The organism is Streptomyces sp. NPDC059828 (genome assembly GCF_042731955.1).
Classification (GTDB): Bacteria; Actinomycetota; Actinomycetes; order Streptomycetales; family Streptomycetaceae; genus Streptomyces.
In genome coordinates, this window is record NZ_JBHWIW010000017.1 from 54,366 (window position 1) to 111,106 (window position 56,741).

Sequence of the window (56,741 nt, forward strand, 5' to 3'; positions counted from 1 at the left end):
TGTTGTCGGTGTAGCCGTTGCGGTGGCTGGCGTGGGTGTCGCGGAAGCGCTGGGGTACGAGGATCTCGACGGGCCGTCCGAGCAATTGGTCGCGCCGGTAGCCGAAGAGTGCCTCGGTCTGGGCGTTCACGAGCCGGATGGTCCCGCCGTCGTCCACGATCACCATCGCGTCGGGCGCGGACTCCAGTAACGAACGGAACCGCTCCTCCGCCGCCTTGCGTTCGCTGACGTCGCGTACGGCGGCGGAGACGAGGAGTCCGTCGGTGGTTTCGAGGGGGCTGAGGCTGATTTCGACGGGGAACTCGGTGCCGTCCCTGCGCAGGCCGTGGAGTTCGAGTCCGGCGCCCATGGGGCGTACCTGTCTGTTGTCGGTGTAGCCGTTGCGGTGGCTGGCGTGGGTGTCGCGGAAGCGCTGGGGTACGAGGATCTCGACGGGCCGTCCGAGCAATTGGTCGCGCTGGTAGCCGAAGAGTGCCTCGGTCTGGGCGTTCACGAGTCGGATGGTCCCGGCGTCGTCCACGATCACCATCGCGTCGGGCGCGGACTCCAGCAGTCCCCGGAACCGTTCCTCCGCCGACCCGGGCGGGGTCGCGCTCAGAGGGGCCCGGGCGCCGCACCGGCAAACCGAAGTCCCCAGGGCCGAGGCCCCTAGGTCGGACTCCAAAGAGACTGGAGCGGTGAAGCCTTCCATACTTGCCTCCAGGACGGATACTGCCGACTGCGATGCCCACAACTGCCGTATCCGGACCATCCCAGCGCAGATTGTTCCGGCGTACCTCCGTGAGTCCGATTCTGATCGGCACTGATCCGGTTCAGGACGCAGCGTGCTTTGGCCTGAACTTCTGGTGCACACGGGTGGCTTGATCCCGTCTTGGGCTTCCGCCTGACCGACGCGGGGCCTCCGCCCGGCCCATGCCAGGGAGCCGTCAGCCCCGCCAGGTCGCCGTCACAGTCCCGTCAGCGCATCGCCTCGCCCACGTACCGGACGAAGAAGGCACGCAGCCGCTCCCGTACCCACGGCACCGACACGGCCGGGTCGACTTCGCCGACCATGCCCGCTCGGCCCTCCGCGGTCATCAGCCCCGCCGCCTCCAACTGGGGTACGAGGGCTGCGTAGTCGGTGAACACCCAGTGGTCGGCGCGGCCGAGACGCCGACGGGCGACGCATCCCGGGGATCGGCTCAGCAGGGCCGACCAGGACCGCTCGAACCGCTCGTCATGGAAGCCGTCGGTCCCGAGGAGCAGCAGCGGCCGGTCGATGCCGTGCCGCGCGACCGGGAACAACTCGCCGTCTGTACCCGGCTGCCGGGGCGGGAGGTCGAGGTAGCCCTCCAGGTTGACCGCGGCCCGGATGCGCCTGTCCTCGTGGATCGCCTGAGCCGCGGTCGTACCCCCGGCCGAGTGCCCGTACACGCCGACCCTGCGCAGGTCCAGCGACCGGCCGAGCTCCTGCGGCAGCCGACGCCCGGCCGCGTCGGAACGGCCCGAGGCCAGCGGCGCCAACTGGTCGAGTACGAACCGGATGTCCGTGACCCGCGTCCCGACCACCGTGCGGAACACCCCGGGATCCGTCGCCGCGTCCGGGCGCAGCTCCGTCTCGCGGATCAGCCCCTTGCGGCCCTCCCGGGGCACCGGGAACTCGACCTCGCCCGCGTCGCCGGGATGATCGACGGTCACCACCACGAACCCGTGACTCGCCAGCTCCTCGGCCACATGCGTCCCCATCGTGCGGGGATCCCCGGCCCCCGGGCTGTACAGCAGCACGGGCCGGCGTCCGGGCAGCGCGGGCGCGTCGACGAGCGAATGGGTAGGTGTGGCCGCCCAGTTCACCCCGGACTTCGGGAGCAGGGGGTGGATGAAGGCGGCGTCGAGCTGCGGGAAGAGCGCGGCGGCGGCCTGTGTCATCTGCGGGGCGACACGGCAGCCGCGTACAGCCGGGTAGAAGAGCGTGACCATGACCTCGCGGACCGGGAGCGTGCGCGTCCATGGGTCACGACGTGTGTCGTCGACCAGGTAGAGCGTGGTGATGCCGGTGCGGTACGGCCCGGTCGGCGGTGGGAGCCGCAGCGTGATGCCGCTTGCCGTTGCCGTTGCCGTTCGAGCGTATGCGCGGGTGCCACCGGGCAGGAGCAGCGCGGCGGCTGAGAGGGCGACGGATGCGGTTACGGTGCGCCGGTCGACTCCGTTGAATGAAGCGAACATGATCACCATGCTGCTGGTGGGGGAGGCGCGCGGACGATCTGTTCGTCCCTGCCCGAAACGCTGGCGCCACACCAACGGGGAGAGTACGGGGACATCAGTGCTACGCATCCACTTCACGGCCGCGGACTTCGCTCGCGTACGGTTCGCCCCGCGCCCGGCCCCGCTCCAGGAGCTGAACTCGGCCCTGATGAAACTGTGCCTCCCCGCTTCGGGTGGCGCTGACGAACTGCTCTTCGGCCGCTGGCGGCGACGGCTGTTCGCGGCCCTGCCCGCCGCGGCCGGTGCGCTCGGCGAGCTGGTGCCCGCCGGAGTCGCCCCCGTGTTCCTCGACATCCTGAGCGACGACCTCACGGACGGTCTGGACGCCGCCCGGGCCACTCCCGCAGAGCTGGTCCGCACCGAGACCGAGCGGGTGTACGCACGGCACCCCGCCCCGCCCCCGCCCTGGATCCGTGACCTGCGCCGGGGCGACCCCCGCGCCTGGCGCCTCCTGCACCGCGCCCAGCGCGCCGCATTCGAGACGGCCCTGGCACCCACCTGGTCCCGGGTGCAGGACCTGCATCAGGAGGAGTTCACCCGCCACGCCGTCGTCACGGCCGCACACGGCGTCGGTCACGCGCTCACGGCCCTCGTCCCCGGCAGCCGCCTGGACGGCGACATCTGGGAGCTCCCGTCCCCCACCGCCCGGGACCTCCCCCTCGACGGCCGGGGCCTGCTGCTCCTGCCCACCTTCCACTGGACCGGCCACCCGCTCATCGCCACCCCACCCGACGGCGCCACCGTGGCCCTGACCTACGCGGCCGGCCCCGGTCTGCCGCTCACCCCGGACACCACCGGTACCGGCGTCGAGCCGCTGGCCGGAGTCATCGGGCGCACCCGCGCCGAGATGCTGCTCGTGCTCGCCGACGAGCACACCACCAGCGCGCTCGCCCGCCGCCTGCGCGTCGGCAACGCCACCGCATCGGCCCACGCCGGGGCTCTGCGCGCCGCGGGTCTGATCGCCACCACCCGCGCGGGCCGCGCGGTCCTGCACCGCAGGACGGCGATGGGGACCCTGCTGGTGCGGGGCCGGGGCGCTTCGGGCGTGGCATCCGATGCCGGCCGACCCCTTCCTTCAGCCCGCTCGAAGGGGTTGGATTACCGCAGGTAACAGCAATGGGGCGTGACGAGCGGGAGACACGATGAACGGTGCCGGCAGCGGCTACTACGGCTCACCCTGGCCGGCCGAGGACGGCGGTCCCACGCGGGGCCAGGCTCCCACCGCCGCAGGGCCGCGGATCGCGCCGGGGGAGCAGCTGAGGGTACGGGCCTGCCGCGCGGCGCGCGGCGCGCAGATGCTCATCCAGCGCGCCCCCGGCCAGTTGTACCTGCTGCGGGGGCTGTTCGGAGCGCGGATCTCCAGCAGCCCGTCCAGGACGGTCGTCGAACGCCTCGACCCGCGCACCCTGGAACCGCTGGCCTCCTCCGGGCACCTGCCGGCAGGCCCGTTCTGGATGGGCGGCATCGGTGCGGTCGCCGACGGCGCGGTCGTCGTGGTCGCCGGCCGTCACGCGCACCGCCTGGATCCCGAGACGCTCGACGTCCTCGCCCGGCGCGAACTGCCCGCGCCGCGGCCGCACAACTCCTTCGTGGCCATGCCCGACGGCACGCTGGTGCTCAAGGACTTCGACGTCACCGAGGGCGCCCCCGCGACCCTGCGGGCACTGGACCCCCTGACTCTGAAGGACCGGGACACCCTGCCGCTCGGCGAACCCGTGATAGCCAGGCTGGCGGCCCGCGGCGACGAGGTGTACGCCGTGGGTTCGCACCGCGTCCACCGGGTGCGCTGGGACTCCGCCGCGGGCAGGCTCGTCAGGGACGACGACTGGTCGGTGGCCTACCGCGACGCCCCCGGGCAGGGGCACGGATGGGATCCCGTGCTCGCCGGCGAGCGCATCTGGTTCCTCGACCAGGGACGGCACCGGTACCGCGGCACCATGCGCGGAGCCGCGCGCGACCGGGGCCCGGTGCGCCTGCATGCGGTCAGCCTCTCCGATCCGGCCGACCACCGCCGTGCCGAGATCTGCGGTCTGCCGTGGGGCGCCGCCACCAACCCCCCGCTGGTGGACCCCGAGCGCGGTGTGGCCGTCGGCTACGACTCCGCCAACGGCGTCCTGACGGCGTTTCACGCACGCCCCGGGGAGCCGTTGACGCACCTGTGGTCGCAGCGGATGAACACGGCCGGCCATCTGCTGCGCTGGGCCGACACCGGCGAACTCATGGCGTACGACCAGCGGCAGCGTCCCCCCAGGGGGACCCGCGCCGGGGCGCGCGTGCTGGCGGCGACGGGAGACGCCATCGCCTTCGCCCTGCGCGCGCCCGCGCTCTCCGGGGCACTGGGGCGTCTGACGGGGGAGGACGCCGTGCTCCTCGACCTGACCACCGGGGCGGAGCTCGGCCGGGCCCGGGTGCCGAGCCTGATGCAGTCCGTGTGCTTCCCCTCGCCCGGCTGGGACCGCGACTTCTACTACTGTTCCATGTCCACGGTGGCCCGGGTCGGTGTGAGCTCCTCAGGGTGAGTGGTCCGCATGTCCCGTGGTCGGCCCGCCGCCGCACGGACCTGGGACATGTGGGCCCGCACCTCGGCAGGGGACAGCGCCGCGGCGTACCCCCGGGATGGCGGTGCCGGCGCGCCGCGGCAGGGGCCGCAGTCGCCGTCGCGCAGGGCCTCGGCGAGGGCGGGGGCGCCGCATCTGCCGCATTCGAGGAGGCGCAGGGGCGGGGGAGCGGGCGCCGGTTCGGGTGGGAGTTTGCTGATGAGCCGGGAGCGCACGAGGCCCGCGGGGTGGTGGATGGGGGAGGGCAGGCCGTCGGTCAGGGCGCGCAGGACGTCCCGTTCGGTGGCGCCGCGCTCGAACCACTCCTTGACCAGAGGACCCAGCCGGGCGCACTCGATGGCCGAGAGGGTCAGTGCCGGGGCTTCGCGGGCCAGTGCCACCAGCAGGATCATCGCGCGGGAGCGGGTCGGCCGAGCCCGGTCCTGTGCGAGCGTGTCACCGGCCTCGTCCCCCGCCACGTCCCCGGCCATGTTCCCGGGTACGTCGCGGGACGCGCCCTCCGGGACGTCGCCCCTCCGGAACGCCGCCCACCATCCGTCGTCGCGGGGCACGCGCGACCACCACGTTCGGGTGATCCAGCGCCCTCCGCACAAATGCTCACGTCCGCGCCGAAGATGACCGGCAGCCTGGAGGCGGTTGAGGGCGGTGCGCATGGCGCACTGGCCGTACGGAAGCTCTGCGGCCAGGGTCTTCGCGGAGATGTCCGACCCGTCGTCCAGCCGCTCGATGTACCAGGCGATGCCTTCTTCCCGCAGCGGAAGATGGGCGAAGTCATGGGCCGAGGGCGCGGGTTGGCCGGAAACCGGCCGCTTGCCGTATCCCGGCTTGGCCATGGGGTGCCCGGACTCGTGCGCGGGCAGGGACGTGGAACTAAACTGGCTGTCAGCCATCGGATCGGTCCTGTCGATCTCGTTGGTCAAGCCCCCGCAGGTGTTGGCGCACCTGCCGGGGGCTGATTCGTTTGGCGGACAAGCTAGACCCTGATGACCGTGTGTGGCAAATGCATCGCGCAAAGTCAACTCGCGGGGTGGGTGGGTGGGTTGAAGCCCCCATCCCATTCCGTCAGAGCAGGGCTCGAAGCCCGGATCCCGAAGCCCGAAGCTCAAGTCTCAGGCCGGTCAGGGAGCGATGAGCCGGCCTCCGGTGGACACCGCCCGACACCGGCATGAAGCTGGGAATGATGCGGACCGATGTGCACGCCCACCTGTGGAGCGAGGGCTATCTCCGCCTCCTGGAGTCCTACGGGCGCGAGGACACCGCCACTCAGCGGGGCCTGGGAGCGGGGGACAGTCCGGCGGAGTTCGACGCCCGGTTCACGATGATCGAAGCCGCCGGCATCGATCACCAGATCCTGTCCGTCTCCCCGCAGGCCCCGTACTTCCCGGACGAGAAGCAGGCGGTGACGGCCGCGCGCCACGCCAACGACCTCTACGCGGAGGTCGTCCACGAGTGGCCCACGCACTTCTCCGGCTTCGCCGCGCTGCCCCTGCCGCATCTGGACGCCTCCTTCGAGGAGCTGACCCGTGCGCTGGACGACCTCGGGCTGGTCGGCGTCGGGGCCACGACATCGGTCCTCGGGCGCAGCCTCGGCGACCCCTTCTTCCGTCCGCTCTTCGAGGAGTTGGACCACCGGGGCTCGGTCCTCGGCCTCCACCCGGCGGGCCAGGACGCGGGTACCCCGCTGATCGCCGACAACCACATGCGGTGGATGGTCGGCGCGCCCATGGAGGACACCATCTGCGCGATGCACCTGATGCTGGAGGGAGTCCCGCGCCGCTTCCCGAGGCTGCGGATCGTCCATGCGCACCTCGGGGGTGCGCTGCCGATGCTGCTGCCGCGCGCGGACGAGCACATCCCGTGGGAGGCTCCGGACATCATCGAGATGCCGACGGTCGCGGCGCGCCGGATGTTCTACGACACCGTCGCGCACGGCCATGAGGCCGCGCTGCGGGCGGCGGCGGACTCCTACGGCGCCGACCGGTTGATGCTCGGCACGGACTTCCCGTACCAGAGCGGGGAGGCGCTGCGCCGTGCCGTGCTCTCCATCGAGGACGTGCTGACGCCGGAGGAGGCGGAAGCCGTGCTTCAGGCGGGATCGGAGCTGCTGCCCGCATGAGGTGGGCGGATACGGCGACGGGATGCCGAAGGGGGCCGGTGGTGACGCTTCCCGCGCCACCGCCGGCCCCTGGATCGCCAAGGCTGTCCAGTCGTTGCCGGCCGGTTCAGTCGGCTGCCGTCACACCCGGGTCGGGATCGTCGGCGACGGGCGTCGTGGTGGACGTGGTGCACTGCGGGTCACCGGGGCAGTTGCTGTTCGGCGCCGTGACGCTGACGTGGTTGACGAGCTGGTCGTCGGGCTCGACGGTCACCGAGTAGGTGATCGTCGCGGTCTGGCCGGGCTCGAGGTCGCCGTTCCAGATCACCTTCGGGGCCTCGTAGATCACGCCGCCCGTGGACGCCGCCGCGTCGTCGTTGTACGTGGCGTTGTCGATCACGTCGGACAGGTCGTCCTCTGCCCGGACCCCGGTGGCCGGGTTGGCGCTGGTGTTGGTGACCGTGAGGGTGTAGGTGACCGTACGGCCGGTCGCGGTGTCCTGGACGACGGCCGTCTTGCCGACCTGGAGCGTGGACGGCTCGGGCGGCGCCGCGTCGGGCGTGTTGGTGAACGTGCAGAGCACGGCCACGCCGCGGGTGTCGGAGGACGCCGGGACGGTGTACTGGAACGAGGTGCCGGAGCCCTCGGTCAGCAGCGCGTTGCCGTGCGCGGTGTCCACGCACTGGTAGGTGGTGGTGTAGTCCGACGGGTCGGTGCCGCTCGCCGGCTCCTGGGTGAAGGTGTAGGTCGCGCCCACGACACCGGGCAGCGGGCCCGCCATCTCGGGCGGGGTGTTCTGGGGGCCGGTGTCCGAGCCGGTCGTGGTGCCGGTGTTGCCGGAGGTGATGCCGTTCCCGGTGATCGTCACCGTGAACTGGTCGTTCGGCTGAGCACGTTCGGGGATGTCCGCCTGGGAGGTGATGTTGGGCCCGTACGAGCAGTTGCCCGCGTCGACCGGGGTCGGTTCCTTGCCGGTCGGGGCGGTCATCTGCGTGCTGGAGACCAGAGCCCCGCTGTTCGGGTTGATCTTGAACAGCTCGCCGGCCGGGGTCACCCGGGCCCGGGTGGTGTACAGGTATCCGTCCGCGCCGAGGGTGACGCCGTATGCGGCGCCGTCGGGCAGGTCGGCGAGCATGTCCGCCGTCAGGGCGATGTCGTCGGGGGTGGTGGGCAGATCCTCGTTGATGCGTACGAGGGCCGAGTTGACCCCGCCGGGGGCGAGCTTCTCGGGGGTGGAGATGACCATGTACAGATTGCCCGCGGAGTCGAAGACCATGTCGCCGGAGCTGCCGTTGAACCGCGGGTCGGTCAGCGTGCCGACAACGCCGACGCTGACGTTGTTCACGGTGTCGAACGCGTAGATGATCTGGGTGGTCGGGCGGTTATCGTCGTTCGGGTTCTCCGTGGAGTGGGAGTAGTAGAACCAGCCGTTGGTCGGGTTCATCGCCCCGCGCACGGTTTCCCGCGCGCTGCCGTCGCCGATCTTGGCCGCACCGGCGAAGGTGGTCGTGGTGTTGGTGTTCAGGTCGAGCCGGAACACGGTCTGCGTCCCGGTCCCGGAGTCCTCCTCCTCGGACACCGCCCAGGCGACCTGGCCGCCCGGCATCATTCCGAGCCCGTTCACCGCGACCCCGGCGGGCGCGGTGAAGTTCCCGATCTCGGTCCGCACTCCCGTGCCCAGATCCACCTGCTGCACCGACGTGCCCTCGGAACGGCCCTTGGGCCCGGCGAGGATGTAGGCGTTCTGCGCCAGGCAGTCGGCGGGTACGACGCGGGTGGTGGCGCTGTGCCCGGCGGCGGCGACGGCTGCCGATGCGGCCGGTACGCCACCGGCCACCTGGAGCAGTACCGCACACGCCGTCGCGGCGACCAGTCGTGAGGCGTCTCGCCTGCGGGCTGCGGTGCGGGTTTGTAGTGTCATCAGGCTGGGGCTCCGTTCGTACCAGATCGAACATCCGCTGATCACCGAAAAACCAAGCCGTAACCGGGTTATCCGGACGGAAAGATCATGAGCGGACAAGTCAATCCAAAGCGTCAGAACACGCGGACGATACGAATGGGGCATATGCCTCGGCTGGTGTGCTGGTGTCGCGTCCTCGCAGGTCAGGGTGACGGTGGCGACTCCTGTGTATCGCTCAACTGGCCGCCGCCGCATGGGCCATGGCGGCGCGCCCCGTCGCTCCGGTATGACCGGTGTGCAATGTGGTGGTCGTTCTGTATGACCAAAACCGGCCAACTGTCGGCGTGTTCTCCAGGCCCGACCCGACGTGACCGCGCGAGCGCGGGCTCCCGTGGACCGGTGGAGCGTCGAATCCCGCGACTGAATTCCGCGACCAGATAATGATCTTTCCAACGGGGGGCGTCCGCGCGTACGTTCGCAATTGCGACCGAGGGGGCATGCGTCATCGCCCCACTCGCCGGCGAGGAGGCGCCACCACCAGCGCGCCCGCGCACATCGTGCAGGGCTCAAGGGTCACGACGAGCGCGCAGCCGGTCAGCCGCCACTCGCCGAGCCTGGCCGCGCCCTTACCTATGCCGTGCGCCAGATCAGCCAGGGTTTCACAGGGGAAAGGGAACGCGCGCATGCGGCGCACGATTGCCATCAGGACCGCCGCCGTCCTCATGGGCGTGGGCGCCGTGCTGGGCAACTCGTCGGCCATGGCCAAGGCCATGAACTCGTGCCGGGGGCTCGCCGTCTGGCTCCGGGGCGCCGTGGTGGCGGTACGGCAGAGCGCTTCCTGGCGGCCCAAGGCGGACCGACCCGAGCAGCGGCCCGTCCGGGACGGATGCGCCGCGGGAGGGATCTCGCCGACCAGCACCCCGGCGCGGGATGCGTGTGGCGCCTCCGTCAGTCGCCGTCGTGCTCGATCAGCGCCGCCAGCCCGTCCAGGATGCTCCGCAGTCCGAACTCCCATGCCTGGTCGCCCCCGCCCGACTCGCCCACGGAGGCGAAGGCGGCGCACAGGGCCGGGAAGCGTTCCGCGTGGGCTCCGAGCAACTCCGCAAGGAGTGAACCGAGCTGAGCCTCGGGACTGCCGACCGGGCCTGCCGCGCGTACGTGCTGGGCCGTCGCGCGGACGTGTCCGGCGAGCAGGACCACGGCGTCCAGCCGTTCGGCACCGGTGAGCGCCGTGCCGTCCAGCGCGGAGACCGCGTACTCCATCCAGCCCAGCTCTGCCGGTCCCATGACCCGGGGGCGGACCGCGACCTCCGCCGCCCAGGGGTGGCGGCAGAACACCTCGAGCAAGCGGCGGGCCCAGTGGTCGAGCTCCTCCCGCCAGCCGCCGGGCGGTGCATCGGGTGCGGGGTACGGGCCGACCGCCTCCTCCAGCATCAGCGCGACCAGCTCGGCCCTGCCCGGGACATACCGGTACAGCGCCATCTTCGTGACACCGAGCTCGGCGGCGAGGCGCTGCATCGACACCGCCGGCAGATTCTCGGCATCGGCGATCCCGATCCCGGCGCGCGCGATGCTCCGGAGGTCCAGCTTCGGCTTGGGGCCGCGGGTGGGCTGGGGGTGCGGTCCCCACAACAGCCGTGCCGTATGGGTGTGTTCGTCGGTCATGCCGCCTGCCGTGTTGTACCTGCGGGAAAACTGTGTCTATGGTACACAGTATTCAACCGTGTCCATGGGACACAGTTTCTGTCCGCGAGGGGGAACCGCACATGCATGACCAGGAGCACAAGACCGTCCTGATCTCCGGGGCGAGCATCGCCGGACCCGCCCTGGCCCTCTGGCTGGGCCGCCTCGGCTTCACCCCGACCGTCGTCGAACTCGCCCCGGCTCTGCGTGAGGGCGGCCAGGCCGTCGACTTCCGGGGCGACACACACATGACGGTGTTGGACCGGATGGGCGTGCTGCCCGACCTGCGCCGCGTACGGACCGGTGGCAGCCCGATGACCTTCATCGACGAACACGGCCGGCAGCGTCTGCACCTGCCCGCCGAGTTCGCCGGGGGCGACATCGAGGTCCTGCGCGGCGATCTCTCGCGCGTGCTGTACGAGCACAGCGCCCCGTACACCGAGTACCTCTTCGGGGACTCCCTCACCTCCCTGACCGAGACCCCGACCGGCGTAGGGGTCACCTTCCGGCACTCCGCGCCACGCGAGTTCGACCTCGTCATCGGCGCCGACGGCATCCACTCCCACGTCCGCCGCCTCGCCTTCGGCCCCGAGGCGCAGTACGTCAGCCACCTCGGCTACTACGCGGCCACCTGGCGGCTCCCCAACTACCTGGGCCTGGAAAGCGGCAAGGGGGTGACCGGCCTCAACACCCCCGGCAGGCTCGCGGCCGTCGGCGCCGACTACCGGGACCCCGAGCAGGCGGGCGCCTTCCTGCTGTTCGCCTCACCGAGGCTGGACTACGACCGCCAGGACCTCGAACAGCAGAAGTCCCTGGTCACCCGGGCCTTCTCGGACCTGGGCTGGGAGGTGCCGCGCCTGCTGGACTCGCTGCGAGCGTCCCCCGAGCTGTACTTCGACTCCATCAGCCGCTCGGACGTGCCCGCTTGGTCCACCGGCCGGATCGCCCTCATCGGCGACGCGGCCTGCGGCGCCACCATCGGCGGCATGGGCACGGGAACGGCGATCGTCGCCGCGTACGTCCTGGCCGGAGAGCTGGCCCGGGCGAACGGCGACCACCGGGCCGCCTTCACCCGCTATGAAGCCCTGCTGCGCGACTACGCCCAGGGCTGCCAGAAGGGCGGCGACCGCACGGGCCCGTTCCTCGCCCCGAGGACCCGGAGGGGGCTGCGGCTGCGCAACGGCCTGCTGTCGAGGCCGCTGCTGCTGAACTGGATGCTCAAGGAAGGCCAGAAGGTCAGCAGCATCCCCGGCCTGCCCGATTACGCGACAAGCCCCCGGCCGGTGTGAGCCGGGGGCTTGAGAGGGGGTGACGGTGCTCAGGCGCGCTTGACGTCGGCGACGAACGCGGACCAGGCGGCGGCCGGGAACACGAGCTTCGGGCCCTCGGGGTTCTTGGAGTCGCGGACGGGGACGATGCCCGGGTGGTCGTCGGCGACTTCGAGGCAGTCCCCGCCGCTGCCGCCGCTGTAGGAGGACTTGCGCCAGGTGGCGACCTCGACACAGTCGCCGCCGCTGCCGTCGCTGTAGCTGGACTTGTACCAGATGGCCGAGCTCAGGTCGTGCTCAAAGCTGGTGCTCTTCATGCGCGTAATCCTCCGCCACCGACTCGATCAAGGCCAGGGAATCCGGGGGTGCCAATGCGCTCGCCGCGACCAGATCGTAGGCCAGCTCGCAACGGGCCACGATGGTCGGATCGTCCTCCAGTTGGCCCGTGCCGAAGCCTTGGCGGTAGGCGACCGGGGGTGCGTCGCTGAAGGCCATCAGCTTGAGCGAGCCTTCGAGGGACGCATGGGCCCCCGCTGTGAAGGGCAGCACCTGCACGATCACCCGATTACGTCGAGCCAGCGCGGCGATGTGCCTGAGCGCCTCCGCCATCACCGCCGCGCTGCCGACCTCGCGCCGCAGCGCGGCCTCGTCCAGTACAGCCCACAACAACGGCATTGTTGGATGAGCGAGGATCACCGCCCGCTCCAGCCGGGCCGCGACCAGCTGGTCGACGTACTCCTCGGGCGCGGTCGGCTGGTACGCCCGGCACACGGCCCTTGCGTATGGAGCCGTCTGGAGCAGTCCCGGGATCAGCGCCGGGTCGTACGCCTTGATGGTCGTCGCGACCGCTTCCATCTCCGCCGCCTCGGCGAAGTGGTCCGGATACTTCGACTTGCCGGGAGCCTTGCAGTTCCGCTCGAAGAACCCGCCCGTGCCGAGCGTCTCGTCGAGCCTGCACGCGAGCCCGGCCTGTATCCGTCGTGAGCCCGCCTCAAGCTGGCCGATGAACGTGGCGCTCACATGAAGCATGTCCCCCAGCTCGCGCTGGCTCAGGCCGGCGCGCTCGCGGGCGTGCCTCAACTCCGAGCCGATCAGGGCCCGGGGAGAGGCGAACGGGTCGAGGCACTTCGGTCCAGGCATGTCAACTCCCTGTCACGCAACTGGGGTTGTTGGGCTGCCAATACTGGCCAGGCTAGCCCTCGGCCCGCCACGCTGTGTACAGAACGCGAACACTCAGAGTGGAGGTATCCGATGGCCGTCCCACCGGAGGACAGAATCCGTGCCGCGGAAGTGGTCATCGCCCAGCTCAGGGCGGAGCTCGACGCGAAGGGAGTGAGCCTGCCGTCCATCCGCGTGGACCTGCTGTCGCTCACCAGCGAGACGGCCGACTACCCGCTGGTCGACCTGGGCCGGTGCAACCTGGACACGGCGCTGCGCCTCGCCGCCGTCCTGCACGAGGTCCGCTGATGAGCGCTCTCCCTTCGTCGCCCCGCCCCCGCCGCGGCGACTTCGCCGTCGACTCCCGTGACGGCCGCATCGGCCGCGTCATGGACGCCGATGGCCCCTACGTCCAGCTCCGCCCGCCGGGCGGCGGCCGGGAGTGGGACTGCCCGCCGGAGTCGCTGCGGTCCGCGACACCAGGGGAGATGCTGCGGGCGCGGGTCAGGGAGGTCAACCGGGAGGGGCGCCTGCCATGAGTCGAAGGCGCGGTTCCGTGAATGCCGGGTGTGCTCGGGTAGAGTGACTGCCCGTCGTGTCACGACCGGAAAGAGGAGGTGGGACCCATTACCGCTGTTGCAGGCTGGGTGCTCGCCTCCGTGCCGCCGTCGTCCTAGACGGCTGAGGGAGCCCCGCTCGGCTTTCCGAAAGGCTCCCGCTTCCGTGTCACTCGCTTCTTCTCCTGATTCCTTCGCCGTCTCCGCCCGGCTCCGCGCCGCAGGCTGTGTCTTCGCCGAGGACGAGGCGGCACTGCTCCTCTCCACCGCCCGGACCCCCGCCGAACTCTCCGCCATGGTCGAGCGGCGCGCCGACGGGCACCCGCTGGAACACGTCCTCGGCTGGGCCGAGTTCCGTGGGCTCCGGATCGCTGTGGATCCCGGGGTGTTCGTGCCCCGGCGCCGTACCGAGTTCCTCGTACGGCAGGCGCTCGACGCCCGGCCGGACGCGGGCCTCGTCGTCGATCTGTGCTGCGGCACGGGGGCGGTGGGGGCCGCGCTGGCAGCCGGGCTGAACGGCGGGGCGGATGGCGGGGTGGAGTTGTACGCCGCCGATGTGGACCCGGCGGCGGTGCGGTGTGCGCGGCGCAACGTGGGGGCGTACGGGGGGCGGGTGTACGAGGGGGACCTCTTCGCTCCGCTGCCCGGTGAGTTGCGGGGGCGGGTCGACATCCTGGCCGCCAACGTGCCGTACGTACCCACCGAAGAGGTCGGGCTGCTGCCCGCCGAGGCGCGGGTTCATGAGCCGCTGGTCGCGCTGGACGGCGGCGCGGACGGGCTCGACGTGCTGCGGCGGGTGACGGCGGAGGCCGGACGGTGGCTGGCGCCGGGCGGGTGTCTGCTGTTCGAGACGAGCGAACGACAGGCGGCGGCAGCGGTCGGGGCCGTGAGGCGCGGCGGGCTGGAGCCGCGGGTCGCCATGTCCGAGGAGTGGTACGCGACCGCCGTCATCGGCCGGCGGTGAGTGGCCCAGTCGGAAGGTGGCGAAATGGACCTGGGGAAAGGGGCATCGGGAGCCTAGCGTTGCGGCCGTGACGATGATCCGCATCCTTCCGCCCGCAGGTCCGGCTGCCCGTCGGCTCGCGCTCGCGCAACTCGTCAGCTCCCTTGGCGACGGGGCCTTCTACACCACGTCCGCGCTCTACTTCTCCCATGTCGTCGGGCTCTCCCCGGCGCGGATCGGCCTGGGGCTGACCCTGGCCTGGGCGTTCGGCGCGGCGGTCGGGGTGCCGCTCGGGCGGCTCGCCGACCGGCGGGGGCCGCGGGGGACGGCGGTGCTGCTGGCGCTCGCGGCCGGTGCGGCGATCGGGGCGTTCCTCGTGGCGCGGTCCTTCGGTCCGTTCCTCGTCGCCGCGTGCTGTTACGCCGCGGCCGTGTCGGGGCTCGCGGCGGCCCGGCAGGCGCTGCTCGCCGGGCTCGTGACGAAGCAGGAGCGTACGGCCGTGCTCGCCCACCTCCAGTCCACGCTGAACGCGGGGCTCGCCCTGGGAGCCGGGGCGGGCGGGCTGGCGCTGTACGCGGGCAGCCGGGGGGCGTATCTCGCGGTGTTCGCGATGGACGCGGTGAGCTTCGCGGTGTGCGCGGTGGTGCTGGCGCGGCTGCCCGTCGTGCGGGGCGCCGGGACGATGGCCGGGCCGGCCGCCGGGCGGGGCGTGCTGCGTGACCGGCCGTACGTCCTGATCACCCTGGTCAACGCCGTGATGCTGCTGCGGATGCCGCTGCTCGGCCTCGGCATCCCGCTCTGGATCAGCGAGCGGACCGAGGCACCGGAGTGGGTGGCGTCGGCGCTGTTCGTGGTGAACACCCTGGGCGTGGCGGCGTTCCAGGTCAGGGCCGCGCGGGGGGTGCACTCGCTGGGCACGGCCACGCGCGCGGTGCGGCGGTCCGGGCTCATCATGTTCGCCTCGTGCGCCGTCATGGCGCTGTCGGGTGCCGCGCTGCCGGTGTGGGTGGTCGTCGCCGTGCTCGGCGCCGGCGCGGTGCTGCATCTCGCCGGGGAGATGCTGCACTCGGCCGGGTCCTGGCAGATCAGCTTCGACCTCGCCCCGGCCGGGCGCACCGGGGAGTACCAGGGGTTCTTCGGCACCGGCCTGACCGTGGCCCGTACCGCGGGGCCCCTGGTGCTGTCGGTGCTACTGGTCGGCTGGGGTGTGTCCGGCTGGCTCCTGCTGGGCGGGCTGTTCGTCGCCGCGTCGCTGGGTCTCGGACTCGTGGTGCGCTGGGCGGAGCCTGCCGCTGCGCTGGTGGAAGAACCACGCCTGGCCGATTGTCAGCAAGGCGTTGGCGCAGGCCAGGGCGGTCCACAAGGCCCACAGGCCGCCTGAGGCGGCGAGGGGGATCGCCGCCAGGGCGAGCGCCCCGTAGCACACGGCGAAGACGGCGAGGCTCGGCACCGTGTCCTTGATGGCGATCAGACCGAACCCGAGCACTGCTTGCAGTGCGTCCAGGACGACCACGACGAGGATCAGCGGGAGCAGCGCGGTCACCAGGCCGCGGGGCTCGGGGTCATGGGTGAAGACCGACACCACCGGGGAGCGGAACAGCAGGACCATGACACCCATGGCGAGCACGGTCGCGAGCGCCACCTTCAGCCCGGCCGCCACTCCGCGTCGCACGCCTGAGGCATCGCCCGCCTTCACGTACGGGCCCATCAGAGGGATCGTCGCCTGCCCGATCGCGATGGCGGCCGTGAACACCACGCCCACCAGGGAGACGGCGATGCTGTGCGCCGCCGCGCTGCTGCTGCCGACCCGGGCCGCGGCCAGCGCGAGCACGCCGAGCACGCCGAACTTGATGAGCACGGTGGCCGCGAGCGGCAGCCCGACCCGGGCGAGGGCCAGCAGCGCCCGGAGTTGGGGGCGCCCGATCCCCAGTCGTCGTCCGGCCAGCACCGTGGAGCGGCGCAGGGCCCGGTGTGCGACCGTGGCGCTGATCGTGCTGGAGGCCAGCATCGCGATACCCGCCCCCGGTGCCCCGAGCCCGTGCCACGACCCGGCGCCGCCGACCAGGACGAGTGAGAGCACCACGGCCGTTGCCGTACCCGCGAGGCCGGCCCGCATCACCAGCCTGGACCGGCCCAGACCGATGAGCGCGGACGTGGCCGAATTCCCGAGCGCGGCCATCAGCACGCTGCACGCGAGCAGTGCCGGCAGTGCGCCCAGCTGTGCCAGAGTGCCGGCGGGCACACCGGATGCCCGGCCGGTCAACGGCACCGCCGCCACCGCCACGGCGCCGAGCAGCCCGGTGCAGATGCCGAGCCACATGCCGTCGCGCACCACGGGTACGAGCGCGTCGGGGTCGCTCTCCTTCGCCGCGATGAACGGCATCAGGCCGCGCATGGCACCGGCGACGGTCGCGGTGGCCGGTAGGGAGAACGCCAGGGTGAGGCCGAGGGCCGCCAGTGACGCCGTGCCGTGTCTGCCGAGCACGGCGGTGTCCACCAGCGCACCCGCCGATGACGCGATCATGGTCACGTAGAGAGGGAGCGCCGCCAGCGCGATGGTCCTGACCGGGCTCCGGCTCTGCACCGGGTTCTTCTGTACCGGGCTGTGGCGCCGGCTCGGTAAGTCCTGCGCGGCCTGTCGCTGCATACCGGGGTGTTCCGTTCTTCCGTATTCCGACAGCGGGCGTCCGAGCGGGAGCGCACGCGTGCGACGTGAGGGAAACACCCGACACGCCCCGCATGCCCCGCCCCCGGCACCGCGGCGGCGGGACCCCGTCAGGCCACCGCGGTGAGCTGCCGCTGCTCGCGCGGTACGAAGCGGACGCGGGGGCGGCCCTGCCGCAGGTCCACGCGCATCCGCAGCCCCCCGACCCGGACCAGGATCAGGCCGATCGCCGCGGCGGCGAGCAGCGAGACCGCGCCGCCCGCGGCGAAGCCGGTGCGGGCGCCGTAGGTGTCCGTGATCCAGCCGACGATGGGTGCGCCCAGCGGCGTACCGCCGAAGAACACCATCATGTAGAGGCTCATCACGCGGCCCCGCATCGCCGGGTCGGTGGCCAGCTGCACCGAGGAGTTCGCGGTGACGTTGACCGTCAGACCGACCATGCCGAGCGGTACGAGCAGCAGCGCGAAGAGCCAGAACGACGGTGACAGCGCCGCCACGATCTCCAGGGCGCCGAACAGCGCCGCCGCCCCGACCAGCATCCGCAGCCGGGACGAGCCGCGGCGGGCGGACAGCAGCGCGCCCGCGAGGGAGCCCGCCGCCATCAGGGTGTTGAGCAGGCCGTAGCTGCCCGGGCCGACGTGGAAGACCTGGTCGGCGAAGGCCGTGAGCCAGATCGGGAAGTTGAAGGCGAAGGTGCCCACGAAGCCGATCAGCACGATCGGCCAGATCAGCTCGGGCCGTCCCGCGACGTACTTCAGCCCTTCGCGTAGCTGGCCCTTGCCGCGCGGGGCGCGCTCCACCTTGTGCAGTTCGCTGGTGCGCATCCGCAGCAGCGCGATGACGGGGGCAAGGAAGAACAGGCCGTTCAGCAGGAACGCCCAGCCGCTGCCCACCACGCTGATCAGGGCACCGGCGACGGCCGGACCGATCAGACGGGCCGACTGGAAGTTCGCGGAGTTCAGACTGACGGCGTTGCGGATCTGGTCCGGGCCGACCATCTCGGAGGCGAAGGACTGCCGGGTCGGGTTGTCCACGACCGTGACCATGCCGAGCAGGAACGCGATCAGATACACATGCCAGACCTGCACATGGCCCGACAGCGTGAGGACGGCGAGCGCGAGCCCGCACAGACCCAGCGCGGCCTGGCTGAAGAGCAGGATGTTGCGCTTGGGGTAGCGGTCGGCGATGACGCCGCCGTAGAGGCCGAACAGCAGCATCGGCAGGAATTGGAGGGCCGTCGTGATACCGACGGCGGCGGCGGAGCCGGTGAGGCTCAGGACCAGCCAGTCCTGCGTGATGCGGGCCATCCAGGTGCCCGTGTTGGAGACGATGGCTCCGGTGAAGAACAGCCGGTAATTGCGGACCTTGAGGGAAGAGAACGTCCCTGAGGGGGAGGCGCTTTCCGGGGTCGGCCCCGGCTCGGCCTCGGGTGAAGGGTTCGGGTTGCGGTGGGGGTTCGGTCCGGGTGCGGAGTCTGCTCCGGGTCCCGTACTCAAAAGGGCTCGCCTCCTTGCGCCGATCGGGTGAAGGTCCGGGGCCGTGGTCGGCTGTTGTCAGCTCCCGGACGGGGGTGTCAGATGCGCCAGCTTCTCCAGTACGGGGGCCGCTGCGCGCAGCTTGGCCCACTCGTCCTCGTCCAGACCCTCGGCGAGGGATGCCAGCCAGGCGTTCCGCTTGCGGCGGCTCTCCTCGAGCATGGCTTCGGCCTGCTCGGTCTGGCTGACCACCTTCTGCCGGCGGTCATCGGGGTGCGGCTCCAGCCGGACCAGGCCCTTGGATTCCAGCAGTGCCACGATGCGCGTCATCGACGGCGGCTGCACATGCTCCCTGCGGGCCAGCTCACCAGGGGTGGCGGAACCGCAGCGGGCCAGGGTGCCGAGCACCGACATCTCGGTGGGGCTCAGCGACTCGTCGACGCGCTGGTGCTTCAGGCGCCGGCCCAGCCGCATCACGGCTGAGCGCAAGGAGTCCACCGCGGCCGCGTCCAGGGCGGTGAAGTCCACTCCGGCGGCGTCGGCCGCGGTGGTGGACGCCGCGGGACGGGAAAGGTCAGGCATGTTCATTAGCGTAACTCATTACGTAGCCTAAAGACCAACCGATTCCCGGCTGGCCCGTCAGGTGTGCGAGGGATCACCCGAACGGGTGATAGGGGTCCGGAAAACGACGCACCGAGCGGTTCCGGCCAGAGACCCTGGCTGACATGGCATCGACAGTGCTCAGCCTGCGTATGGACGAGGAGCTGCTTGCCCGGCTCCGGAAGCATGCCGCCAAACGCGGCATGAGCGTCCAGGACTACGTGGTCCGGACGCTCATGCGCGACGACTTCGACGAGCGCTTCAAGGCGGCGGTCGACGAGACGGAGAGGTTCTACGGCCCGGGGTGCCGACCCGGGCGGAGCCGGGGCGGACCGGGGGGCCAGGACACCGGGAGGCCCGGGCCGGTTCATCCGATCAGGTGAGCCGTGCCCGTGCGGGTTCCGGTCACGTCGGTCCCGGTCATGCGGATTCCGGCCGCATGGTTCCGGTTACGTGAGCCCCAGCGCCGGCATCGCGTAGTAGAAGACGAACACCGCTGAGACGACGTACATCGCCACCGGCACCTCGCGGCCCCGCCCCGCCGCCAGCCGCAGCACGGCGAAGGCGATGAAGCCGATGCCGATGCCGTTGGTGATCGAGTAGGTGAACGGCATCATCACCATGGCCAGGAACGCCGGGACCGCGATCGTGTGGTCGCTCCAGTCGATGTCCTTGACCGAACCCGCGAGGATCAGGAAGCCGACCGCCAGCAGCGCGGGCGTCGCCGCCTGGGACGGGACCATCGTGGCGAGCGGCGTGAAGAACAGCGCCACCGCGAACAGCGCTCCCGTGACGACGGACGCGAGGCCCGTCCGGGCGCCCTCGCCGACGCCCGCCGTGGACTCCACGAAGCAGGTGTTGGCGGAGGACGAGGTGGCCCCGCCCGCCGCGACGGCGATGCCGTCGACGATCAGCACCTTGTTGATCCCCGGGAACTCGCCCTTCTCGTCCACCAGCTTCGCCTCGTCGCCGACGCCGAGGATCGTGCCCATCGCGTCGAAGAAGCAGGACAGCAGCACGGTGAACACGAAGAGTGCGCCGGTGAGCAGGCCGACCTTGTCGAAACCGCCGAACAGGCTGACCTGGCCGATCAGCCCGAAGTCGGGGGTCGCCACCGGGTTGCCCGGCCACTCGGGGACGGTGAGGCCCCAGGCGGTACCCGGCAGCCCCGCGGCCAGCTGGATCACGACGGCGACGACCGTCATCACGACGATCGAGATCAGGATGGCGCCGGGTACCTTGCGGATCATCAGCGCGAGGGTGAGCAGCGTGCCCAGGACGAACACCAGTACCGGCCAGCCGCCGAGGTGCCCGGTGAGGCCGAGCTGGAGCGGGACGGTGGTGTGGGCGGCGTCCGGGATACGGGAGACGAAGCCCGAGTCGACCAGGCCGATCAGCATGATGAAGAGACCGATGCCGATGGCGATGCCCTTGCGCAGACCCGTCGGCACGGCGTTCATCACGCGCTCCCGCAGGCCGGTCGCGACCAGCAGCATCACGATGAGACCGGCGAGCACGACCATGCCCATGGCGTCGGGCCAGCTCATCCGGGGGGCGAGCTGGAGCGCGACGACGGTGTTCACGCCGAGCCCGGCGGCCAGCGCGATCGGGACGTTGCCGATCACGCCCATCAGCAGGGTGGTCAGGGCTGCGGTGAGCACGGTGGCGGTGACCAGCTGGCCGCCGTCGAGCTGATGCCCGTACATGTCCTTCGCGCTGCCGAGGATGATCGGGTTCAGCACGATGATGTAGGCCATCGCGAAGAAGGTGGCGAAGCCGCCGCGTACCTCGCGGGAGATCGTGGAACCGCGCTCGGAGATCTTGAAGAAGCGGTCGAGCGGGCCGAGGGGGGCGCCGGGGCGACCGGAGTCGGGCTGCTGTGGCGGCTGCTGCGGCTGGGCGTCCGCGTGGGCGGTGGCCGTGGGGGGCATGCGGGACCTCGTGGAGGGTTCTTGCCGAGTTCCTTGCATGCCCTCGGGAGTTCCTTGGACGTTCATACGAAGGATTCGGGCTGGACACAAGCCGCTTCAGTATGAACGTATAAGAGGAAGATCGGTATCTCCGCGCGTAGACGCCCGTGGGTAACGGCCAGTCGTCTGCTCGGAGCCGCCGCCTACACTGACCGCATGGCGAAGTGGACCCCCAAGCACGAGGCACCCGAGCCCCTGGAGGGGCCCGTCGTCGCCACCATCACCGGCGGCACGATCATCTGGTTCGTCCTGTTCCTCGTGCAGCTCCCCTTCTACGGCTGGTTCGCGGAGCGCGAGCTCACCTGGTGGGTGTGGACCTGCCTGGCCGGGGGCGGTCTCGGGCTGATCGGCATCTGGTACGTGCGCAAGCGGGACGCGGCGATCAAGCGCGCCGCCCAGGCCGGGTCCGCCGCCGAGGACGGACACCCCGCGGTCTGACCCGAGGCCCGGCCGAGCCGCACCTGCGTGACCGGCCGACTGCCCGACCGGCATGACCGGCCCGATTCGGGGCGCCTGACCCGGCTTGATCCCGACGTCCTCGGCGGGTGAACCCGCCCGGCCCGCCGTACCGTCGAGAACATGACGCAACGGGCTGGGAGCGACGGCCCCGGGCCCACCCCAGGCCGGGCTCTCATCGACGCGGGCGCGGAGCTCGACCCCGTGCACCCCGTCAAGCTTCCCGTCAGACACCGCCCCGGCGGGCTCACCGCCGCCGAAGTGGCCGAACGGATCGCGCGCGGCGAGGTCAACGACGTACCGCTGCGCAGCAGCCGCTCCACCGCGGACATCATCCGCGGCAATGTCTTCACCCGCTTCAACGCGCTCATCGGCGTGCTGTGGGTGGTCATGTTCATCGTCGCGCCGTTCCAGGACACCCTGTTCGGATTCGTGATCGTCGCCAACACCGGCATCGGCATCATCCAGGAGCTGCGCGCCAAGAAGACCCTCGACGGACTGGCCGTCATCGGCGAGGCCAAACCCACCGTGCGGCGCGACGGGGTCGCTGCCGAGGTGTCCACATCCGGGATCGTGCTCGGGGACCTCATCGAGCTGGGACCGGGGGACAAGGTCGTGGTCGACGGCGAGGTGGCCGAGGCGGACAGCCTGGAGGTCGACGAGTCCCTGCTGACGGGTGAGTCGGACCCGGTGCTGAAGCGGCGCGGTGACCAGATGATGTCCGGCAGCTTCGTGGTCGCGGGCGGCGGTGCCTTCACCGCCACCAAGGTGGGCCGGCAGGCGTATGCCGCACAGCTCGCCGAGGAGGCCTCGCGCTTCACGCTGGTCAGCTCCGAGCTGCGGTCCGGTATCTCCACCATCCTCAAGTACGTGACATGGATGATGATCCCGACCGCGATCGGTCTGATCATCAGCCAGCTGGTGGTGAAGGGCGACAACATCAAGGACTCCATCGCCCGGACGGTCGGCGGGATCGTCCCGATGATCCCCGAGGGCCTGGTGCTGCTCACCTCCGTGGCCTTCGCGATCGGGGTGATCAGGCTCGGCCGCAAGCAGTGCCTCGTGCAGGAACTGCCCGCGATCGAGGGACTCGCACGGGTCAACGTGGTCTGCCTGGACAAGACCGGCACGCTCACCGAGGGCGGGATGGACGTCACCGGGCTGCGCGTCCTGGACGGCTTCGACGAGGCGTACATACGCAGGGTGCTCGGCGCGCTCGGGGAGTCCGACCCCCGGCCCAACGCCTCGCTCCAGGCAATCATCGAGGCGTACCCGGACAGCGACGACTGGCGCTGCACGCGTTCGCTGCCCTTCTCCTCCGCCCGCAAGTACAGCGGGGCGGCCTTCAGCGAGGGCGACGGCCAGAGCTCCGCCTGGCTGCTGGGTGCGCCCGATGTGCTGCTGCCCCCGGACGACCCCGTGCTCGCGGACGCCGACGGGCTCAACGAGAAGGGGCTGCGGGTGCTGCTGCTCGCGCGTGCCGCGCGAAGGGCTCAGGCGGCCGGCCCGGCGGACGAGCTGGACGCCCCCGATGTGGCCGCGGGCGCCCACCCCGCCGCCCTGGTCGTGCTCGAACAACGGCTGCGGCCCGACGCCGCCGACACCCTGGCCTACTTCGAGGAGCAGGACGTCGCGGCGAAGGTCATCTCCGGCGACAACGCCGTGTCGGTGGGCGCGGTCGCCGGGAAACTCGGGCTGCCGGGCGCCGAACACACCGTCGACGCCCGCCGCCTCCCCGCCGACCGGGACGCCATGGCCGCGGAGCTCGACGCGAACGCCGTCTTCGGACGGGTCACCCCACGGCAGAAACGGGACATGGTCGGCGCGCTCCAGTCCCGTGGCCACAACGTGGCCATGACGGGCGACGGCGTGAACGACGTGCTCGCCCTCAAGGACGCCGACATCGGGGTCTCGATGGGCTCGGGCTCGGAGGCCACCAAGGCGGTCGCCCAGATCGTGCTGCTCAACAACAGCTTCGCCACGCTGCCGTCGGTGGTCGCCGAGGGCCGCCGGGTCATCGGCAACATCACGCGCGTGGCCACCCTCTTCCTCACGAAGACGGTCTACTCGGTGCTGCTGGCGGTCCTGGTGGTCTGCTGGCAGGTGGAGTACCCCTTCCTGCCCCGCCATCTGACACTGCTGTCCACCCTCACCATCGGCGTGCCGGCCTTCTTCCTCGCCCTCGCCCCCAACAAGGAGCGTGCCAAGCCCCACTTCGTACGGCTCGTCATGCGGTACGCGATCCCCGCCGGGGTCATCGCCGCGGTGGCCACGTTCCTCACCTATCTGCTCGCCCGCACCCATTACGGCGGCCCGGACGCCCTGGAGGCGGAGACCAGCGCGGCGACCCTGACCCTGTTCCTGGTCGCCCTGTGGGTGCTGGCGATCATCGCCCGCCCCTACACCTGGTGGCGGCTCGGCCTCGTCCTGGCGATGGGCCTGGGCTTCCTGCTGGTGCTGGCGGTGCCCTGGCTCCAGGACTTCTTCGCGCTGAGGCTGGTGGGCACGGTGATGCCCTGGACGGCGGTGGGGATCGCGGTGGTGGCGGCGGTGGTGCTGGAGCTCGCGTGGCGGTGGGTGGACCGCCGCTTCCCCGCGTAGCACCACCCGGCTGAGGACTTCCTGTGAAGGTTTAAGGTTCACCCGACGGTGATCGCTGTGATCAGTGTGATGACCGTCGTCGTCCGTGGCGCGGGGTGCGCCCGGCAGGGGAGGGGAGTTCCGCACGGCATGGGGCAGATCGGGATGTGGCGAAGGACGAGAAGAACCACAGGGGTGACGCTGGCGGCGGCGCTCGCGGGGGCGGCCGTACTGCTGGTGCCCGGGCAGAGCACGGCAGCGGCGCCGGAGGCCGCGGCCGCGTCCGCTCCGGCTCCTGTGGCGGGTGAGCGGATCGAGGCGGTACGCGACGCGAGCGGCAAGGCGTCCGGCTTCCGCGTCGTACCGGCACGGGCGGGCGGGCAACCGGGGCGTTACGCGTACAGCACCACGGACGGAATGCTGCGGGTGCAGCCGGCCCAGGCCGACCGCAGGCAGCCGGTGAAGGCCACGACGCTGCGCGTCGCGCCTGCCCGGAAGTCCGCCGTGCCGGTGACGCGGGAGGCACAGGCACGCGCCGCCGGCGGCACGTACTCCGTGCGGCTCCAGCTTGCGAACGCGGACCACTTCGGGCCGCTCATCCACGTCTGGAACCGCAAGACCTGGGTGTACTACGACGTCGACGAGGAGCAGTTCGACTCCTACGGCAAGGTCAGCCTGCCTCCGGGCGACTATGTGACGGTCGGTCTGTTCAGCAACTGGCAGCAGCCCGACCACCTCATCACCAAGACCTTCTCGGTGAAGGACCGCGGCCTGACGGTGACGCTCGACGCGAACACCGCCAAGGAGACCGGCGTCACCACGGACGAGCCGACCGCGCGCCGGAGCAGCTCCTCGGTGTGGATCAAGACGCCGAACGGCGACATCGCGGGCTTCGCGGGCGGCTGGGGCAACAAGGTGTACGTCACGCCGTTCTCGATTCCCGGCATGTCCCTGCGCGTCCACGACGTACTGACGAAGAGCGGCAGCGGCGCCAACAATCCGAGCCCGTACCGGTACGACCTCTACCGCCACTACGACGGCACCGTGCCCGCGTCGCCGCTCACGCGGGTGCTCACGGCGGACCTGGCGAAGACCACCACCACCCTGCGCGCGATCGGCGGGACCACCACCGGCTGGATGCTGTCCGCTCCGGAGACCGACACCTCCGGTGTGTACGTCGGGTCCACGGTCCGGGTCCCGTCCAGCGTCACCGAATACGCGACACCGGGCCAGTCCTTCCACCGGCTCGTGAACTACGACGGCGGCCCCAGCTTCAGCACGGAGCCCCGCACCCTGCCGAAGGGCAGCAGCCCGGGCGAGAAGTTCGGCGCCGCGCCCCTCATGGTCCGCACCCACGAGCCGTCCGGCACCCAGCTCCGCGGCACGAAACTGTCGGTCTACGAGCCGTACGCCTTCAGCGACTCGTCCGGCCACGGCGGCATGGACAGCGACGCGACCCAGGACCTCCTGCTCACCTCCAACGGCTCGACGGTCGCCGAGGCGAAGGACCTCGGCTTCCCCAAGCCCTGGACCGCCACGATCCCGACGGCGCGCAACCCCTACCGCCTCGTCCACACGGTCCGCAGCCACGCCGCCCCGTCCGCACTGTCCACCCGGCAGACGACCGAGTGGGCGTTCATCGCGGACGGCTACAACGGCACCCCCTTCGAGACCGATCCCCCGCTGGTGGACGTGGACGTACGGGTCGAGGGGCTGGACATCCGCAACACCGCGGGCACCGCTTCCGCTCCTGTGACCGTCGAGGCGGTCGCCACCTCCCGTACGGACGGAGCCACGGCGACCCTGACGGCCCTGGAGTACTCGACCGACGACGGGGCGACCTGGACCGCCCTGCCCGTGCCGGACTCGGGTGACACGGCCACGGCGGAGCTGGCGGTCCCGCAGGGCACGCGGTACGTCTCGCTGCGGGTGAGCGGCAAGGACACCGAGAGCTCGACCGTCCGGCGCACGGTCATCCGGGCCTTCGCAGGACCCGCGCCCGCGACCGCCGAGACCCGCGGCGCCACGAAGATCACCGACGTGGTCGTCAACGGCGGCCGCGTGATCGCCCCGCCCGTGTACGACGACCTGAACGCGGCGCCGTACACCGTGCGCTTCACCGCGTCCGACCCCGCGGGCATCGCGGAGGCCGGCGCCGTCCTCCACCGGGGCCCGTACGACCGCCCCGACGGCATCCTGCGCGCCGGACCGGCGACATGCACGGCGAAGGACGCCACCACCTCCGTGTGCGAAGCGCCGTTCACCATCAACGCCCTCACCCAGCTCGGCCGCAACAGCCTCGCGGGCGAGTGGAAGGTCGCGGCCTGGGCCCGCTCCCGCGACGGCAAGAGCTACACGGACCTGAACGGACTCGGCTCCGCGCTGATCCTGCGCCAGAGCCGGGTGACGATGAGCGCACCCGAGCAGGCGACCAAGGGCAAGCTCTTCACGGTCAGCGGCATCGCCGGCATCTCCGACTGGTCCACCGGCCGCTGGCTGGCCCTGAGCGGCCAGCCGGTCCAGCTGGAGTACCGCAAGCCGGGCGTCTCCACCTGGAGCCTCGCCGCCAAGCGGACCGCCGACCCCTCCGGCATCGTCAAGGCCTCGCCGAAGGCCGCGTTCGACGCGAACTGGCGGTGGCTGATGCCACGCACGGGCGAGATCGGGGCGGCTGCGTCACCGGTCTGGTTCATCGACGTGCGATAGCTCCACGGACGTGGGCAGGGGCGCCGGTCATCCCGACCGGCGCCCCTCTGCCGTTCCCGTGCCGGACCGGTGCACGGCGGGGACCATGCGGCGGTCGGCGCCGGACCCGGACGGTGTCGGCGAGTGCGGCCCGTACCCCGAGCGACTGCGGCAGCAGTTCGAGGGCGTGATCTGGCGGTTCAAGACGGGCGGGCAGTGGCGGGAGATGCCGACGGAGTTCGGCGCCTGGTCGACCCTCCACAACCTCTACAAGGAGCGGAACACCGTCGAACGCCTGGTCAACAAGATCAAAGCATGACGAGGCATCGCCACCCGATACGACAGGACTCCCGACAGCCACCTAGCCGGTCTGGATCAAGGACCTCACCAGGACCACCCGATGATCACGACTCGATATGCCCCTAGGTGACGCGCTGAGGTGCCGGACGCCAAGGGCGGGCAGAGTTGAGTCAACGGTCAACCAGCCGTGGACGCGGGGCCTCACCCGTGGATTCCGCGTCGGTGCCGACCGGGCCGCGGGGAAGCATCCGGTCCAGCCACTTCGGCAGCCACCAGTTGGTCCGGCCGAGGAGTGTCATGGTCGCCGGTACCAGCACCATGCGTACGACCGTGGCGTCGATGAAGATCGCGGTGGCCAGGCCGAGGCCGAACATTTTGGTGGAGGGGTCGTCGGCGACGGCGAAGGACAGGAAGACCGCCACCATGATGAGGGCGGCCGAGGTGATGATCCGGGCGGTGCGCGAGACGCCTTCGACGATCGCCGTGTGGTTGTCGCCGGTGCGCAGGTACTCCTCGCGCACGCGGGAGAGGAGGAAGACCTCGTAGTCCATCGACAGGCCGAACAGGATGGCGAAGAGGAACATCGGGATGAACGACACGATCGGAACCGTCGCTTCCAGCCCGATGAGTGCGCCTCCCCAGCCCCACTGGAAGACCGCGACCATGATGCCGTAGGCCGCGCCGATGCTCAGCAGATTCAGCAGTACCGCCTTGAGCGGTACGAGTACCGAGCGGAAGACCAGCATCAGCAGCAGGAACGACGTCGCCAGCACGGTGGCGACCAACAGTGGCAGGCGTTCGCTGGTGCGCCGGCCCACATCGGACAGGCTCGCGGCGGCGCCGCCGACGTGGGCCCTGGCCGGGCCGTGCCCGATCGCCGTGGGCAGTACATCGGTGCGCAGCCGGGCGATGGTGTCGGTCGTGGCCTTGTCCTGAGGGCTGGTGGTCGGGAACACCACGAGGGTCGCGATGCCGGTGGCCCGATCGATCTGCGTCGGCGCGACGGATGCGATGCCCGGATCCGCCGCGACCGCCCCGACGAGTCGGTCCAGCACTCCCGGATCACCGGCGGGGTTCGCGGCGATGACGAGGGGACCGTTGGTGCCCGGGCCGAACCCCTCGGCGACGAGGTCGTAGGCGCGGCGCTCGGTACGGCTCTGGGGCAGTGAGCCGTCGTCGGGCAGGCCGACGCGCAGGCCGAGCACGGGCAGCGCCGCGGTCAGCAGCAGCCCCGCCGCGCCGACCGCGTACGGCGCAGGGTGCCGGCTGACGTGCCCGATCCAGCGACGCCACCCGGCGGTGTGGGCGGCGCCTGCATCCGGGTCCCGCCGCCGTGCGAGTCGGCCCGGCTTCCTGGTCTGCAGAGCCCGGCCGATCCGGCCGGCCCGGGCCAGGCGTGGGCCGGCGGCGCCGAGGAAGGCCGGCAGCAGCGTCACCGACGCGAGCACCATGATCAGGACGACGATCGAGACGGCGAGCCCGCCCACCGTCATGAACGGCACGTTCGCGACCGCCAGGCCGAGGATCGACACGACGACGGTGCCGCCGGCGAAGACCACCGGCCGCCCCGCCGTTGCCACAGCTCGTCCGGCCGCCGCCTGCGGATCGAGCCCGCACGCGAGGTACTCCCGGTGCCTGGCGAGCACGAACAGCGCGTAGTCGATGCCCACTCCGAGCCCGACCATGCTGCCCAGGACCGGTGCGAAGGTGGGGACCTCTGTCACCCCCGCCAGTACCGTCATCGTGGCGACCCCGACGGTCAGCCCGAAGACCGCCATGCCGATCGGCAGCGCGGCGGCGACGAGCGAACCGAACGCCAGGAACAGGATCGTGGCCGCGGCGAGGAGGCCGATCAGCTCGCTTACGCCGCCGTCGGGGTCGGAGAAGGCGTAGAAGAGGTTCCCGCCCATCTCGATGCGCAGGGGCAGCTCGGCGCGCAGCCGGTCGCCGAGATCGACGAGGGCGTCGAGGTCTTCGGCCGACAGCCGGCTCTGGTCGGGGTACTGCACCCGTACGACCGCGATCCGCCCGTCGGCCGAGACAAGGCCGCCGCGCACGGTGGTGTCCCCGCCTGCGTCGAGTGCCCCCGCCGGGTCGCTCGTGCCGAGCACGTGCGGCAGCCGCTTCACCTCGGTCTGCAGCCGCGTGAGAGCGGTGCGCGCGCTGCCGTGGTCGAAGAACGTCGCACCGTCGTCGAGGGGGGTGACGACCACTTGGGCGGTCATCCCCTCCTGGGCGGTGCCTGCCCGCTCGATCAGTTCCGCGGCCCGTTGGGAGTCCAGCCCCGGAGCGGTCATCGAGTCCGCGGTCCGCCCGCCGATGGTGATCGCGGCGAGGACGGCGAGCGTGGCGGCGATCAGCCATGCCGCGATCACCCGCCAGGGATGGCGGGCGGCGCTTGCGCCCAGGCGCAACAGGGCTTTCGAGAGCATCGGGTCCTCCAACCACCTCGTCGGCCGTCCTTGTACGGCCGCCGATGCCGAGGTTCGTCGCCACGGCGCTCCGCGGCATCGGCTCGCGGGCCGCGGATCCGTCGGCCCCAGGGCGGAGTGACGCCCCGTCCTTTCGGCCGATGCGCGGCACGGCGCGGTCCCTAGGCTGAGAACCATGCTGCGAGACGACCTGCGAACCCTGTGGACCGAACCCCGGCCGCCCGACGCGCCCGCCCGGGTGTGGCGGGACTGGGCGCTGCTCGCCGCGGGCCTTGCCGGTGTGGTGCTGGAGGCCACCCTGCGCGAGGACGTCGTGTGGCGGCCGGTGGCGGTGGTGTTCGCCGTATGGCTGTGCCTGCTGCCCCTGTGGCGCCGGACCCGCCCGCTGGCGATGGTGACGCTGGCGTTCGGCTCGGTGATCCTGCTTCAGGTGGCCTCGCTCGTCGCCGCTCCGCGCGAGCCCGTCGGCCTGTACACCGGCGCGGTCGTGCTCGTACTGGTGTACGCGCTGCCCCGGTGGGGATCGGGACGCGAGGTCGTGCTCGGCGCCGCGGTGATCCTCGCGGCCGGCGCGCTGTGTTCCGTCACGGACGAGACCCCGTTCCTCGAGAACGTCGTGGGCCTCGTCTTCCTGCTGCTGCCCGGCGTGGTCGGGGCTGCCGTGCGGTTCCGGGTGACCGCTCGCGAGCGGCTGTTGGAGCAGGTGCGCTCCCGCGAGCGCGAGCAGCTCGCCCGGGAACTGCACGACACGGTGGCCCACCACGTGTCGGCCATGGTGATCATCGCCCAGGCGGGCCGGGTGCTCGCGGGCACCGAGCCGTCCGCCGCCGTCGAGGCGCTGGAGGGGGTCGAGGAGGAAGGGGCGCGCACGCTGGAGGAAATGCGCGCCATGGTCGCCGCGCTGCGCGACCGCGGGGTCGGCGCCGAGCTGGCGCCCCCTGCCGGAGTCGCGGATCTGGAGCGCCTGGTGCGCACCCCAGGTGGTCGCCTCAGGGTCGACTTGGGGCTCGACGGTGAACTGGACGCGCTGCCCCCGGCCGTGGACGCGGCCGTCTACCGGATCGTGCAGGAGTCGGTGACCAACGCGCTGCGCCATGCGGTCGAAGCGACCGAGCTCGTCATTCGGGTCGCCGCGGAACGGCACTCGGTACGGGTGAGCGTGCGCGACAACGGCCGGCGCACCGGCCGGGGTCGCGACGGATACGGACTTACCGGACTGCGCGAGCGCGCGACTCTGCTCGGCGGCACACTACGAGCCGGCCCGGATATCGACCGGGGCTGGCATGTCGAAGCCGAACTGCCGAGAGCGAGGAGCGAGAGCGGTGTCCATTCGCGTCCTCGTCGCTGACGACCAGACGATCATCCGCACCGGGTTGCGGATCATGCTGAACGCGCAGCTCGGCATCGAGGTGGTCGGCGAGGCGGCCGACGGGCGGGAAGCGGTACGTCTGGCCCGCGAACTACGCCCCGACGTCTGCCTGTTCGACATCCGTATGCCCGTACTCGACGGGCTCGAGGCCACCCGTCTGGTCGCTGGCCCGGGCGTCGCCGACCCGCTGGCCGTGGTCGTCATCACCACGTTCGACCTCGACGAGTACGTCTACGGCGCGCTGCGTGCCGGGGCCCGCGGATTCCTCCTCAAGGACACGGGACCGGACCTTCTGGCGCAGGCCGTACGGTCGGCGTCCGGCGGTGAGGCGCTCATTGCGCCCAGCGTCACCGTCCGTCTTCTCCAGGCATTCGCGGACCTGCCCGCCGGCCGGCCCGTGGCCCAGCCGGTCTCCCCCGTCACCGCCCGCGAGGAGCAGGTGCTCCTCGCCGTCGCTCGCGGGCTGACCAACACCGAGATCGCCGATGCACTGCACATCAGCCTCAGCACGGTGAAGACGCATCTGGCCAGCCTGATGGCCAAACTCGGCGCCCGCAACCGGGTCGAGATCGCGATGTGGGCCTACGAAACGCGCCGTATCCTCCCCGGAACCTGAGCCGGGTGCCGGGCCCTGTCCCATGAGTCCCCGCCCGGACAGCAGTGCACCGGTCGGCTCACGTCGGCTCCACGTGCCTCACCCGCCCCAGAGCGTGACGTACCAGGAGGCCGGAACCGGGACGGTGGTACACCCGATACGACAAGACTCCCGACAGCTACCTCGCCAGTCTCCACCGGCACGCCTCGATGATCTGGATCAAAGACCTCACCAGGACCACCCGATGATCACCTCTCGAACACGGCCTAGTCGAACCAGCGGTCCCTCGCCAGCTCCTCCGTCCTGGACGGGTCCTCCAGCAGGGCCGCCACCTCGAAGCGGCGCGGCCACTGGCCCGCCGCCCAGGCGAGGCCTGCGGCGACGCCCTCCAGGGTGGCGGCGTGGATGACGCCGTCGGGGGTGCGGCGCCAGTCGAGTTCGGTGCCGCCGGCCAGGAGTTCCTCGTGCTCGATGTACGAGCGCGGGGTCGCCGGGCCGAGCAGGGCGTGGACCGACGGGGGCACGTCGTGTTCCTCGCCGACCGTGGTCACCTCGGCGTCGACCGCCTTGCTGAGCCGTCCGACCTGGAACAGCTCCGCGAGGTCCGCCGCACGGTCCGGGGAGACCGGCAGCAGGGCGCGGCCGGCCGTCAGGGGCAGCAGGTCGGGGGCGTCGGCGACCAGGGCCTCCGACGCGTCCACCACCCGCACCTCGCCGTCGACCACCGCACGCAGCTCGTCCGGGAGTGTCACCTGCTCCGGGTCGAGGTCGGCCAGCGCGGTGTAGAGGGCGTGCAGCTGGGCGGGGCCGACCGGGCGGTCGGGGTCGGCGAGGCGGCCGAGCAGTTCGGCGGCGCCGCCCGGTTCGTCGAGGAGGGCGGCGACGGAGGTGCGTACGCCCAGTGCGTGCAGGACCTGCTCGTCCTCGAAGCCCGTCGCGTCCGCCGAGTCGTAGAGACCGACCAGCAGCGGGTCACCGCCGGAGACCCGCAGGCCGGCCGGGCGGCGGCCGTCGAGCACCGGGTGGTCGCGCAGCCACCAGGCCGTGTACGGGCGGATGGTCTCCGTCGTGCCGTCCGGCAGCAGCACCCTGACCGGCTGGGTGAGCGCGTCCCGCAGCGGCGGCTGCGCGAGGAGGGCGAGAGCCTGGGGCCAGCGGTCGTCGTCCACCAGGTCCAGATCGCGGATGGCGACGATCTCCGTGGCCACGGGCGGCACGGGCGTGTCGGGCAGCCGGTCCAGCACGTCCTCGCACCACACGTCCACCGCGTCCAGCAGCCCCGCGTCGTCCGTTTCGGGGAAGTCCCCCTCCCGGGGGTCCAGTTCGTCGGGGTCGAGCACGACATCGGTGGAGCGTACGAGCGCGAAGTTCGCCAGCACCCCGCACGCCGCGAGGGGCTGCTCACCCCAGCGCTCGGCCAGTTCGGCCTCCACCAGGGCGAGTTCGTCCTCGCGCATCACGGACGCGAAGGGGCTGCCCGGCAGCACCAGTTCGGCGGCCGGTGACAGCTCGCCGTCCTCGTCCGGCAGGGCGAGCGCGCCGAGCCACGGCTCGTCGCCCGGCTCCAGCCCCGCGTCCCGTACCAGCGTGAGCACGATCTCGGCCAGTTCGTCGGCGTCCGGCGCAGCGTCGTCGTCCCACAGCGGTGCGTCCTCGTCGTCGAGCGAGGCCGCGACCGCCGCCCGCACCTGAGGTGTCGTCAGCACCGCGCGGGGGGTCGCGGGCAACGCGCCCAGCTTCTCCAGCAGGGGGTGGGAGGCGTCCGGATGTGCCACCTTCAGCCCGAACCTGGCCAGGCCCGCGGGGGTGTCGGGGGTCGGCAGCAGCACCTGGCGGGGGCCGATCGTGGTGCGGGAGCGCTGGGGGGCGGCAGGCGGGCGTGCTTCGTCCGCCGTTTCGTCTGTTCCGTCGGGGGAGTAGCCGCGCGTACCCGGAGCCGCGAGCGGTACCGGCAACCCCGAGAGCCGCTCCGGGTCGACCCCGGCGAGGCTGTCGTACAGGCGCCACCACCATGACGGGTCCCGCTCGATCCCGGCGAGCCGGTCGACCGCCTCGGTCAGCGGGACGCGCGCGACACCGAGCGTGCGCAGCTCCACGCGCCGTTCGAGACCCGCCGGCAGCAGTGTCGGCAGCACGTCCGCAAGGACCCGGACGGTGTCGGCGCCCGCGCCCTCCACGATCTCGGCCTCCAGGGGCCGCAGCGCCACCATGTCGTCAGCGACCGACGGGGCTGACGCGTCTGACGGGTCTGACAGGTCTGATGGGGCTGACGGGGCCGAAGTGGCGGGGGCGGCCGGGGCGAGGAACGCGACGCGCGGCAGCAGGTCGAGGATCGCGGCCCGCAGGGTGCCGTCCAGCTCGCCCTTGCCGAGCGGCCCCGGCACGAGGTCGATGGTGCCGGTGCTCACCGGCTGCCAGTCGCCGAGGAGTTCGGCGTAGGCCTGTGCCGCGCGCTGCACCAGGAAGTCGGTGAGCGGTCCCGGGGAGTGATGGCGGCGGGCGGTGTCGAGCGGGAGCGTCGCGATGAGGAGGGCGGGCACCCCGAGGGGTTCGTCCGTGGGTGTGGGGGCGTGGATGACGGGAGCGGTGGCCGGGTACACCGGCGCCCCGTCTCCGTCCACGGGCACCGCCCACGTGACGCTCCAGTGCGGGCGCAGCCGCTCCTCCACCGGGCGGCCGGCGAGCAACGCGGGGTCGAGGGCTCCGTGGTGGGTGACGACGCGCCAGCGGTTGACGCCGAGCGCGCTGTCCTCGATGTGGACGTACGGGCCCTGCTCGCTGCGACGCAGCGTCCGCACCCCGTCCGGGGTCTCCACGACCACCTCGGTGAGGCCGGACAGCGCGAGCAGCAGCGCGTCGTCCACCCCCTCGAGCAGCCGGGCGACCAGGTCCTCGGCGGTGCCGTCGCGCAGCGGCAGGATCACCACCGTGTCGTAGCCGTCGGGCGCGGTGCCCTCGGCGGGCAGCGGAAGCCGCAGCAGCGGTACGTGCCCGTCGCGCCGGCGCAGCTCGTCGCCGAGCCCGGGGCTGCCCTGGGCGGCCTGCGCCGCCAGCCCGCGCGCCTCGGCGAGCGACCAGCGGACACCGCCGTGCCGCCCGACCACCGCGGGCTCGTCGCTCACCGCCAGCACGGCGGCGAAGCCGACACCGAAGCGGCCGACCGCGCGCTGGTCGTGCTCCCGCTTGGCGGACGCGCGAAGGGTGCTCAGCGACTCGACACCGGTGGCGTCGAGCGGCGCGCCGGTGTTGGCCGCGACGAGGGTGCCCCCGTGCAGGGTCAGCCTGAGCCGCCCGGGCACCCCGGCTCGGGCGGCCGCGTCGGCGGCGTTCTGGGCGAGCTCGACGATGAGGCGGTCGCGGTAGCCGCCGAGCGCGAGGTCCTCCTCGGCGTTGGCATCCTCCCGGAAGCGTGCGGGGCTGGCCCCCCACGCATCCAGCACGCCGCGCCGCAGCCGCGCCGTCCCGAACGGGTCGGCACCCTCGGTCGTCCTGACGCTCACGCCCGTCTCCGCTCTCTGTGTCCGCGCTGACACCAGCTATGTGTCCCTGATACCGGTGTACCTCTGACCGCCTACCGGTGCGGCCTGAAGGTACCGCGTCAGGTGCTGTGGCCCGCTTCCCGCCCGTCTCGCACACCCCGAAAAAAACTTTCCGAACCACCTGCAACCTTGCCCGGGGCCGCACGTCTATCCCTACGAAGGCGGCAGTAGGGGCCGACGGCACCGGGGGGACCGGGACGAGAGCCTCCGCCGAGATCACTTTCAGCTTTCCGGTATTTCTCCGAGCCTGTGTATCCCTGGGGGACCTGCATCATGCGTACGCACCTTTCGTCCCGTTCTGCCGCTGTCGCTCGTTCCGCTGTCGCCGCCGCCGCGGTGCTGCTCACGGTGGTCACCCCGGTCGCCGTGCCGGGCGTCGCCTTCGCTCAGGCCCCCGGCGCGCCGGCCGCCGCCGCCACGGGGATCACGACCCAGCTCGACATGCAGGGGAGCTTCCGGATCGGTCAGCGCGTCTCCTTCAACGCGCACATCACCAATGGCACCGCGACCGCGCTGAAGGGCCAGAAGGGTCTGATCACCGTCGCCTACGGCAAGCACGTCGACGCCGAGCTCGAGCCCGTACCGGCCGATCCCTCCAAGGTCATCGTGGAGCACCTCTCGGGCGACGTCTGGGAGCGCCTGACGCTCAGCAAGGGCGAGAACGACGCGCTCCAGGCCACGTACGCCTTCAACGGCACGGTGGCACCCGGTGCCGAGGCCCGGGAGCGCTTCCGGGTCACCATCGACCGCTCGATCCCGGCCGACCTGAACATGGGCGAGGTCGCCGTCGGCGCCCACACGGACGGCACCGGCATGGACTCCATCGGCTTCGGGATGGCACGCACACAGGCCGAGAACCCTGACATCCGCATCGGCGGCATCAACGGCAAGCCCGAGCTGACCACCGGCGGCAAGCCCGTGGAGTTCACCGCCACCGTCACCAACAACACCGGCAAGGACCTCGACCCCGCCGACGCCTTCTTCGTCGGCACCGAGTCCGGCGACCTCGATCCCGCGCACGTGACCGTCGAGCGCCGCGACCGCTCCGGTGCCTGGGCCCCGGTGCGCCTCGGCGAGCAGGACCAGGCGGTCTCGGGCGTCCTCGACAGCGGCGCCCTCAAGCAGGGCGAATCCCGTACCTACACTCTGCGGCTGGGCCTGACCAAGCACTTCCCGAAGAGCGCGAACCGCGGTGACTTCGAACTGATCAGCAGCAACGGCGGCGCCGGCTTCGACTTCACCGTCAAGCACCAGCACGGCTCCGGCACCCCCGACCCGGCCGTGGACCGTTCGTTCGAGATCGCCACCTCGGGGCTCGGCGCCACCACCCCGCTCACCAAGGGTGGTGCGGCGAAGGAGTTCATCGCGACAGTGCGCAACAAGGGCAACATCCCGCAGCAGGCGAACTTCGTCGTGGAGATCACCGACCAGGACGTCAAGCGGAAGCTCCAGGCAGGTGAGATCCGCCTGGAGCAGCACGTGAAGGCCGCCGCCGACGGCTGGAAGGACGTCAAGCTGGTCCCGTCCAGCGAGGGCGGGTACCTGATGGCGCAGGTCACGCCCCACGAGCTGGACCTGGCCCCCGGCGGGTCCGAGAGCTACCGGATGCGGATCGCGGCGACCTCCGCGAACAAGGCGAAGGGCTTCACGTTCGAGATGGAGGTGCGGGCGTCGCTCTCCAGCCACCGGGTCAACCGGCCGTTCACGGTGACCGCGGCGGCGTCGTCCCCCTCTCCGGCCCCCACCGCGGGGACCGTGAGCGCGAACGAGGCCACCCCGCAGGGCGGGCGCATGGCAGAGACCGGTGGCAGCGACTCCACGCCGCTGCTGATCGGTGTCGCGGGTGCGCTGGTCGCCACGGGCGCGGCCTGGCTCCTGATCGCCCGCCGCCGCGCCCAGTAGGGCCGTGCGGGGCCGAACCCGGCCAGGCCGGGACGAGCACCCCGAGTACCATGCGCCGGCTGAAGGTCACGGGGGTGGGGATCGCCGGATACTCCAGCGCGAACGACAGGTGGCTCCGGAGGTACGGCGTTGAACGCATCCCTTGCTCTGCCCGGCCCTTGGCCGGAGGCTCAGCCCTGGTCCAGACCCTGGTCCAGGCCGCTGCGGCTGCTGTTCTCCCTCGGGGGAGAGGCGTCCGGCGGGCACCGGTCCGTCCACGGGGGGCAGACCGGCGCACGCCCGACCGTCACGGATCTCTATCACTCGCACCGGTTGTCGATGGTGCGGCTGGCGATCCTGCTCGTGGACGACCTCGCGGCCGCCGAAGACGTCGTCCAGGACGCTTTCGTCGCCCTCTACAAGCGGCACGGTGAGACTCTCGACGACATCGACAACGCACTCGGCTATCTGCGTACCTCGGTGGTCAACACGGCCCGCTCGGCGCTGCGTCGGCGCAAGACGGCCCGGGAGTACGTGCCACCGCACGAGGCTGACGCGGCGTCGGCCGAGGACCACGCCGTGCTGAGCGACGAGCACCGGCAGGTGCTCGTCGCTCTGAAGGACCTCACCTCCCGCCAGCGCGAGGTGCTCGTACTGCGCTACTGGTCGGACATGAGCGAGGCCGCCATAGCGGAGACGCTCGGACTGTCCCGTGGCGCCGTCAAGTCGACCGCCAGCCGGGCGCTGGACGCACTGGAACGCAGGCTCAAGGCCAACGACACACCGACGGCGGCGAGGGGAACCCGATGAATTCCGCAGACAGCGTCGAGGAGCGGCTCACCCGGGCCCTCTCGGCCCGTGCCGAGCAGGTCACCATCCACTCACTGCGGCCCGCCGCACCGCCCCAGCCCAACTGGACGGCGCGCGGGCGAGGTCCGCTGCTCTTCGCCCTGGCCGCGGCCGTCACGGCGGTCGCACTCATGGGCACGGCGCTGGTCACCCTGACCCAGCGGCCCGGCAACGCGCCCGCGGCGGACCTCCCTCCCGGGGTCGTCTCCTCTGCGCCCACCGTCCCGCCCGCCCCGGGGAACAGCCCCAGCGGTGTGCCTCCGCAGTCGCCCTCGGCGCCGGAAGCCCCGGAGCAGCCGTCCGGCCGTGCGGTCACGATCGTCTACGGCCCGCCGGACCGCAGCTTCACCCTGCGCACGGGCGGTGGGACCGCGGCCCTCGACGCAACGGTCGCGAACAACGTCGGTGAGGCGGTGGAGCAGGCGACGGACGTCCTGACGATCACCCCCGAATCCGGAGGCACCCTCCCGGCCGGAGCCGTCAACGTCTCGCTGCGCGACCCCGCGACCGGCGCGTGGCGCCCGGTGGGCGGCCTCAGCGGCTCCGCCTACGAGGCGTACCTCTCCGGCGCGGCGGGCGCACGTCTGGACGCTTCGGCGTCCCGTACGCATCAGATCCGTATCTCGCTCGGCGAGGCGTTCCCGGAGGGGGTCGGGCGGCTGCGGGTGTCGCTCAGCAGTGACGGGGGCGAGGAGACGCTCACGCGCACGGGCTGAGCTCCGCGGGGGCCTCGCGGTGGGGCCGGCCGGGTTACGCGGTGCCCGTCCTCGTCCTCAGACTCCGGACGGGCTGGTCTCCCGCGCTTCCCGGCACCGCGGGGGGCAGACCACGAGAGCCCACCCCGCGCCTGCGCCCCGGCGGCAAGGTGCCCCGGTGAGGGCACTGGCACTACGAAAGGCCCTAGCTGTGGCCCAGGTCGTCCGGGGACGCCGTGTCCGCGTGGTCCGGGACCGAGCCGCTGTCGGGGGCCGGGCGGAGGGGGAACTCGTCGGCGCGCATCGAGTCCAGTACCGGTGCCGCCGGACGCGGCGGCTTCGGCATCACGGCCGCTTCGGAGTGCGCACCGCAGCCGTACGCCAAGGACACCACCCGCCCGTCGGCGGGCGAGAACTCGTTCGCGCACACCCCGAACGCCTGCCCGAGCGACCCGCCGAGGGGCATCAGGAACGCACAGGACACACACGTGGACGGGGCCGCCTGCGCCATCGGGGTCTTCGCGCCGTAGGCGTCCTCCCAGCGGTCCGCCGCCGTGTGGAGCCCGTACCGCGACAGCACCCGGGCGCGTCGCATACCGAGCTCCTCCGCGACCGCGCCGATGGTGCCGCGCGACGGGCCGCGGGAGACGATCTCGGCGTCCTCGGCGTCGACCCGGTCGGCCATCTCGTGCGACACCGCGGAGTTCGGCGGCGGCGCGTCCTCGCCCGAGTACCCGGGCTCGAGGCGCATGTCGTCCGCCTCGGTCGGCAGCAGATCCCCGGGACCCAGGTCGCCGGGCCGGAGCCGCTCGCTCCAGGGCACCCACTCCGGTGCGAGCAGCGCGTCGGAGCCCGGCAGCAGCACGGATTCGTCGATCGTGACGATCTTCGCGCGGGAGGCTCTGGCGACCGTCACCGCCCAGCGCCAGCCGCGGTAGCCCGGTTCCTTGCACTCGAAGAAATGGGTGACCACCCGGTCGCCCTCCGAAGCGACCCCGGCGTGCTCGCCCACCACCCCCGGCGCCGCCGCTTCCTCGGCCGCCGCCCGGGCGAGGTCTACCGCCTCGGCGCACAGGCGGTCGGGGGTACGGCTTCGCGTCGTCGCAGCACTCACAGGTCTCGCTTCTCTCCTACGCCGTCTCACGGGTGCGCGCCGGAGGATCCACGATGTACGGGCAGCGGGCGGAGCGGCTGGAATCCACCCGGGCCCCGGAATGGGTCCGGAACACTGGGGAGTGCCGCATCGACGTCCGCGCCCGGGCAATCGGTCCCGTGCGCACGCACCTACCATCACCCATTCTGCGGGATGACGAAGAGGCGCGCGGCCGAGAACCACCGCCGGTGGCGCGCTACGCACGCTACCCCCCTCCGTGCCGTACCGCCCACCTGCCCGTCCGAATAGCGGTTCATACCCGTTCCGGATGGCGGCGCGTAGGGCACTATGACGACGTGACAGCCGCGAGGTCGTCCCCCGTGCCCGGGCCGCTGAGCAGGACGGCCCGGTCGGTCGGGCGTGCCCTGCACTGGCCCTTCACCGGCGCGGCGCGCGGTATCCGCCGGGCGACACACGCGCACGGCGCGGGCGAGTCGGGGCTCGGCAAGCTCATCGAGCTGCACGCCGTGAACGGCGCGGGCGATGTCATGGTCACCGTGGCGCTGGCCGCCACCGTGTTCTTCGCCGTCCCCACCGACGAGGCCCGTGGCCGGGTGGCGCTCTACCTCGCCATCACCATGGCGCCGTTCGCGCTGCTCGCCCCGGTCATCGGCCCGCTCCTCGACCACATCCCGCACGGCCGGCGCGCCGCGATGGCGGCCGCGATGGCCACCCGCGCGGTGCTGGCCCTCACGATGTCGGGCGCGGTCGCCACGGGCGGCATCGAGCTGTACCCGGCGGCACTGGGCGTGCTGGTGGCCTCGAAGGCGTACGGCGTCGTCCGCAGCGCCGTCGTGCCCCGCCTGCTCCCACCGCGCTTCGCTCTCGTGAAGGCCAACTCGCGGGTGACCCTGGCCGGTCTCGTCGCCACCGGCATCGCCGCGCCCATCGCGGCCGGGCTCCAGCAGATCGGGCCCGCGTGGCCGCTCTACGGTGCCTGCGCCATCTTCGTGGCGGGAACGTTTCTGGCGTTCACCCTGCCGCACAAGGTCGACTCCGCGAAGGGCGAGCACAAGGCGCACATGCTGACCCACGGCGAGCGGAAACCGAGTCTGCGCACCGTCGGGCCCTCCGTGTTGCACGGGCTCCAGGCGAACGCGGCCCACCGGATGCTCTCCGGTTTCCTGATCTTCTTCCTCGCCTTCCTCCTGCGGGTGCATCCGATGGCCGGGCAGAGCGCGGCGGCGTCCCTGGTGATGGTGGGCATCGCGGCGGGCGTCGGCAACGCCTGCGGTACGGCGATCGGGGCATGGGTACGGCACCGGCCGCCCGAGGTGATCATCGCGACCGGGCTGATGATGGCACTGACGGCCGCGGTACTCGCGGCGGTCTTCTTCAGTCCGCTGATGGTGGCGGTGCTCGGTGCTGTCGCCGGGCTGACCCAGGCGCTCTCCAAGCTGTCGCTGGACGCGATGATCCAGCGGGACGTGCCCGAGGCGGTGCGGACATCGGCGTTCGCCCGTGCCGAGACGCTGCTCCAGATGGCGTGGGTGGTGGGCGGGGCGATCGGGATCGCTCTGCCGCTGAACGGCGTGCTCGGCATGTCGGTGGCGGCCGCGATCCTCGTGATGGGCGCCGTGCTGGCGCTGCGCGGTCTGGTGGTGGCCTCCCGGCGGAGCATGCCGCCGCCGCGAACGGTGCGGGCGGTCCGGGTGCGGTGAGCGCGGCGTGCCGTGGTGGCGCCTGCGGCATGTGGTGCGAAGACGCTGAGTCACGTGGTGCGGTGATGCGTGTGACGCATGTGGGGGACGCGGGCCGCCGCGCCACGCCGCACCCCCGCGCGGCGGGACACCGGGCGCCCGATAGCCTTCGGCCCATGACCGTTGCGTTCTCTTCCGGCAAGCGCCGCCGGGCCGTCGCCGCCCTCGGTGCCGTGTCCGCCGGCCTCCTCGTACTCTCCGCCTGCGACAAGCCGACGCCGCTCGCGACCGTGACGGTCGGGTCGAACTCGGTCAGCACCGAAGCGGCCTGCTACAACGACGGCGAAGCCATCAAGGAGTCGCTGATCCAGGGCTGCCTCAACAAGAAGACCGGCAAGACCGTCGAGGTCAGCTCGGACGACCGGGTCCGCTTCGGCGTCGAGCCCGAGGTGGCCGAGAACGGCTGGACGCTGTTCATCGGTGGCCAGCAGGCCGAGCAGGAGCCTTACCACAAGACGTACCGGTCGATCCCCGCCAGCGCGTTCTTCTCCACCCAGACCGGCGAGGCGACCAACACGGCGCAGGTCAGCATCGTGGAGACCACGGGCAAGCGGCTGACCGGCATCTGGCACTTCACGCTCAAGAAGGAAGGCTGAGCCGAACGGGCTCGCCCATGCACGTACTCGTCGTGACCGCGGTGCAGGCGGAAGCGGACGCCGTTGCCGCCGGGCTGGTGTCCGCCGTCGGCGGCACCTCCCTCCCGGGCGGGTACGTGCTGAGCCGGTACGGGGGCGGGGACGGCACAACCGTCACCGTCGATGTGCTGGCCGGGGGTGTGGGTCCGGCGGCCGCCGCGGCGGCCGCGGCGACGGCGCTGACGGCCGCGGCGTACGACCTGGTGGTCTCCGCGGGCATCGGCGGCGGCTTCGCCCCGACGGCCCCGCTCGGCGCGATCGTCGTCGCGGACGCGATCATCGCCGCCGATCTCGGTGCCGACACGCCCGACGGCTATCTCACCGTCGACCAACTCGGCTTCGGCCGCTCCGCCCATGCCCCGTCCCCGCTCTCGGCACCGCTCGCCAAGGCCCTGGACGCGGTGCACGGCCCCGTGCTCACCGTGTCCACGGTGACCGGGACCGCCGCCCGCGCCGCCGAGCTGACCGCACGTCACCCGCGGGCCGCCGGTGAGGCGATGGAGGGCTTCGGGGTCGCCGAAGCCGCGGCGGCGCACGGCGTCCCGGTCATGGAGATCCGCGCCGTGTCGAACGCCGTAGGCCCGCGCGACCGCGCCGCCTGGCGGATCGGCGAGGCCCTGGAGGCCCTGCGGAACGCGTTCGCAAGGCTCGGACCCGCACTCGAGGAGGAGGCCCGATGACACCGAGCACCACCCTCAAGATCGCCTACTCGCCCTGCCCCAACGACACGTTCGTCTTCGACGCGTGGGCACATGGCCGGGTCCCCGGCGCGCCCCGTCTCGACGTGAAGCTGGCCGACATCGACATCACCAACGGCATGGCCGAGCGCGGTGAGTTCGATGTGCTGAAGGTGTCCTACGCGGTGCTGCCGTACGTGCTGGACGAGTACGCGCTGCTCCCCTGCGGCGGCGCGCTGGGCCGGGGCTGCGGGCCGCTGGTGCTGACCCGCGAGCCGGGCACCGGCACCGCGGCACAGCTCGCGGGCAGGACGGTCGCCGTGCCGAGCGAGCGCTCGACGGCGTATCTGCTGTTCCGGCTGTGGGCGGCGGACATGGTCCCCGAGGGCGTCGGGGAGATCGTCGTCCTGCCGTTCCACGAGATCATGCCGGCCGTGCGGGACGGCAAGGTGGATGCGGGGCTCGTCATCCACGAGGCGCGGTTCACCTACCCGAACTACGGGTTGCACTGCCTCGCCGACATGGGCGAGCACTGGGAGTCCACCACTGGGCTGCCGATCCCGCTGGGCGCGATCATCGCCAAGCGCTCGCTGGGCGTCGGAACCCTGGGGGTGCTGGCCGAGGCGGCCCGTACGTCCGTCCGTATGGCCTGGGACGACCCGCTGGCGTCACGGCCCTACGTACTCGAACACGCCCAGGAGATGGACCCCGCGGTGGCCGATCAGCACATCGGCCTGTACGTCAACGAGTTCACCGCGGATCTGGGGGAGCACGGATACGCGGCGGTCCGCGGGCTGCTCACCCGCGCCGCGGCCGAGGGTCTGGTGCCGGCGATCGCGCCGGAGGCGCTGACGTTCCCGTGACAGCGCTCCGGCCGTGAGGCTTGTGCTGCCCCACGGCCGGATTTCTCTGCCTGCGTGTCCCTGGATCCGGACAGGACCTAGACGTCGAGCTGGTCGGCCACGGCACGCAGCAGACCCGCGATCTTCGCGCCGTGCGCCTTGTCGGGGTAACGGCCCCGCTCCAGCTGAGGCGTGATGTTCTCCAGCAGCGTGGTCAGGTCCTGCACGATCGACGCCAGCTCGTCGGGCTTGCGGCGCTGCGCGGCGGCGACGGAGGGGGTCGGGTCCAGGATGATCACCGAGAGCGCCTGGTCTCCGCGCTGACCTGCGACAACGCCGAACTCCACTCGCTGCCCGGGCTTGAGGCTGTCGACTCCGTCAGGAAGCACCGACGAGTGGACAAAGACGTCGCCGCCGTCGTCGCGGGAGAGAAAGCCGAAGCCCTTCTCGCTGTTGAACCATTTGACCTTGCCGGTAGGCACGTCTGTCCTCGTCCTCGTACTCGTCGGGAAACTAGGGAAACTGTGGTAAATACGGAAAACTGGTCTGAAAACTGCTCTGGATAGCACTACAGCGGGTCGTTGTCTGACCCGCCACCAACCAAGGCTAATGGTCCCGGGCCCGCTGACAAGACGTCCCCGGTGATTCCTGTGCGCTGGGAACTACCCTGGTCGAGTGACTCTCGAAACCCAAACGAATTCATCCGGTTCGGCCGGTTCAGCCGCCAGTTCAGGCGCCGGTTCGGCGACTGGGCCCGGGGACGGGCTGGTGCGTGTCGGAGGGATCGTTTTCATCGTCGGAGCTGTGGCCACTCTTGTCACAGTGGCCCCATTGTTTCTCGGCACGGAGCCGTTTCCTCCGATTGCCTACGCCGTCTGCATGCTGATGGGTCTGGGGTTCCTCATCGCGGGAGCGGGGATACTGCGGTCGATCGCGAGTCAGCGCCGTGAGGCCCGGTCCACCGCGTCCCGGTCCGCCGCCGCATAGGCGGCGAGCCACTCGGGAAACGCGGTGAGGTCCGGGAGCACCACATCCGCACCGGCCGCCCTGAGCTCGTCCGCCCCACAAGGCCCGGTCGCCACGGCGACGGACAGCGCACCCGCGGTCCGGGCGCCGCGTACATCCCCGACGTGGTCGCCGACGTACACCCGCGCTCGGTGCGCCCGCAGTGCCTCCGCCTTGGCCTCCGCCCACAGCCACCCGATCAGCGCGTCCGGCTCTATCCCGAGGTGGTCCAGATGCAGCCGGGCGCTCGGCTCGTGCTTGGCGGTGACCACGATGGCCTGCCCGCCGACCGCCCGGACGGCGGCGATGGCCTCACGCGCACCCGGCATCGCGAGGCTCGGGGCTATGGCGTGGAGGGCGTAGATCTCCCGGTAGCGGGCGGACATCTCCTCGACGCGGTCCGCGGGGAACCAGCAGGCGATCTCCTGCTCGAGCGGCGGCCCGAGCCGGGAGACGGCGAGGTCGGCGTCGATGGGGACCCCGGTCTCGGCGGCCAGGGCGAGGTAGACGGTGTGGATGCCCGGACGTGAGTCGATGAGGGTCATGTCGAGGTCGAAACCGACGGTGAGGGGCTGCATGGTGCCATTGTCCGGGGGCGGGTCGCCCGGTGTCCCCGCACCCCGTGCGGAGGGCGTTCCGGACGGGGTCACGGGCACCGCGAAACCCCGCGTCCGCACGGTCAGGACTTGCGGGCGCGGTGGACCAAATACAGCGCCGTCGCGATCGCCGCGCCTCGTACCACCCACGGCCATGTCCCCGTGAGGACATCCGCCATCGCGTCGCCGCCGGCCGGGATCGGTTCGCCCCAGCGGCCGTTGACGCGTCCCCACAGCCAGACCGCCGTGCCGCCGGCGACCACTCCGGGGAGGCCGAGAACGGCCCATTTCGCCTGGGTGCGACTGAGGGCGCGGGACGCGTAGGCGAGGAGCCAGCCGAGGCCGAGCGCCAGCCAGGAGCCGAGGATCGTGCCGATGGCCAGCAGGGCGGCGGCGACGAGGAGGAACGGGCTGCCGAGCGAGCGCCGGGCGGTGGATGCCCCGACCGCCTCCACGCCACCGCGACGGCGCCGGAGAGGGGTCAGCCACCGGCGCCGGGCGGGCGCGGACGGCTCAGCGTCCGCTTCCACCGCGTCCGTCCCGTCCGCCTCCGCATCCTCGCCCGGCGGGGGCTTCAGTATTTCGGGGATCTCCACGCCGCCGACGAACCCGCCGATCCCGCTGTCCCCCGGCTCGGGCCCGATGCGCCACCAGTCGGGTTCGCTGTCGGATGAGCCGAGTTCGTCCATCCCGGCCAGGTGCGGTGGCGACGCGGCGGACTCCGAAGCCCTGCGCGGACGCGGCACGCGCGGCACCCGTGGCGACCGGACCGGGGCGGTCCTGGGGGTCCGGCTGGTCCCACTGGCCGCGCTGGTCCCGCCCGGACCGTCGGGCGACGCCGCCGCCACCACCTCGTCCGGCGTGCCGAGACGCCCCAGGATGCGGCGTACGGTCGCCGGGCTGTCGGCGCCCTGCTGCGCCCGCTGCCGGTCGATCTCGCTCCGCAACGACGACACGAGCTGCATCCTGGTCCCCGAGGACAGCTGGTGCCGCTGAGCGAGGTCGCCGACCCGGCTCAGATAGTCGAAGACAAGCTGGTCGCTCTCGATCCCCACAGCAGCCCTTCCGCAGCGCGCCCGTACCGGTGGGCGCCCTGGCCCGACGTTAGCGCGCGAACAGGGGCTAACGTGGGGCGGATGGGGACCGGTGAGCTCGATCGGGAGGCGCACGTGCCCGCACGCACGGTCGGCGAAGACGATGTCAAAGGTGACAACGGCGGCAGCGGCGACGGCGGCGCGCCGCGCTCGGCGCCGCGCACCTTGGCGGAGGCGCTGCGCGCCCGCGGTGACGGGGGGCTGGCGGAGCTCCTGCGGGCCCGCCCGGATCTGCTGAGCCCGGTGCCGAACGACATCACCCAGCTCGCCACCCGCGCCGGCACCCGCGCGTCCGTCGTACGGGCCCTGGAACGGCTCGACCGTTTCGCGCTCCAGACCGCGCAGGCGATGGCGGTGGCCGCCGAGCCCACCTCGTACGCCACCGTCCTCGGCCTGCTCGCGGGCGACACCGGCGACGCGGGCGAGCCGACCACCGATCCGGCCGCGGATCCGGCGATCGCGGCCGCCCTGCCCCGCGCCCTCGCCGTGCTGCGCGCACACGCTCTCGTCTGGGGCGACGACGACCAGCTGAGGCTGGTGCGCACGGCACGCGAGCTGCTCACCCCGTCCCCGTCGCACCCCTCGCCGACCGGGCTCGGGCCGACCGTCGCCGAGTCCACGGCGGGTATGTCGCCGGGGCGGCTCCAGGAGATCCTCGCCACCGTCGGGCTGCCGGCGACGCATGACTCCGTGTCAGCGGTGGGCGGGCTGACGGCGCTGTTCACGGACCGGGAGCGGATGGCGGGGCTGCTGGACACCGCTCCGCCGGAGGCGCTGGCGGTGCTGGACCGGCTGGTGTGGGGGCCGCCGTACGGGGAGGTGACCGCGGATCCGGCGCCACCCGTGCGCTGGCTGCGGGACCACGGGCTGCTGCTGCCGGCGTCGCCGCGCACCGTGGTGCTGCCGCGTGAGGCGGCACTGCATCTGCGCGGAGGCCGGGCGCACCGGGAGCCGGAGCCGGTGGCTCCGGAGGTGGTGGTCGCGACCCAATACCGTCCACAGGTTGTGGACAGTACGGCGGCGGGGCAGGCGTACACCGCGCTCGCCACCATGGAGGAACTGCTCAAGGACTGGCAGACGGGCGGGCCCGCGGTGCTCAGGGCGGGCGGGCTGAGCGTGCGCGACCTGAAGCGGACGGCGGCGGCGCTGGACGTGACGGAGCCGATCGCCTCGTTCTGGATCGAACTCGCCTACGGGGCGGGGCTCCTGGCATCCGACGGGGAAGCCGATGAACGTTACGTGCCCACGCCCGCGTATGACGCGTGGCTGGACCTCCCGGCCGCCGACCGCTGGACGGAACTGGTCGCGGCATGGCTCGCCGCGACCCGTATCCCGGGCCTCGTGGGCGGGCAGGATGCCAAGGGGCGCACTCTCGCGGCGCTCGGCCCGGATCTGGACCGCGGTGCGGCGCCGGAGGTGCGGCTGAGGGTGCTGCACCTGCTGGCGGAGCTCCCGGCCGGTGCTTGCGCCGACGCGGACTCGGTGCTGGCCCGGCTGCGCTGGGAGCGGCCGGCCCGGTCTGTGCGCGTGGACGCCGTGGATCTGCGCTCGCGGATCGCGGGCTGGACCCTCATGGAGGCCGAACTCCTCGGCCTCACGGGCCGCGGCGCCCTCTCTGCCGCGGCGCGCGCCCTGCTCGCCGCGGACACCCCCGCCGACCGGGCCAGGCTCGCGGCCGCGGCCATCGCGCCGCTGTTCCCGCCCCCGCTGGACCATGTGCTGCTCCAGGCCGACCTCACGGCCGTCGCCCCCGGCCCGCTGGAGAGACCGCTCGCCGACGCCCTCGACGTACTCGCGGACGTGGAATCGAAGGGTGGCGCGACGGTGTACCGGTTCACGCCGGCCTCGGTACGACGCGCCCTCGACGCCGGGCAGGCGGCGGCGGATCTGCACGCCTTTCTGGCCAGGCACAGCCGTACGCCTGTGCCGCAGCCGCTGAGCTATCTGATCGACGACGTGGCCCGCAAGCACGGCCACCTGCGGATCGGCGCGGCCTCCGCGTACGTACGCTGCGACGACGACGCCCTGCTCGACGAGATCCTCGCGGACCGCCGCTCGCAGCCCCTGCGCCTGCGCCGCCTCGCCCCCACGGTGCTGGCCGCCCAGGCCGACCCTGCGAGCCTGCTGGAGGGGTTGCGCGCGATGGGCTACGCACCGGCCGCCGAGTCCGCCGAAGGCGATGTCCTGATCACCCGTGCCGACAGCCGCCGCACCCCGCCCCGCACCCCACCGGTTCCGGTCCCCGACGGCCCCCCGTCCCCGGACGACACCCTGCTCGGCGCCGCCGTGAAGGCGATCCGCGCCGGGGATCTGGCCGCCACCGCCACCCGCAAGCCCACACCCGCCGAAACCGCGGCGGACGGCCGGCTCCCCCGCACCACCCCCGCCGAAACCCTCGCCACCGTCCAGGCCGCGGCCCTCACCGGCTCCGCCCTCTGGATCGGCTACGTCAACGCCGAGGGCGCCGCCAGCCAGCGGGTCATCGCACCCGTGCGCGTGGAGGGCGGCTTCGTCACCGCCTACGACCACACGGCCGACGAGGTGCGTACGTATCCGCTGCACCGCATCACGGGCGTCGCGGAACTCGCGGACGAGCCGCACTCCTGACGCCCCGGGGCCGCTCGGTCCATTACGCGGCGAGCCGGTGATGGCGAAGGCCGCATACCCCGGTGCTCAACGCCGTCGCCGGTACGTGGCCGGAGCACGGCCGCGGTGAGGACCGCGTACCCCCGGTGATCAGCGCGCGTCGTCCGGCGGCAGGCTGGGGACATCGGCACGGAAGAGGCTGACCAGCAGCCCGTACGGCCGGCCGTACGCGGGGTCCGCCGGATGCGCTTCCGAGGCCATCGCGCGGAGCCGGGCTTCCAGCGCGTGCGCCTCGGTGTCGGTGAGCCAGAGGTGGCGCAGCGCGGTGTGGGAGGGTTCGCCGGGCTGGTCCGGTGCCATCTCGCCGAGTGCGGCGTTGATCAGGAACTCGGGCCCGACGGGCGCGTCCTCGTGGACCTTGAAGGTGCGGCTGACCAGGGCGAAGTACTGCTCGGTGCCGCCGCGCACCTGGCGGGTCTCGGCCAGCCGGACCAGTCCGGCCTCGCGCAGGACACGCACGTGATAGCCGATGGTGCCCTTGCTCACGCGCAGCACATCGGCGAGCTGACGCAGCGTCGCGGGGCGCTGGCGCAGCACGTTGACCATGCGGTGGCGCACCGGGTGCCCGAGGGCCTTGAACTGTTCGGCCGAGCGCAGCACGAGGTGGTCCTGCTCATCGCGGTGCTGCCGGCTGCCCCGACCGGCGTCGCTTCCGGGCGGGGGCTGATCTTGTGCCATGACGGAAGTGTCTAGGAAACCAAACACTTTTGACAACCGCGTCACGTCGTGATCAGAATCCCCCTCGGAAGTGGCGAGGATTCTCGCCACTTAACGGGAGACCCCAAGGAGTCCCATGCCCCTCGCCACCGCCCGTGTCGCGACCGCCCACCCCGCCCGCTACGTCAAGCAGCTCGTATCGCACATGGGCCACAAGGCCACCACCACCCTCGGCCCCGACGGCCGCGGCACGATCACGGTCCCCTCCGGGACCTGCGTCCTCACGCCTGCCATGGACCGGCTGGAGCTGACGGCAACGGCGGTTGACGCCGAATCCCTGGCCCGGGTCCAAGACGTCATCACCCGTCACCTGGTGCGCTTCGCCACCCGGGAGGAGCTCGTTGCCGACTGGAGCGCCGCGATCGACGGCGGCGAACTGGAGCCCACGGAGCCCGTCGTCGGCGAGTACCTGCTCAGCCATCACACACCGGCCGACGAGATCCTCAGCGAGCTGGCCGCCGCCACCCGCGAGGCCACCGCCGACGCAGCGGGCATGCAGATCTCCGCCGACGAAGGCACGCTGCTCACGATGCTGACCCGGCTGACCGGGGCCCGCTTCGCGGTCGAGGTCGGTGTGTTCACCGGCTACTCGACCCTCTGCATCGCCCGTGGTCTGGCCGACGGCGGCCGACTGCTCGCCTGCGACGTCAGCGAGGAGTGGGCCGCGATCGGCCGGCCGTACTGGGAGCGTGCCGGCGTCGCCGAACGGATCGATCTGCGTATCGCCCCCGCGCTGGAGACGCTGCGCGCGCTCGACACCGAGCCGGTCATCGACATCGCGTTCATCGACGCCGACAAGGACAACTACCCGGCGTACTACGAGGAGATCGTGGACCGGCTGCGCCCCGGAGGGCTGGTGGTGCTGGACAACGTCCTCCTCGGCGGCCGTGTGCTCGACCCCGCCTACCAGGAACCGCGTCACATGGCGATGCGTCGGCTCAACGACCTGATCGCGGCCGACGAGCGGGTGGACGCGGTGATGCTGCCGGTGCGCGACGGAGTGACCGTCGCCCGGCGCCGGTGACCGAGCGCCGGTGACCCGGGCGCCGATGTTCCGGTGACCCGAGCGCCGGTGGCGCTGTGGCCCGGCCCGGTGGCGCGGTCGCCCGGCCCGGTGGCGCGGTCGCCCCGGTGACCCCGCGGCCCGGGCCCGGTGGCCTGGTGACGCGGTGACCGCCGGGCTCCGCCCTGAGCCGGTCAGCGCAGGACCGTCTCCAGGAAGTCGCTTCCCAGCCGGGCCACCACCGGGACGTTCAGCTGGTGGAGCACATAGCGGCCCCGGCGCCGTGTGGTGATCAGGCCCGCCTTCTTGAGGACCGACAGATGGCGTGAGACCTCCGGGGCCGTGATGCCGTGGGCGTCGGCCAGCTCGCCGGTGCTGTACGAGGTGCGGGCGAGGTTGCGGCACAGGCGCATCCTCATCGGGTGGGCGAGCGCCTCCATGCGGAGCTTGAGCACGTCGACGGAGGCCGGGCCGGGCAGCTCCGGGGCTCCGACGGGGTAGTGGATCACGGGGCGCCAGCCCGGGGCGTGCAGCACCATCAGATGGGGCCAGCCGAAGCTGGAAGGCACGAGCGTGAGCCCGGCCCCCACCTGGTGGTCGACGGCGGTGGTCTGGCCCTCCACGAGTTTGTCCACCGCGATCCTGCCCGCCGACTCGTCGAGCGAGAGCGCGGGCGAGACGGCGCGCAGCGCCTCCGCCAGGCCCTTGCGGCGCAGCAGCTCCGTCTTGTGCCGGGCGTCGGCGGCGAGCTGGATGCGCACCCGCTGCCAGGTCTCGGCGAAGAACGCCTGGTCGCAGTCCTCGAACAGGCGGCGCAGCCAGGCGCGCACGGGAGCGGGATCGTCCAGCAGCCGACGGGTGAACTCCAGCGGCCGGGGGCCGCGGACCGCCGCGAGCTCCAGCGCACGGCAGGCGTCGACCGGACCGCCGCTGTCGTAGGTGGAGCATGTGAGCTCCAGCGCCGCGCTGACGAAGCGCTCGTCCGAGAGCCGGTCGAGCAGATCCAGCTCTTCGGCGAGTGTCACGCCCGTGCTTCCGTCGTGGCCGGGCACACCGGCGAACGGCGTGAACACGTCGGAGAACGTGGTGCTCCACAGGAAGTGCGCCTCGTGCAGCCGGTCGGCCAGATCCGGCTTCAGCCCTGCCGCGGTGGCTGTGGCCCAGCCGTGCAGCCCCGGATGGTGTCCGGGCTCGGCCAGCGCGTGCAGGGCCACCCCCAGCTCGGCCAGCGGGGATATCGAGAACACGATGCGCTCGGGCGGCAGGCCCGCGATGTCAATGGAGACGCTCACGCCCCCCATGGTGCGCGGTCGTCCCCACGACGTCGCCCCAATTGACGGCGCTGGTCAATCGGTGCGCGCGCACCGAGCCTGCCGACGCAGCCTTGGGCCCATGGACGCCATTCAGCAGCACCTCCTCGACTCCTGCCGCGCCACCCGCACGGGTGCTCCGCTCCCTCCGCCTCCAGGACGCCACGACTGGGAGATCCTCCGCGCGGCGCTCAACCGGCTGCGTCGCCGCCGCCATCGGCAACCGGGACCAGGAACCCTATGAAGTCACCCACCGCCGCCCGCACATCCTCAGAGGTCCACTCCAGCCCCTCCGAGGCCACGGTCACCTCCGTGACCGAGACACCGGGCGGCCCCCAGGGCTCTGGTGCGAACCACCTCCGGAACAGCGTGACCCCCGTCTGCTCGGCCTGCCGCAGCGACGCCTCGGACAGCACATCAGCCTCGTACGGCAGCCACACCTGGAACTGGTGGGTGTGCGGTGGATCGGGGTGGACCCGGAACCAGCCGATCTCCGGTGCGGACCGCAGCCCCTCCGCCAGCGCGCCCGCCACGATCCCTGCGTGCGCCACGTACGAGGGCAGCCGCGGCAGCTCCCGGTCCAGGCCGAGCAGCGCGGAGAGTGCGGCCGGGTACTGCTGGAAGAGCTGCCCGCCATAGCGGTGCCGCCAGGCCCTGGCCTCCTCGACGAGCGTTTCGGGACCCGCCAGAACGGCCCCGGAGAGCCCGCCCAGAGACTTGTAGAAGGACACGTACACGCTGTCCGCGAGCTGGGCGATCTCGTCCAGGCCCCGCCCGAAGTGGGCCGTGCACTCCCACAGCCGGGCGCCGTCGATGTGCACCACGGCCTCCCGGTCGCGGGCCGCCGCCACCACCTCCACCAGCTCGTCCCAGGCCGGCAGCAGGAAACCGGGCTCACGCAGGGGAAGTTCCAGCATCAGGGTGCCGAACGGCTCCTCCAGGCCCCGGACCTCATCGGCCGTGGGCAGCCGGGGTGCCCGGGTCGGATGAACCGTGCGCAACCCGCTCACCAGGCCGAGCGCGCCCCGCTCATGCACCTCGGGATGCGCCAGCGGATGCAGTGCGACCGTGTGATTGCCCGTGCGCCCAGCCCAGCATCTGAGAGCCACCTGCTGCGCCATCGTCCCGGTGGGGAAGAACGCCGCGGCCGGGAAACCCAGCAGCTCCGCCACCCGGTCCTCCAGCGCTTCGACGACCCCGTCGCCGTAGACGTCGACCTCCTCCTCCAGGTCGTGGACCGCGCCCGCGTCCGCAGCGAGTGCCGCCAGCCGCTCACCCAGGCGGTATTCCCCCGTGGTGCGCCACAGGACCCGCTTCGAGGCCCGCCAGGCAGCGAGCCTGCGCCGTGACCCGTCCGGCCCGCTCTGGGCTGTATGCGGTGCGTCGGTCGCGTTCTTCGCCGTGTGCGTCGGTGCCGTCGGTTCCCTTGGTCCCGTCGGTTCCGTCATGTTCGCAGTCGTCATCTCCGCCGCTCCCCTCGTCTTCCGGCGTAGTGAGATCTTCGCGGGTCCGGGCCCCGATCCGCACGGCCCTGTGGATAACTCCGCGGAGGGCTTCCCGACCCACTCCGTGGCCTGTGGACGACCGAGGGCACGGCGAGGCGCTGGCGTAGCATGACGAAGAATCGTCCGGTACCCCCCGCGGACTGGAACGGAAGGCCGTCGCCGCGTGAACGCACCACCACCGTCAGCACCTCATCCAGCATCCGAGCCCGTCGACCCCAGGGACCGACCGGCCCGGCTCACTGTTGGTGTCGTCGGAGCCGGCCGCGTCGGCCCCGTTCTCGCCGCGTCCCTCCAGCTGGCCGGGCATCGCCCGGTCGCCGCTTCCGGCGTTTCGGACACCTCACGGCGCCGCGCCGCGGCCCTGCTGCCCGATGTGCCGCTGGTGACGCCCGCGGAGGTGCTGGCCCGCGCCGAGCTGGTGCTGCTCACGGTGCCCGACGATGCCCTGCCCGCCCTGGTGGGGGGACTCGCCGAGACCGGGGCCATCCGCCCTGGCCAGCTCCTCGTTCACACGTCCGGGCGCTATGGCACGGCCGTGCTCGATCCCGCCCGCCGGGCCGGTGCGCTGCCCCTCGCCCTGCATCCCGCGATGACGTTCACGGGGACGAGCGTGGACGTCCAGCGGCTGGCCGGCTGCTCCTTCGGGGTCACCGCGCCCGAAGAGCTCAGACTGGCCGCCGAGGCCCTGGTCATCGAGATGGGCGGTGAGCCGGAGTGGATCGAGGAGGAGGCCCGCCCGCTCTACCACGCCGCCCTCGCGCTCGGTGCGAATCATCTGGTCACCCTGGTCGCCCAGTCCATGGAGCTGCTGCGCACCGCGGGTGTCGCGGCGCCCGACCGGATGCTCGGTCCGCTGCTCGGCGCCGCACTCGACAACGCCCTGCGCTCGGGCGACGCCGCCCTCACCGGCCCGGTGGCCCGCGGCGACGCCGGCACGGTCGCCGCCCATGTCACCGAGCTGCGCAAGCACGCGCCAGGGGCGGTCGCCGGGTATCTGGCCATGGCCCGTACGACGGCGGACCGCGCCCTGGCGCACGGACTGCTCAAGCCCGAGCTCGCCGAGGACCTGCTGGGCGTGCTCGCCGAGGGGGACAGCCGATGAGCCAGGACGCGAGCAACACCGTCCGCCCCGCCGGAGCGTACGAGCCCGAAGACGCCCACAAGCCCGACGCACACGAGCCGGACGGGACATACGCGTCTCAGGAGACGTACGGGCCCGGTGAGCCGCACGGGCACAGCGGCGAGGACTCCGCCATGGCGGCCACGCAGGTGCTGCACAGCCGTCAGGACCTGGACCGGGCCCTGGAGCAGCTCGCGCCGCGTGGCCGCGTCGCCGTCGTCATGACCATGGGCGCCCTGCACGAGGGCCATGCCACCCTCGTGCGCACGGCCCGCGCCCATGCCGGTGCCGACGGCTTCGTCGTCGTCACCGTCTTCGTCAACCCGCTGCAGTTCGGCCCCAGCGAGGACCTCGACCGCTATCCCCGCACCCTGGACGCCGATCTGAAGATCGCCCGGGAGGCGGGCGCTGACGTGGTGTTCGCCCCGTCCACCGACGAGGTCTACCCGGGCGGGCAGCCGCAGGTCCGTATCACCGCGGGCCCCATGGGCGAGCTCCTCGAAGGCGCCAGTCGCCCCGGGCACTTCGACGGCATGCTCACCGTCGTCGCCAAGCTCCTCCACCTCACCCGGCCGGATGTGGCCTTCTTCGGCCAGAAGGACGCCCAGCAGCTCGCGCTGATCCGGCGGATGACCCGCGATCTGAACTTCCCGGTGGAGATCGTCGGCGTGCCCACCGTGCGCGAGCCGGACGGACTCGCGCTGTCCAGCCGCAACCGCTATCTCGCGCCCGATGAGCGCAGGGCCGCGCTCGCCCTGTCCCGGGCCCTGTTCGCGTCCCGCGACCGGCTCGCCGCGCAGCAGGCGCTGCGGGCCCGCGCCGAGTCCGCCCCGGCCCCGCTGGCGCGTGCCGCCGCGCTGTCCGCGCTCGGGGAGGCCCGCGCCGCGGCGGACGCGCACGCCGTGGCGGCGGCCCAGCCGGGCGGCGGGGCCGATGCCGTGCGCGCCGCGGCCCGTGCCGTGCTGGACGAGGCGGCCACGGCGGTGCCGCGGCTGGAGCTGGACTATCTGGCGCTGGTCGACCCGGCCGACTTCACCGAGGTCCCGGACGGCTACGAGGGCGAGGCGATCATGGCGGTCGCCGCGCGGATCGGCACGACGAGGCTGATCGACAACATCCCCCTGACTTTCGGAGCGCCGGTATGACCGTCGGAACCGCCGGAACTGTCGGAACGAGCGGAATACGCCTGGACGCCCCCGCACCCGGCTGGGCCATCGAAGCCGATGTCGTGGTGATCGGCTCCGGCGTAGCCGGACTGACCGCCGCACTGCGCTGTACGGCCGCGGGGCTGCGTACGGTCGTGGTCACCAAGGCTCTTCTGGACGACGGCTCCACCCGCTGGGCCCAGGGCGGTATCGCGGCGGCGCTCGGCGAGGGCGACACCCCCGAGCAGCACCTGGACGACACACTGGTGGCAGGCGCCGGGCTCTGCGACGAGGAGGCCGTGCGCACCCTGGTCACCGAAGGCCCGGACGCCGTGCGGCGGCTGATGGAGACCGGCGCCCGTTTCGACACCGAGTCGGACGGCGGGATCGCGCTCACCCGCGAGGGCGGTCACCACCGGCGCCGCATCGCCCACGCGGGCGGCGACGCCACCGGAGCCGAGATCTCCCGGGCGCTGGTCGCCGCGATACGCGAGCGGGCCGTACGCATCATCGAGCACGCGCTCGTCCTGGACCTGCTGACCGACGACGAGGGCCGCACGGCCGGAGTCACCCTCCATGTCATGGGGGAGGGCCAGCACGACGGCGTGGGCGCGGTGCACGCGCCCGCCGTGGTGCTGGCGACCGGTGGCATGGGCCAGGTCTTCGCCGCCACGACGAACCCGGCCGTCTCCACCGGTGACGGCGTGGCTCTGGCGCTGCGCGCCGGGGCCGAGGTGAGCGATCTGGAATTCGTGCAGTTCCACCCGACGGTGCTCTTCCTCGGCACGGACTCCGAGGGCCAGCAGCCACTCGTCTCCGAGGCGGTACGGGGCGAGGGCGCGTTTCTGGTCGATGCCTTCGGCACGCGCTTCATGGTCGGCCAGCACGAACTGGCCGAGCTCGCCCCGCGCGACATCGTGGCCAAGGGCATCATGCGCCGGATGCAGGAGCAGGGCGCCGACCACATGCTCCTCGATGCCCGCCACTTCGGCGCCGAGATGTGGGAGCACCGTTTCCCGACCATCCTGGCTGCCTGCCGTGCCCATGGGATCGACCCGGTGACGGAGCCGATACCGGTCGCCCCCGCCGCGCACTACGC

The 56,741-nt window shown here is 72.2% G+C and carries 46 protein-coding genes and 4 pseudogenes (1 of these 50 only partly in view); 29 read left to right on the plus strand and 21 right to left on the minus strand.

All coding sequences use genetic code 11. The features are described 5' to 3' along the window. Both ACFV6V_RS13200 and ACFV6V_RS13205 read right to left on the minus strand, forming a co-directional pair. The coding region (locus ACFV6V_RS13200) for a PAS domain-containing protein (protein WP_385563352.1) at positions 1-751 on the minus strand (751 nt) is incomplete at its 3' end. A gap of 206 nt (positions 752-957) precedes the next feature. Then, positions 958-2,202 carry an alpha/beta hydrolase family protein gene (locus ACFV6V_RS13205; protein WP_385563354.1) on the minus strand — a complete coding sequence of 415 codons (1,245 nt, stop codon included), beginning with the start codon at positions 2,200-2,202 and terminating at the stop codon, positions 958-960. Positions 2,203-2,299: 97 nt separating this feature from the next. On the opposite strand from ACFV6V_RS13205, the gene ACFV6V_RS13210 reads away from it, so the two are divergent. Beyond that, positions 2,300-3,352: an ArsR/SmtB family transcription factor gene (locus ACFV6V_RS13210; protein WP_385563505.1), complete on the plus strand. Its 1,053-nt coding sequence runs from the start codon at positions 2,300-2,302 to the stop codon at positions 3,350-3,352. 31 nt (positions 3,353-3,383) lie between these two features. Then, positions 3,384-4,760, plus strand: a complete 1,377-nt coding sequence (locus tag ACFV6V_RS13215; RefSeq protein ID WP_385563357.1) for a hypothetical protein — start codon at positions 3,384-3,386, stop codon at positions 4,758-4,760. Here ACFV6V_RS13215 and ACFV6V_RS13220 read toward each other — a convergent pair. Beyond that, positions 4,709-5,689, minus strand: a complete 981-nt coding sequence (locus ACFV6V_RS13220; protein ID WP_385563359.1) for a hypothetical protein — start codon at positions 5,687-5,689, stop codon at positions 4,709-4,711. The two genes, ACFV6V_RS13215 and ACFV6V_RS13220, sit on opposite strands and share 52 nt — an antisense overlap. A gap of 287 nt (positions 5,690-5,976) precedes the next feature. Between ACFV6V_RS13220 and ACFV6V_RS13225 the strand changes: the two genes are divergently transcribed. Next, positions 5,977-6,915 (plus strand): amidohydrolase family protein, encoded by a 939-nt coding sequence (locus ACFV6V_RS13225; protein ID WP_385563362.1) that lies wholly within the window; start codon positions 5,977-5,979, stop codon positions 6,913-6,915. 106 nt (positions 6,916-7,021) lie between these two features. Here the strand turns inward: ACFV6V_RS13225 and ACFV6V_RS13230 are convergent, their stop codons facing one another. From ACFV6V_RS13230 to ACFV6V_RS13240, 3 genes and pseudogenes are all read right to left on the minus strand, one after another. Further along, entirely contained in the window at positions 7,022-8,815 is a 1,794-nt protein-coding gene (locus ACFV6V_RS13230; protein WP_385563365.1) for a hypothetical protein, read from the minus strand. Positions 8,816-9,329: 514 nt separating this feature from the next. Further along, positions 9,330-9,428 (minus strand): annotated as a pseudogene (locus tag ACFV6V_RS13235) (deaminase); the annotation flags it as partial. Positions 9,429-9,742: 314 nt separating this feature from the next. Next, entirely contained in the window at positions 9,743-10,459 is a 717-nt protein-coding gene (locus ACFV6V_RS13240) for a TetR/AcrR family transcriptional regulator (protein ID WP_385563368.1), read from the minus strand. A 101-nt stretch (positions 10,460-10,560) separates the two neighbouring features. On the opposite strand from ACFV6V_RS13240, the gene ACFV6V_RS13245 reads away from it, so the two are divergent. Next, positions 10,561-11,766 (plus strand): FAD-dependent monooxygenase, encoded by a 1,206-nt coding sequence (locus ACFV6V_RS13245; protein ID WP_385563371.1) that lies wholly within the window; start codon positions 10,561-10,563, stop codon positions 11,764-11,766. 29 nt (positions 11,767-11,795) lie between these two features. On the opposite strand, the gene ACFV6V_RS13250 is transcribed toward ACFV6V_RS13245, so the two are convergent. Together ACFV6V_RS13250 and ACFV6V_RS13255 are read right to left on the minus strand one after the other, a co-directional pair. Then, on the minus strand, positions 11,796-12,062 hold the full coding sequence (locus ACFV6V_RS13250) for a DUF397 domain-containing protein (RefSeq protein ID WP_385563374.1): 267 nt from the start codon (positions 12,060-12,062) through the stop codon (positions 11,796-11,798). Further along, positions 12,043-12,885: a Scr1 family TA system antitoxin-like transcriptional regulator gene (locus ACFV6V_RS13255; protein WP_385563377.1), complete on the minus strand. Its 843-nt coding sequence runs from the start codon at positions 12,883-12,885 to the stop codon at positions 12,043-12,045. Before ACFV6V_RS13255 ends, ACFV6V_RS13250 begins: the two co-directional genes overlap by 20 nt. Positions 12,886-12,996: 111 nt before the next feature. Between ACFV6V_RS13255 and ACFV6V_RS13260 the strand changes: the two genes are divergently transcribed. From ACFV6V_RS13260 to ACFV6V_RS13275, 4 genes are all read left to right on the plus strand, one after another. Then, the gene (locus ACFV6V_RS13260; protein WP_385563380.1) at positions 12,997-13,212 is read left to right on the plus strand and encodes a hypothetical protein; all 216 of its coding nucleotides are present in this window, start codon (positions 12,997-12,999) and stop codon (positions 13,210-13,212) included. Next, complete coding sequence (locus ACFV6V_RS13265) at positions 13,212-13,442, plus strand: hypothetical protein (protein ID WP_361283069.1); 231 nt, start codon at positions 13,212-13,214, stop codon at positions 13,440-13,442. The genes ACFV6V_RS13260 and ACFV6V_RS13265 overlap by 1 nt, the downstream gene beginning before the upstream one ends. 184 nt (positions 13,443-13,626) lie before the next feature. Beyond that, positions 13,627-14,424: a putative protein N(5)-glutamine methyltransferase gene (locus ACFV6V_RS13270; protein ID WP_385563383.1), complete on the plus strand. Its 798-nt coding sequence runs from the start codon at positions 13,627-13,629 to the stop codon at positions 14,422-14,424. 73 nt (positions 14,425-14,497) lie between these two features. Next, entirely contained in the window at positions 14,498-15,784 is a 1,287-nt protein-coding gene (locus ACFV6V_RS13275) for an MFS transporter (protein WP_385563508.1), read from the plus strand. Between the two features lie 87 nt (positions 15,785-15,871). Here the strand turns inward: ACFV6V_RS13275 and ACFV6V_RS13280 are convergent. From ACFV6V_RS13280 to ACFV6V_RS13290, 3 genes and pseudogenes are all read right to left on the minus strand, one after another. Then, positions 15,872-17,050: pseudogene (locus ACFV6V_RS13280) on the minus strand (MATE family efflux transporter); the annotation flags it as partial. A 128-nt stretch (positions 17,051-17,178) separates the two neighbouring features. After that, positions 17,179-18,564, minus strand: a complete 1,386-nt coding sequence (locus tag ACFV6V_RS13285) for an MFS transporter (RefSeq protein ID WP_385563386.1) — start codon at positions 18,562-18,564, stop codon at positions 17,179-17,181. Between the two features lie 57 nt (positions 18,565-18,621). After that, positions 18,622-19,131, minus strand: a complete 510-nt coding sequence (locus ACFV6V_RS13290; RefSeq protein ID WP_385563389.1) for a MarR family winged helix-turn-helix transcriptional regulator — start codon at positions 19,129-19,131, stop codon at positions 18,622-18,624. 137 nt (positions 19,132-19,268) lie between these two features. Between ACFV6V_RS13290 and ACFV6V_RS13295 the strand changes: the two genes are divergently transcribed. After that, positions 19,269-19,526 carry a ribbon-helix-helix protein, CopG family gene (locus ACFV6V_RS13295; RefSeq protein ID WP_385563392.1) on the plus strand — a complete coding sequence of 86 codons (258 nt, stop codon included), beginning with the start codon at positions 19,269-19,271 and terminating at the stop codon, positions 19,524-19,526. A gap of 66 nt (positions 19,527-19,592) precedes the next feature. Here ACFV6V_RS13295 and ACFV6V_RS13300 read toward each other — a convergent pair whose 3' ends face one another. Continuing rightward, a complete protein-coding gene (locus tag ACFV6V_RS13300) occupies positions 19,593-21,074 on the minus strand; it encodes an NCS2 family permease (RefSeq protein ID WP_385563395.1) in 1,482 nt (493 codons plus the stop codon). 195 nt (positions 21,075-21,269) lie between these two features. On the opposite strand from ACFV6V_RS13300, the gene ACFV6V_RS13305 reads away from it, so the two are divergent. The 4 genes and pseudogenes from ACFV6V_RS13305 to ACFV6V_RS13320 form a co-directional block, all read left to right on the plus strand. Next, the gene (locus tag ACFV6V_RS13305) at positions 21,270-21,551 is read left to right on the plus strand and encodes a DUF2530 domain-containing protein (protein ID WP_361283058.1); all 282 of its coding nucleotides are present in this window, start codon (positions 21,270-21,272) and stop codon (positions 21,549-21,551) included. 141 nt (positions 21,552-21,692) lie between these two features. Next, positions 21,693-24,170, plus strand: coding sequence for an HAD-IC family P-type ATPase (locus ACFV6V_RS13310; RefSeq protein WP_385563398.1), 2,478 nt, complete (start codon positions 21,693-21,695; stop codon positions 24,168-24,170). A gap of 174 nt (positions 24,171-24,344) precedes the next feature. Further along, positions 24,345-26,855, plus strand: a complete 2,511-nt coding sequence (locus ACFV6V_RS13315; protein WP_385563401.1) for a hypothetical protein — start codon at positions 24,345-24,347, stop codon at positions 26,853-26,855. An 85-nt stretch (positions 26,856-26,940) separates the two neighbouring features. Continuing rightward, positions 26,941-27,108, plus strand: a pseudogene (locus ACFV6V_RS13320) (transposase); the annotation flags it as partial. A 196-nt stretch (positions 27,109-27,304) separates the two neighbouring features. Here the strand turns inward: ACFV6V_RS13320 and ACFV6V_RS13325 are convergent. After that, complete coding sequence (locus ACFV6V_RS13325) at positions 27,305-29,566, minus strand: MMPL family transporter (RefSeq protein ID WP_385563405.1); 2,262 nt, start codon at positions 29,564-29,566, stop codon at positions 27,305-27,307. Positions 29,567-29,741: 175 nt separating this feature from the next. Between ACFV6V_RS13325 and ACFV6V_RS13330 the strand changes: the two genes are divergently transcribed. Together ACFV6V_RS13330 and ACFV6V_RS13335 are read left to right on the plus strand one after the other, a co-directional pair. Continuing rightward, complete coding sequence (locus ACFV6V_RS13330; protein ID WP_385563408.1) at positions 29,742-30,914, plus strand: sensor histidine kinase; 1,173 nt, start codon at positions 29,742-29,744, stop codon at positions 30,912-30,914. After that, entirely contained in the window at positions 30,889-31,551 is a 663-nt protein-coding gene (locus ACFV6V_RS13335) for a response regulator transcription factor (protein WP_189186836.1), read from the plus strand. Before ACFV6V_RS13330 ends, ACFV6V_RS13335 begins: the two co-directional genes overlap by 26 nt. A gap of 245 nt (positions 31,552-31,796) precedes the next feature. Here ACFV6V_RS13335 and ACFV6V_RS13340 read toward each other — a convergent pair whose 3' ends face one another. Then, positions 31,797-35,030, minus strand: a complete 3,234-nt coding sequence (locus ACFV6V_RS13340) for a sacsin N-terminal ATP-binding-like domain-containing protein (protein WP_385563411.1) — start codon at positions 35,028-35,030, stop codon at positions 31,797-31,799. Between the two features lie 312 nt (positions 35,031-35,342). Here ACFV6V_RS13340 and ACFV6V_RS13345 point away from each other — a divergent pair, with 312 nt between their 5' ends. The 3 genes from ACFV6V_RS13345 (at position 35,343) to ACFV6V_RS13355 (ending at position 38,515) form a co-directional block, all read left to right on the plus strand. Then, positions 35,343-36,971 carry an LAETG motif-containing sortase-dependent surface protein gene (locus ACFV6V_RS13345; RefSeq protein WP_385563413.1) on the plus strand — a complete coding sequence of 543 codons (1,629 nt, stop codon included), beginning with the start codon at positions 35,343-35,345 and terminating at the stop codon, positions 36,969-36,971. 129 nt (positions 36,972-37,100) lie between these two features. Continuing rightward, the gene (locus ACFV6V_RS13350) at positions 37,101-37,760 is read left to right on the plus strand and encodes an RNA polymerase sigma factor (RefSeq protein ID WP_385563416.1); all 660 of its coding nucleotides are present in this window, start codon (positions 37,101-37,103) and stop codon (positions 37,758-37,760) included. Next, entirely contained in the window at positions 37,757-38,515 is a 759-nt protein-coding gene (locus ACFV6V_RS13355) for a hypothetical protein (RefSeq protein ID WP_385563419.1), read from the plus strand. The genes ACFV6V_RS13350 and ACFV6V_RS13355 overlap by 4 nt, the downstream gene beginning before the upstream one ends. Before the next feature lie 184 nt (positions 38,516-38,699). Here ACFV6V_RS13355 and ACFV6V_RS13360 read toward each other — a convergent pair whose 3' ends face one another. After that, a complete protein-coding gene (locus tag ACFV6V_RS13360) occupies positions 38,700-39,608 on the minus strand; it encodes a DUF3027 domain-containing protein (RefSeq protein ID WP_385563421.1) in 909 nt (302 codons plus the stop codon). 335 nt (positions 39,609-39,943) lie between these two features. Between ACFV6V_RS13360 and ACFV6V_RS13365 the strand changes: the two genes are divergently transcribed. The 4 genes from ACFV6V_RS13365 to ACFV6V_RS13380 all read left to right on the plus strand — a co-directional run bounded on the left by ACFV6V_RS13365 (position 39,944) and on the right by ACFV6V_RS13380 (position 43,522). Next, positions 39,944-41,308: an MFS transporter gene (locus tag ACFV6V_RS13365; protein ID WP_385563423.1), complete on the plus strand. Its 1,365-nt coding sequence runs from the start codon at positions 39,944-39,946 to the stop codon at positions 41,306-41,308. Between the two features lie 155 nt (positions 41,309-41,463). After that, positions 41,464-41,943 carry a DUF2771 domain-containing protein gene (locus ACFV6V_RS13370; protein ID WP_385563426.1) on the plus strand — a complete coding sequence of 160 codons (480 nt, stop codon included), beginning with the start codon at positions 41,464-41,466 and terminating at the stop codon, positions 41,941-41,943. A 17-nt stretch (positions 41,944-41,960) separates the two neighbouring features. Next, positions 41,961-42,662 carry a futalosine hydrolase gene (locus tag ACFV6V_RS13375; protein ID WP_385563429.1) on the plus strand — a complete coding sequence of 234 codons (702 nt, stop codon included), beginning with the start codon at positions 41,961-41,963 and terminating at the stop codon, positions 42,660-42,662. After that, a complete protein-coding gene (locus tag ACFV6V_RS13380; RefSeq protein WP_385563432.1) occupies positions 42,659-43,522 on the plus strand; it encodes a 1,4-dihydroxy-6-naphthoate synthase in 864 nt (287 codons plus the stop codon). The genes ACFV6V_RS13375 and ACFV6V_RS13380 overlap by 4 nt, the downstream gene beginning before the upstream one ends. 77 nt (positions 43,523-43,599) lie before the next feature. Here ACFV6V_RS13380 and ACFV6V_RS13385 read toward each other — a convergent pair whose 3' ends face one another. Further along, entirely contained in the window at positions 43,600-43,983 is a 384-nt protein-coding gene (locus ACFV6V_RS13385) for a cold-shock protein (RefSeq protein ID WP_385563435.1), read from the minus strand. Positions 43,984-44,266: 283 nt separating this feature from the next. On the opposite strand from ACFV6V_RS13385, the gene ACFV6V_RS13390 reads away from it, so the two are divergent. Beyond that, on the plus strand, positions 44,267-44,488 hold the full coding sequence (locus ACFV6V_RS13390; RefSeq protein ID WP_385563511.1) for a hypothetical protein: 222 nt from the start codon (positions 44,267-44,269) through the stop codon (positions 44,486-44,488). On the opposite strand, the gene ACFV6V_RS13395 is transcribed toward ACFV6V_RS13390, so the two are convergent. Both ACFV6V_RS13395 and ACFV6V_RS13400 read right to left on the minus strand, forming a co-directional pair. Beyond that, entirely contained in the window at positions 44,440-45,084 is a 645-nt protein-coding gene (locus ACFV6V_RS13395; protein ID WP_385563438.1) for an HAD family hydrolase, read from the minus strand. The genes ACFV6V_RS13390 and ACFV6V_RS13395 overlap by 49 nt on opposite strands. Positions 45,085-45,185: 101 nt before the next feature. Further along, a complete protein-coding gene (locus ACFV6V_RS13400) occupies positions 45,186-46,157 on the minus strand; it encodes a hypothetical protein (RefSeq protein ID WP_385563440.1) in 972 nt (323 codons plus the stop codon). An 81-nt stretch (positions 46,158-46,238) separates the two neighbouring features. Between ACFV6V_RS13400 and ACFV6V_RS13405 the strand changes: the two genes are divergently transcribed. Next, positions 46,239-48,803, plus strand: coding sequence for a helicase C-terminal domain-containing protein (locus ACFV6V_RS13405; protein ID WP_385563442.1), 2,565 nt, complete (start codon positions 46,239-46,241; stop codon positions 48,801-48,803). 129 nt (positions 48,804-48,932) lie between these two features. Here the strand turns inward: ACFV6V_RS13405 and ACFV6V_RS13410 are convergent, their stop codons facing one another. Next, on the minus strand, positions 48,933-49,520 hold the full coding sequence (locus ACFV6V_RS13410) for an ArsR/SmtB family transcription factor (RefSeq protein WP_385563445.1): 588 nt from the start codon (positions 49,518-49,520) through the stop codon (positions 48,933-48,935). A 115-nt stretch (positions 49,521-49,635) separates the two neighbouring features. On the opposite strand from ACFV6V_RS13410, the pseudogene ACFV6V_RS13415 reads away from it, so the two are divergent. Both ACFV6V_RS13415 and ACFV6V_RS13420 read left to right on the plus strand, forming a co-directional pair. Beyond that, positions 49,636-49,902: pseudogene (locus ACFV6V_RS13415) on the plus strand (DUF2218 domain-containing protein); the annotation flags it as partial. Between the two features lie 18 nt (positions 49,903-49,920). Then, positions 49,921-50,583, plus strand: a complete 663-nt coding sequence (locus tag ACFV6V_RS13420) for an O-methyltransferase (RefSeq protein WP_385563514.1) — start codon at positions 49,921-49,923, stop codon at positions 50,581-50,583. A 173-nt stretch (positions 50,584-50,756) separates the two neighbouring features. Here ACFV6V_RS13420 and ACFV6V_RS13425 read toward each other — a convergent pair whose 3' ends face one another. Next, complete coding sequence (locus ACFV6V_RS13425; protein ID WP_385563448.1) at positions 50,757-51,863, minus strand: DUF5937 family protein; 1,107 nt, start codon at positions 51,861-51,863, stop codon at positions 50,757-50,759. A 200-nt stretch (positions 51,864-52,063) separates the two neighbouring features. After that, entirely contained in the window at positions 52,064-53,335 is a 1,272-nt protein-coding gene (locus tag ACFV6V_RS13430) for a threonine aldolase family protein (RefSeq protein WP_385563451.1), read from the minus strand. A gap of 205 nt (positions 53,336-53,540) precedes the next feature. Here ACFV6V_RS13430 and ACFV6V_RS13435 point away from each other — a divergent pair, with 205 nt between their 5' ends. The 3 genes in view from ACFV6V_RS13435 to ACFV6V_RS13445 are tightly spaced (each overlapping or abutting the next) and all read left to right on the plus strand, a layout consistent with a single transcriptional unit that may run on beyond the window. Further along, the gene (locus ACFV6V_RS13435) at positions 53,541-54,479 is read left to right on the plus strand and encodes a Rossmann-like and DUF2520 domain-containing protein (RefSeq protein ID WP_385563454.1); all 939 of its coding nucleotides are present in this window, start codon (positions 53,541-53,543) and stop codon (positions 54,477-54,479) included. Continuing rightward, on the plus strand, positions 54,476-55,642 hold the full coding sequence (gene panC, locus ACFV6V_RS13440) for a pantoate--beta-alanine ligase (protein ID WP_385563457.1): 1,167 nt from the start codon (positions 54,476-54,478) through the stop codon (positions 55,640-55,642). Before ACFV6V_RS13435 ends, panC begins: the two co-directional genes overlap by 4 nt. After that, positions 55,639-56,741, plus strand: partial view of an L-aspartate oxidase gene (locus ACFV6V_RS13445; protein WP_385563460.1) — the 5' portion only. Its footprint extends 697 nt past the window's final position; 1,103 of the gene's 1,800 nt are visible here — the first part of the coding sequence; the start codon lies at positions 55,639-55,641; its stop codon lies off the right edge, out of view. Before panC ends, ACFV6V_RS13445 begins: the two co-directional genes overlap by 4 nt.

What these genes read in the sequence shown, in the direction of transcription:
- ACFV6V_RS13325 (WP_385563405.1), bottom strand. Translation starts at nt 29,566, where the DNA reads ATGCTCTCGAAAGCCCTGTTGCGCCTGGGCGCAAGCGCCGCCCGCCAT.
- ACFV6V_RS13405 (WP_385563442.1), top strand. Translation starts at nt 46,239, where the DNA reads ATGGGGACCGGTGAGCTCGATCGGGAGGCGCACGTGCCCGCACGCACG.
- ACFV6V_RS13425 (WP_385563448.1), bottom strand. Translation starts at nt 51,863, where the DNA reads ATGGGGGGCGTGAGCGTCTCCATTGACATCGCGGGCCTGCCGCCCGAG.
- ACFV6V_RS13205 (WP_385563354.1), bottom strand. Translation starts at nt 2,202, where the DNA reads ATGTTCGCTTCATTCAACGGAGTCGACCGGCGCACCGTAACCGCATCC.
- ACFV6V_RS13375 (WP_385563429.1), top strand. Translation starts at nt 41,961, where the DNA reads ATGCACGTACTCGTCGTGACCGCGGTGCAGGCGGAAGCGGACGCCGTT.
- ACFV6V_RS13215 (WP_385563357.1), top strand. Translation starts at nt 3,384, where the DNA reads ATGAACGGTGCCGGCAGCGGCTACTACGGCTCACCCTGGCCGGCCGAG.
- ACFV6V_RS13330 (WP_385563408.1), top strand. Translation starts at nt 29,742, where the DNA reads ATGCTGCGAGACGACCTGCGAACCCTGTGGACCGAACCCCGGCCGCCC.
- ACFV6V_RS13230 (WP_385563365.1), bottom strand. Translation starts at nt 8,815, where the DNA reads ATGACACTACAAACCCGCACCGCAGCCCGCAGGCGAGACGCCTCACGA.
- ACFV6V_RS13250 (WP_385563374.1), bottom strand. Translation starts at nt 12,062, where the DNA reads ATGAAGAGCACCAGCTTTGAGCACGACCTGAGCTCGGCCATCTGGTAC.
- ACFV6V_RS13305 (WP_361283058.1), top strand. Translation starts at nt 21,270, where the DNA reads ATGGCGAAGTGGACCCCCAAGCACGAGGCACCCGAGCCCCTGGAGGGG.
- ACFV6V_RS13370 (WP_385563426.1), top strand. Translation starts at nt 41,464, where the DNA reads ATGACCGTTGCGTTCTCTTCCGGCAAGCGCCGCCGGGCCGTCGCCGCC.
- ACFV6V_RS13290 (WP_385563389.1), bottom strand. Translation starts at nt 19,131, where the DNA reads ATGAACATGCCTGACCTTTCCCGTCCCGCGGCGTCCACCACCGCGGCC.
- ACFV6V_RS13295 (WP_385563392.1), top strand. Translation starts at nt 19,269, where the DNA reads ATGGCATCGACAGTGCTCAGCCTGCGTATGGACGAGGAGCTGCTTGCC.
- ACFV6V_RS13255 (WP_385563377.1), bottom strand. Translation starts at nt 12,885, where the DNA reads ATGCCTGGACCGAAGTGCCTCGACCCGTTCGCCTCTCCCCGGGCCCTG.
- ACFV6V_RS13300 (WP_385563395.1), bottom strand. Translation starts at nt 21,074, where the DNA reads ATGCCCCCCACGGCCACCGCCCACGCGGACGCCCAGCCGCAGCAGCCG.
- ACFV6V_RS13345 (WP_385563413.1), top strand. Translation starts at nt 35,343, where the DNA reads ATGCGTACGCACCTTTCGTCCCGTTCTGCCGCTGTCGCTCGTTCCGCT.
- ACFV6V_RS13355 (WP_385563419.1), top strand. Translation starts at nt 37,757, where the DNA reads ATGAATTCCGCAGACAGCGTCGAGGAGCGGCTCACCCGGGCCCTCTCG.
- ACFV6V_RS13240 (WP_385563368.1), bottom strand. Translation starts at nt 10,459, where the DNA reads ATGACCGACGAACACACCCATACGGCACGGCTGTTGTGGGGACCGCAC.
- ACFV6V_RS13260 (WP_385563380.1), top strand. Translation starts at nt 12,997, where the DNA reads ATGGCCGTCCCACCGGAGGACAGAATCCGTGCCGCGGAAGTGGTCATC.
- ACFV6V_RS13380 (WP_385563432.1), top strand. Translation starts at nt 42,659, where the DNA reads ATGACACCGAGCACCACCCTCAAGATCGCCTACTCGCCCTGCCCCAAC.
- ACFV6V_RS13430 (WP_385563451.1), bottom strand. Translation starts at nt 53,335, where the DNA reads ATGACGACTGCGAACATGACGGAACCGACGGGACCAAGGGAACCGACG.
- ACFV6V_RS13395 (WP_385563438.1), bottom strand. Translation starts at nt 45,084, where the DNA reads ATGCAGCCCCTCACCGTCGGTTTCGACCTCGACATGACCCTCATCGAC.
- ACFV6V_RS13245 (WP_385563371.1), top strand. Translation starts at nt 10,561, where the DNA reads ATGCATGACCAGGAGCACAAGACCGTCCTGATCTCCGGGGCGAGCATC.
- ACFV6V_RS13275 (WP_385563508.1), top strand. Translation starts at nt 14,498, where the DNA reads ATGATCCGCATCCTTCCGCCCGCAGGTCCGGCTGCCCGTCGGCTCGCG.
- ACFV6V_RS13410 (WP_385563445.1), bottom strand. Translation starts at nt 49,520, where the DNA reads ATGGCACAAGATCAGCCCCCGCCCGGAAGCGACGCCGGTCGGGGCAGC.
- panC (WP_385563457.1), top strand. Translation starts at nt 54,476, where the DNA reads ATGAGCCAGGACGCGAGCAACACCGTCCGCCCCGCCGGAGCGTACGAG.
- ACFV6V_RS13265 (WP_361283069.1), top strand. Translation starts at nt 13,212, where the DNA reads ATGAGCGCTCTCCCTTCGTCGCCCCGCCCCCGCCGCGGCGACTTCGCC.
- ACFV6V_RS13225 (WP_385563362.1), top strand. Translation starts at nt 5,977, where the DNA reads ATGATGCGGACCGATGTGCACGCCCACCTGTGGAGCGAGGGCTATCTC.
- ACFV6V_RS13220 (WP_385563359.1), bottom strand. Translation starts at nt 5,689, where the DNA reads ATGGCTGACAGCCAGTTTAGTTCCACGTCCCTGCCCGCGCACGAGTCC.
- ACFV6V_RS13310 (WP_385563398.1), top strand. Translation starts at nt 21,693, where the DNA reads ATGACGCAACGGGCTGGGAGCGACGGCCCCGGGCCCACCCCAGGCCGG.